The sequence below is a fragment of the Paraburkholderia sp. BL18I3N2 genome (assembly GCF_003001875.1).
Lineage (GTDB): Bacteria > Pseudomonadota > Gammaproteobacteria > Burkholderiales > Burkholderiaceae > Paraburkholderia > Paraburkholderia phytofirmans.
The window spans coordinates 1-57,671 of sequence record NZ_PVNC01000028.1; the positions used below are offsets into that span (position 1 = coordinate 1).

Below are 57,671 nucleotides of genomic sequence, written 5' to 3' on the forward strand. Positions count from 1 at the left end.
TCAATCAGTTCGCCATTCTGTTCGGCGAGCGGTTCACCAGCGCCATCAACTGAGATTTCTAACCGGCCTCAGCACACAAGATTTCTGACACGTCCTACATGGGGCGGCTGGAGAGCGGCACTCGCACTCTCTCCAGCGGCGGCAATGCATAGAAGCGTCCCAGACCTCTCAGCTTTATCTCCAGATCCGGTTCATACGAGTCTCGTGAACTAAAACTTCCTTAATGTTCGAGGTAGAACTCTGTTAGCGCTCCGCGTTCAGAATCCCCTCATAAACAGGCGTTTCATGCCTCGATCGTATACCGATGCATGCGCGCGATGACCATGCGCTTTCCTGAATGGAGCTGTTCCGATGTTGAAACTGGTCAGGCTGGCGTTGACGCGGCCCTATACATTCATCGTGCTCGCGATGCTGATTTTACTTTTGGGCCCTTTATCGGCATTGCGCACACCGACGGACATTTTTCCCGACATACGTATTCCGGTGATCAGCGTCGTATGGAGCTATACGGGGCTACAGCCTGACGACATGGCGGGTCGAATCGTTACTTATTACGAGCGCACGCTCGGTACGACAGTGAACGATGTTGCGCATATTGAATCGCAGTCATTCACGGGATACGGCATCGTCAAGATATTTTTCCAGCCAACGGTCGACATCCGGACCGCGACGGCGCAGGTCACATCGATCTCGCAGACCGTGCTCAAACAGATGCCGCCGGGTACGACTCCGCCGCAGATCCTCAACTACAACGCATCGACTGTTCCCGTATTGCAGTTGGCGTTGACAAGCGACACACTTGACGAGCAGCAACTGGCTGACTATGCGACAAACGCGATTCGCCCGCAATTGCTGAGTGTGCCGGGCGTCGCTATTCCGACGCCATACGGCGGAAAGACGCGAGAGGTGCAGATTGACCTCGATCCCAAAGCGTTGCAGGCGAGAAAGCTCTCGGCAGAAGACGTCGCCGCGGCGCTTGCCCGGCAGAACCAGATCATTCCTGCCGGCACGCAGAAGGTTGGCGCATTCCAATACAACGTCAAGCTGAATAATAGTCCAGTAGACCTCGAGGAGTTGAATGCGCTGCCTGTGAAAGTGGACGGCGACGCGACAATCTACATTCGCGATGTCGCGCATGTACGGGACGGATATCCGCCGCAAACCAATATTGTCCGGGTGGACGGCCGCCGCGCGGTGCTAATGAGTATCCTGAAGAACGGGTCCGCTTCGACACTCGACATCATTTCTGGCGTCAAGGCGAAACTGCCGCTCGTCGAAGCTTCGCTTCCCCCGCAACTGAAGCTGGTCACGATGGGCGACCAGTCAAAGTTCGTCAAGGGTGCCGTGAGCGGCGTGGTGCGTGAAGGCGTCATTGCAGCGGCCCTCACGTCCGCCATGATCCTGCTCTTCCTCGGCAGTTGGCGCTCGACGCTTATCATCGCGGCGTCGATTCCGCTAGCCTTGCTTGCGGCAGTGGCGGCGCTTTCCGCGATGGGCGAGACGCTGAACGTGATGACGCTAGGCGGGCTCGCGCTGGCAGTAGGGATACTTGTCGACGACGCCACGGTCACCATTGAGAACATCAACTGGCACCTGGAACAGGGGAAAGACGTGCAGCGGGCGATCATGGACGGCGCGCGGCAGATCGTCACGCCAGCTCTGGTTTCATTGCTGTGCATCTGCATCGTGTTCGTTCCGATGCTGTTGCTCGACGGCATTGCGCGGTTCCTTTTCGTGCCGATGGCGGAAGCCGTGATGTTTGCGATGATCGCTTCGTTCATTCTGTCGCGCACGTTTGTGCCGATGATGGCGCAGTACCTCCTCGCGCCTCATGCGTCGGGCGGGCATGCAAGCGGCGAACTCGCGGCGATAGTCGAATCTCACGGCAGCATGTCCACAAGTCCAACGTCGCGCAATCCGTTTGTACGGTTCCAGCGCGGCTTCGAGCAATGCTTTGTGCGCGTGCGAAATGGTTACCGCGTGCTTCTCGGCCTTGCGCTGACGCACCGGAAGCGCTTTGTGGTCGGCGTACTGGCCGTCGTATGCGTGTCCTTCCTGCTTTCACCGTGGCTCGGACGGAACTTCTTTCCCGACATCGACGCGGGCGAGATCTCCTTGCATGTGCGCGCGCCGGTTGGGACACGCATCGAAAATACGGCAAGTATTTTCGATCACGTTGAAAACACCATTCGCCAGGTTATTCCGCCGGGTCAACTCGGCAGCGTGGTGGACAATATTGGCCTGCCAGTCAGCGGTATCAACCTGACATACAACAACAGCGGCACCATCGGTTCGCAGGACGGCGACATCATGATCTCGCTAGGCGAGAATCACGCGCCAACAGCTCAATATGTGACAAAGCTGCGCGAAGTGCTGCCGCATATGTTTCCGGGTACGACTTTCTCTTTCTTACCGGCGGACATCGTTAGCCAGATCCTGAATTTCGGCGCACCGGCACCGATCGATCTGCAAGTCGCCGGGCCAGACCAGGCCGGGAATCATCGGTACGCGAACGAACTGTTGCGACGGGTGCGGATGGTCTCCGGTATTGCCGATAGCCGTATCCAGCAGGCGGTCACTTATCCGCAGTTCACCATCACGGTGAACCGCTCTCACGCGGGACGACTGGGCATTAGCGAGGAGGATGTGACGGACTCCGTCGTTGCAACACTCGCCGGTACGAGCCAGGTAGCGCCCACGTACTGGCTCAATCCAACGAACGGGGTTTCATACCCGATCGTCGCGCAAACCCCCGAATACTGGATGGCATCGCTGTCCAATCTCGAGAATCTCCCGGTAACAGACGCAAGTGGCCGCTCGCAATTGCTCGGCGGTGTCGCGAGTATCGCGCGCGGCGTCGGCAGCGCGGTGGTATCGCACTACAACATCGAGCCGTTGTTTGATATTTACGCCACTCCGCAGGGTCGCGATCTGGGTGCGGTCGCGAGCGACATCGACGGCATCGTGCGTGCCACAGCGAAAGATGTGCCCAAAGGCTCGACGGTCACACTGCGCGGTCAGGTGCAGACCATGAATAGCGCATTCACCGGGCTGCTGTTTGGCCTCGTCGGGGCCATCGTGCTCATCTATCTGCTGATCGTCGTCAACTTCCATTCGTGGGGCGACGCATTTGTGATCATCTCGGCGTTGCCTGCGGCGCTGGCTGGCATCGTGTGGATGCTGTTTGCGACGCACACGCCGCTGTCGGTGCCGGCGCTCACTGGCGCGATTCTTTGCATGGGTGTGGCAACTGCGAATAGCGTGCTGGTCGTCAGCTTTGCACGCGAACGGCTCGCGGTGACTCACGACGCCCTGCGGGCGGCCTTCGAAGCGGGCTTCTCGCGGTTTCGTCCTGTGTTAATGACGGCACTCTCGATGATCATCGGCATGGCTCCGATGGCGCTGGGTCTCGGCGACGGTGGTGAGCAGAACGCGCCACTCGGACGAGCCGTTATCGGCGGCCTGATCTGCGCGACCTGCGCCACCTTGCTGTTCGTTCCGGTCGTCTTCAGTCTCGTGCATCGGCGCGATGCCGCCCCACCTGACGCTGGACCGGGAGAACACGACTCACACGATCATTCACCTTCCGAACCTGGAGTCATCCATGTCAACTGACATCGACATAGCAGCGCCGCGGCGGCTGCGGCCTCTCAAACTCGCAGGGGTTGTCGCTCTGCTGGCTGCCGCAGCGGTTGCAGCGACCGGCATCGCAACGCGCGTCCATGCAAAGGAGCAGATGGCCAAATGGTCGGCCGCGCAGGCGATTCCAACGGTCGTCGCCAACCCGCCGTTGCATGATAGTTCTGCGCAGGTGCTAGTCTTACCAGGCCAATTGTCGGCCTATGTGAAGGCACCGATCTATGCGCGCGTGTCCGGTTATCTGCATGCGTGGTATGCAGACATTGGTGCGCACGTGAAGGCCGGGCAGTTGTTGGGCGATATCGATACACCCGATCTCGATCAGCAACTCGCTCAGGCACGTGCCGATCTGCGCACCTCACAGGCGAACGAAACGCTCGCGGCATCCACGTCGCGCCGGTGGACCCAGATGCTGCAGCAGGACTCCGTATCGCAGCAGGAGACAGACGAAAAGACGAGTGACCTTGCGGCAAAGCGGGCGATGGTGGCTGCGAACCAGGCGAACGTTGCGCGGCTGGAGGCTCTTGAATCGTTCAAACGGATCACCGCACCTTTCGATGGGATCGTGACTGCGCGAAAAACCGATGTCGGCGCGTTGATCAGCGCGGGCGGCGGCAACGGACCGGAGTTGTTCACCGTTTCCGATGCACGGCAACTGCGCTTGTACGTCAGCGTGCCGCAGAACGAAGCCGCCGTAATCCGGCCCGGACTGGTCGCGAGTCTGACCGTGCCGGAACGCCCTGGTATGCAGTTCTCCGCAAAGCTTGTCGACACGGACGACTCCATCACACCTTCGTCGGGGACGCTGCTGGTTCAATTGGCAGTCGATAATTCCAGCGGCGTGCTGATCCCGGGCGAATACACCGAAGTTCATTTTGAACTGCCCATGGACAACCATGCGATGACAATTCCTGCTAGCGCGCTGATGTTCCGGGAAAGCGGTTTGCAAGTGGCGGTGGTCGGCCCGGGTAATCACGCAATGCTGAAGCGGGTGAGCGTCGCGACCGATCTGGGTACCAAGATTGTGATTGCATCGGGTTTGACTGCCACCGACCGGGTGATCGACAACCCGCCTGATTCGTTGGCAAACGGCGATCCAGTGCGACTTGCTTCGACATCCGCGACGACTGCGCTGACACAGCACAATGAAGCGGAGCGCAGTCATGGTTAGGCGTCGCGTATGCACGGTTCTGATTGCCGCAGCGATCGTGAGCGGGTGTTCGTTCGCGCCGCCGTATCAGGTACCGCCGTCGGCCATGCCGAGCGCGTTCAAGGAGGCCGGCGGATGGCAACTCGCCGAGCCTGCCGACCATATGCCGCGCGGTGAGTGGTGGACTGTGTACCGCGATCCTGTCCTCGATGAACTGGAAAGCAAGGTGGCCGGCGCTAACCCCGACCTGGCCGCGGCGATTGCCAGGCATGACCAGGCGCAAGCGTATCTGGACCAGGCTCGCGCTGGCCTCTTTCCCACCATCGGCGCTTATTCGCAGTTCTCACGCTCGCGTCAGTCCGACGACCGGCCATTGAGGGGCGCTAATCAACCAGCGCTCTACAATTCGGCGACTGTCGATGTCGGCCTCAACTATGACCTCGATCTGTGGGGAAAGGTGCGCAATGAGGTTGCCGCGGGCAAGGCGGCGGAGCAGGCGAGCCAGTACGACATCGAGTCATTGCGATTGAGTTTACAGGCTAAGCCTTGCTGAGGCGTATTTCCGTCTGCGTGGTCTCGATCGACAGCAGGAATTGCTGGCGGATACCGTTCGCACATATGAGCATGCATTGCAGTTGACTGAAAGCCGGCACGGTGGAGGTATCGCATCCGATCTCGATGTGTCTCGTGCTCAAACCCAACTTGAATCGGCAAGGGTGTCAGTTGAAGATGTGTCGGCACGAAGGGCCCTGTACGAGCATGCGATCGCGACTATTGCGGGTGAAACGGCTTCAAAATTCTCTCTAACGCCTGCCGTCGCCCCGACGTATTTGCCCTCGATCCCGGCTGGAGTGCCTCTCGCGCTGCTGCAACGTCGGCCCGATATTGCGGCTGCCGAGCGCCACGTCGCCGAGGCGAACGCGCAGATCGGCGTCGCTAAAGCAGCTTTTTTCCCGGATGTGTCGTTAGGTCTTGACGGCGGTTATCAAAGCACAACTTTATCCCCGTGGCTGGCAGCGCCTAACGAGATGTGGTCGATCGGTCCGAGCCTGCTGATGACCTTGTTCGACGGCGGCCGGCGAGCGGCCGTCACACGCCAGGCGCAGGCAAAGCTCGCGGAAAATGGCGAAAAGTACAAGGCGACGGTGCTACTGGCAGTACAGCAGGTCGAAGATCAGCTTTCGCAGTTGCATTACCTGGGCAACGAGTCCGCGAAAGAAGAAGGGGCGCTTTCGGCCGCGCAGCGTACGCTCGAGTTGTCGATGTCGCGTTACCGCGATGGCGTCGTCAGTTATCTGGATGTCGTCACTGCGCAGGCAATGGAACTCGAAACGCAAACGTTGGTGCTGAATTTGCAAACTCGCGAGTTGATCGCCTCCGCTGCACTGATAGACGCGTTAGGGGGTGGATGGGGCAACGAACCCGCCGACACGCCGACGTCCACAACGACCAAGTGAACAGTCACGTGTCGCAGAACAGGATGCCTCGCAGCGGTTTGCAGCGATTCGCGGCGATGCGTCCTGCTCGTCATGCACAACGCGAGTTAAAGACAGATGTCTAGAAGCGATGGCGTAGGCCCATTGCGACCACGGTCTGCTGATTGCCTGCTGACGGTGCCAGCGTGAAGATCGAAGCGTTGCCGAGCGCCGGTATGCCGCTGGCGCCGGACACATGCTGATAGACCCCTTCAAGATAGACGTCTGTATGATGCGACAGCGCATAGTCGGCTTGCAGCATCACCTGATTCCATTTGGGCGATGCGACGCCGCTCGCGCTGCTGAAATGCCCATCGGTGAAGGTATAAGAGCCGCCTAGGCTCAGGGCCGGCGTCAGCGCATATCGTGCGTTCAGTTCGTAGTTGGTGAACGTCAAGAGGTCCCCCTTTAGAGCGACGTACGCACCGCCTTGCGCGACTTGAGCTGGGTCGTCCATGATCGTGCGCGTGACGACTAGGCCGACGGTGGCGGCCCCGAATGCGTAACGGCCCGCTGCGCCGAGGATGCGTTGACGCGCGCCCGTCAGCATCGCGTCGCCGTCACTGCTGCTGATCGCACCGCCTGTGTTGGTGGGAGCGTCGACGCCGCCCGGATGATTACCCTGAAAATATCCGGCTGCCAGGTCGACCGGCCCGCGCGACCATGCGGCGCCGGCGCTAAATGCGTTATTGTTGCTGAAGCCGCCAGCCGCATTGCTAAATGCGTAAGCCCAGCCGAACTTGAAACCGTGGTAATCCGGGCTGCGGTACTTGACCGCATTGTTCATGCGAAAGTCGTTAGCCAGGTTGTCGTTATCGAATGGGTGATCCGCGAGATTTCCGCCGAAGCCGGAGCCGGTTGCCGACAAAGGCGCGACAAAGTCGACGAGGAAGTCGTATTGGCGCCCCATGGTCACTGTGCCCCACGTGTTGCTCGACAATCCCACCCACGCCTGCCGTCCGAAGACGTCTCCGCCATTAGCCAGTTTGCCGTTGGCGATGTTGAATCCGTTCTCCACATCGAACACCGCGTGTAAGCCGCCGCCCAGGTCTTCGGTGCCACGCAGCCCCCAGCGGTCACCGTTGAGATTGCCGCTCGCCATCATCCAATTGTTATGTCCCTGACCGTTGGCTGTCTTCTGGTTACTCACATAGTCGATAGCCGTGTCGAGCGTGCCGTAGAGAGTGACATTGCTCTGAGCGTGCGCGGCTGTCGCGAAAGCCGCCGCTAGCGCCGCACAGATTGTTGCTAATGCTTTATTCATGTGGTTTCTCGTGGAGATAGATAGGTCTGCCGCGTTTTTCGGGCGCGAGTTCGCGCCTCGATGCGAGCGACTGGCGGGAATGTATTCGGACACGATTGGCCGCGGATGATAAAAAGCGATCGATTAGATGAAATTCGTTTAATTTTTCGATCCACACGGGTTCAGCGATTCGTGATCGCACACAATGTCTCCGATAAACTAATTTTCACCGTTCAGCTAGTCATCCGATAAAGGTGGCTGGTTATGCTGATCCTCAACCGGTTCTCGCGAGGCATAACGCGCAGCGACCGGCTAATTAACCTAAATGTTGAGGATCAGAAAATGAAACGGATCACATTGGCGATCGTTATCGCTGGAACACTGTCGGCCGCAACGGCCTTTGCACAGTCGGCTCCGGCCGGTTCCGCGGGTGGCACGCAGATGAGCAGTCAGGCGGCTCAGGTCGCGTCAAATGTCACATCGGCGGGCGCGGCCAGTGGCCAATGGGTGCCGCCATATGGTCGACCGGTTGCGCCGAAGACCCGCGCTCAGGTCTATCAGGAACTGGTGCACGCCGAGCAGGATGGGCAACTTGCTTACCTGAACTCGACGATCTATGCGCACCCGTAACGTAGCAAAGCGCTTGGCCAACGGCGGCACGATGACGTCGTTGGCTGAGACTCGTGCCTTATAAACGCTTGTAATCTGGAGCCGAGATGAATCGAAGCCGATCCACGAAATTCCGCGTGGCCTTGATTCTGGCGACCGTTGCTAGCGCTCTCCTGTCCGGGTGCGCGTTGGAAGCAACGAAGACCGCCGACCAATGTGTCGGTCCACCAAGCTATTGCAACGTCTACTTTGGTGGATCATAGGGAGTGCGCTTCCCTTGCTCGGGAAGCGTACAGTCAGCGGCATACGAAGACGGAAAGAAGCGGGAAAGAAGGGGGAAAGCCGCTATGTGTCGGATCGACCGGCAACTTTCGTCAACCATTCGTCAGCGTGAGCTGATAGCCGTAGCGTTTTAACGTATCGATGTGTACATCGGGATGATGCGGTGCGAGCTTGCGACGCAGACGCGATATCACAAGATTGACGCTCGAAGTAGCAACGTCATCGTGATCAGGCCACGCATAGCGGATCAGATCGGATCGTGACACAGGCCGATTCGGCTGGCGCAGCAGGCATTCGAGCAGCATGGATTCGCGGCGTGTTAGACAGAGCCGCTGTCCGCCCAGCACCAACTCCCGCGTGGCGGTATCGAATGTGGGACAAACGGGCACCTGTCCCTCCCGTTGGACCGCATCAGGGCTAACGCGCCGCAATGCATGCATGCGCTCATGCAATTCAATGAAAGACAGCGGGTGGCAGAAGCAGGCGTCAGCACCGGCTCGCAGTACCTGCGTCCTTTCCTTTGCGTGAGCCGCACCGAGCGCCACGATAATCGGTGCACCGCGGCTTTCGCTTGCGAGTTTGGGTAGGGCAGCTAGCAGGCAGGCATACGGCGGAACGTCTGTCGCCATGACAATCACTGCGTCAAAGCGCTCTTGCCCTGCGAGGAAGATCGCATCCTTCAAATCGTCGACCTGCTCGAGGCTGTGCGCGCTCTCGATCAGGGCTTTGTGAAGCCAGGCGGCTTCCGGTTGTGTACCGATAACTAGTAGGACACGCATGAACTGTCGAGTGCGAGGAGTTGATTGAGAAAATCGGTCATGTCAATGTTTTGGTCCAGCACTGAATCGTCACGCGTGTGCCCGGGTTCGCATCGCTAATCTGCATGCAGTAGTCATGCACGTTCACGACTGCCGAGACGATGCTCAGCCCGAGACCGGAACCCGGCAGATGTCGCGTCCGGTCGCTGCGATAAAAGCGCTGCAGGACCGCGTTGCGTTCATCCGCCGGAATGCCAGGACCACTGTCGATGACATCGATCTGCGGACCGCGCGACGTCCGGATGAGTTCGAGCTTGACGGTGCCTCCATCCGGTGTGAACTTGATCGCGTTGTCAAGCAGATTACTGAGAGCTTCAAAGATCAACGCGCGGTCCGCATGCGTCGTTCCGACGTTCGCAATGTGTGTGACGACGCTGATCGACCGGCTCTCGGCCAGCGGTTCAAAGAGTTCGCCGACTTCCGCCAAAAGCGAGGCCAGTTGCATTTCCTCGAAACCGCCGCGGCGTTGCAAGCTTCCGATTTCGGAGATACGCAGCATCGCACGGAAGCGCTCCAGCAGCGCATCCGTGTCGCGCCGCGCGTCATTGACTAGCTTGTTCAGCTCGGCGTCCGGTAGTCCGGCTATTCGCTCGTCAATGTGCACCAGCGACGTGCGTATATGGCTAAGAGGCGTTCTGAGATCGTGAGCGATTCCGTCGCAGGTTCCTTTCACCTCGTTCATCAGCCTTTCGACTTCGGCGAGCATGTGGTTGACCAGTTGAGCAAGCATATCGATTTCATCGCGTCCCCCAGTCGGCAGACGTTGTCCGAGATCGCCGCGTTGCGCAATACGTTGGGTCACGCGGCGGATCGCTTTCAGGCGCCGAACCTGTCTGACGCTCAGTGCTAGTCCGGCAATGACGCCCGCGCTGAGACAAAAAAGACCACCGCCAATCAGCGCAATGATCATGGTTTGCCGTATGCGCAAGACATGGGTAAGATCTCTCGCGATCACCAGCGTGTCACCGTTCGCGCGCTGGGCGGCCATGACGCGAACCATAGGGGCCGCTTCGTTGCCTCCGAGTAGGAGTTTGCCTCCGAGCGTCATACCCACGCGATTAACGGGGACACTAGGCGGGCGCACGAGTATATCGCCAGCCAGATGCCGTCCGTCGGAGGCAAACAGGCCGTAAAAGTTGGGGTGCATGCGCTCGTGTTCGGAACGCTGACGAACGGCGTCGGCGAGACTGTCGACGGGCGTGGTATCGAAATAGATCAATTGCCAGTGGAGGACTGCATCGGTTTCGCGGTCCATGACGAACGTGACCGAACGTTCCACCAGCACTAACAGCAGCATGACAGAGACAGAGAAGATCGCCGCGTAGACCGTCACAATGCGCAAGGTTGTTGAATGCCAGCGGCCGCCCAGCACCGGCTGCGAGGGGAATGCCTGGTCGCTCAAGATGCCGCTAGCCAAGTAAATATCCTGAACCGCGTACGGTCTGGATCAATGGTTGCACGCCAGGCGGATCGATTTTCTTGCGCAGACGGCCCATATGAACATCGATCAGATTAGTGCCCGGGTCGAAGTGATAGCCCCATACTGCTTCGAACAGCATCGTGCGGGTGATTGTCTGACCCGCATGGCGCATCATGTATTGGAGTACACGATATTCGGTGGGGAGCAGCACGATCTCTTTGTCGTCGCGTGTAACCGTGCGTGCGACCAGATCGAGTTCGAGGGGACCGACTCGCAAGGTCGCCTCGGATTGAGCCGGTTGCACTTGCCGGCGGCGTAGCAGCACTTCTATACGTGCTGCCATCTCGTCGGCATCGAAGGGTTTGGTGAGATAGTCGTCGCCGCCGGCGCGCAAGCCGCGAATGCGTTCGTCGACGTCGCCCAGCGCGCTCAGCATGAGCACAGGCGTCTGAATGCCGATGCCGCGCATTGTTTTCAGTATCGTCAACCCGTCGGCGCCCGGTAGCATGCGGTCGAGGGTGATGACGTCGTACTCGTCGCTGAACGCGCGCGCCATTCCCTCGCGGCCGTCCGCAACCCAATCGACGGTGAAGCCACGATCATTTAGCTCTCGCACGATTTCGCGCGCCGTCATCTCGTCATCTTCTATGGTCAACACTTTTGACATCGTCTTTCCTCGGTTCGCGTCCAACAGAGCAGCGCGAGATGCGCTAATTCGGCATGCAGTGCTCCTGGTCGAGGGCGACCAGATGCTCGGTTATGGCTTCGCGCAGTTGTGCGAGGCTGTGCGTCGGTAATGCGAACCCGGTCCATCCCAACCCGCTATGCCGAAGGATCAGTACCGCGCCGTCATACAGCGGGTGCTTTTCGGTATGCCAGCATGGGTCCATCTCCAGTACAAACTGCTGGTGTGGGGACGGTTGCAGGGGAATATCGGGGCGCATTCCCGCACGCAGGTAGCTCAGACGGTGAATCACTCCGTCGATGTCTTCTGCGTCTAGAAGCACCGCTGCATTTTCAATACCCATGCGTATCGCGGGTTTTCCGTGTTCGTTGACGACTTCGAGACTCATAGCTTGCGGCATTGCGTGCTCCCAGGATAGGTTGTCCTTGCCCATTATTGCGCGCAGAAAACCCCGGCTGTCTGAAAGAGCGCGATGCTTCGATGAAACTTTCTTTAAACACGACACTATCCTAAGAATTCCCGCGTGGAAGAGGCATGTTGCAGCTTAGTCCTGGTCGTATTTCAGGGCTTTCGCCCGCACATTAAAAAATTTTAATGTGGCGTCGGCTCAAGCCGGCGGCTCGACATGCCTGTATTTCAGCATGTAGCCGGCGCTGACAACGGCATGGATAAGTGCCACCGCAAAGCCTTTATCGACCTTATTCAGTAGACGATTGATAGGCGTATCGACCAGGTTCGCGCGGGGTTCGATATCGTATGTCCATGACGCATCGAGCGACATACCGCGCGTGACGACTTGCCCGGCGTTGCGGGCGAGGCATTCGAGCAACATGAATTTGCGGCGCTGCAAGCGCAACTTGCGCCCGCCGCGCATTGCGGTCTCGCCTGAACTCCGATCGATGTCCATCGAGATCTTCAATGCTGCCGCTGGTTGCACTGTTCAACTGCTATGCCGGCCACCATTGCTGGCGACGCAAGGCGCTGCTCTAAAAGCGAGTGCTTTTTGCGAAGTTGAGCGCTGTACCCGATCACCGACGCACGGCCACGGCAGCTTCGACGTGCAAGGAGATTAACTAATCTTCATCGTTTGGGTAGCAAGCCGATACCGGCAGCAGACTACGCTGGTCAGCAGCCTGTTTACACGTTTAGTACCCAAGCGGTCGGCTATCCGGCTTGCCCGGCAAATCAGTATGAACGTCGTGATATCGCATTCGCGCCTATTCACTACGTCTTTGGTCGTGCCCAAACGACGATAGCCAACACCTGCAAAACGCCAACAAAACGGGAGATCGTAATTCCTTGGAGACAATCCATGCAGTCCAGCTCAACTGACTCCCACCGCCGACAGTCACCGATTATCGCCATCTTTCGCGTGACAGCCGGTAATTTTCTTGAGCAGTTCGATTTTTTTCTCTTCGGCTTTTACGCTACGCAGATCGCCGCCGCCTTCTTTCCTCTGCATAGCGAGTTTGCTTCATTAATCTCCACCTTTGCGGTATTCGGTGCCGGGTTTCTGATGCGCCCGCTTGGCGCGGTATTTCTCGGCGCCTACATCGACGACGTCGGTCGGCGCAAGGGCCTTATCATGACGCTTGGCCTCATGGCCAGCGGTACCGTACTGATAACGTTCGTGCCTCGGTACTCGACAATCGGGCTCCTGGCACCGGCTCTCGTGCTGATTGGCCGCTTGCTCCAAGGCTTTGCGGCGGGCGCCGAGCTCGGCGGGGTTTCTGTTTATCTTGCGGAATTGGCGTCGCCAGGAAAGAAAGGTTTCTATACCAGTTGGCAGTCAGCCAGCCAGCAATTGTCAATCGTCGTTGCAGCGAGTCTCGGGTTTGCCCTGAACCGACTGATGGATGCGGCGGCAGTCGCAGCATGGGGATGGCGTATCCCATTCTTCGTCGGTTGCCTGGTTGTGCCGTTCGTGTTCATGCTGCGATACAAGCTCGAGGAAACAGAGGAATTCAAGAGGCGCGAGACTCGACCAGCGATGCACGATGTGATCCGCACCTTGGCTGCCAACTGGAAGGTCGTGGTAGCTGGAGCCATGCAGGTAGCCATGACCACCACCAGCTTCTACCTCATTACTGTCTATGCACCGACATTCGGCAAGACTGCCTTGCGCTTGGGCACGGCGGACAGCCTGCTCGTGACCGTCTATGTCGGCCTGTCGAACTTTATCTGGCTGCCGATTAGCGGTGCCTTGTCGGACCGGGTAGGGCGCCGACCGCTGCTGCTGTCGACAACTGTGCTTGCGCTCGCCACCGCGTACCCCGCACTTTCGTTTCTGGCCGACGCGCCGACATTCGGCAGAATGCTAGCAGTGCTGCTTTGGCTTTCGTTCCTCTACAGTATGTACAACGGTGCAATGGTCGTGTCCCTTGAGGAAGTGATGCCACCGGAGGTGCGCGTTGCGGGATTTTCGCTTGCTTATAGTGCTGCGACTGCGCTATTCGGCGGCTTCACGCCGGCAATCTCCACAGCATTGATCCACGCAACGCACGACAATGCGGCACCTGCCTGGTGGTTGAGCTTTGCTGCGGCATGCGCATTCTTCGGTACCTTGGCTTTGTGTCGGCATAAGCCGGCGTCTGTGAATCCGTCTTCAGCACGCGAATCTCGGTCTGTTCCGCGACCTTAGTCAGCACGGGCGCTTAGCCTTCCGACCGCCAATCCAAATCAGCGCATGTCGAATAGCTCCTGATGGAAGTCTTCGTGCGCTAATCCACGTGCAACCAGATCGTGCCGCAAGTTCTGGCCAAAACTCGCTGGCCCGCAGAACCAGACATCGGAGGACATCCAATCGGGCACGATCTCACAGACGCGCTGCCCGGTCAGGCGGTCGTCCTTGCCGCTAATCAGCACGTGAAGGCGCACGTTGGCGGCCATTGCCAGTTGACTCACCTCGCGGACAAACTCGTCGTCCATCGCGTTAGTGCTATAGAACAGGTCCGCTGCGCGTTTATCGGAATGACGCTCTCGCGCTTGCATTCGCGCGAGAAATGGGGTTATTCCAATTCCGCCGGCGATCCAGATCTGTCTCGGTTTGTCGCTGCGAAAGTCGAAGCGTCCATAGGGCCCTTCAACGCTGACGCGGGCGCCAGTCTTCAGAACGGCGGGCAATTGCACGGTGTAATCGCCAATGCTCTTGATATGAAAGCGCACTTTGCCGTCGTCGTGCCACGCCGAGGAGATTGTGAACGGATGCGCACCCTCGTGCGCGTCGAACGTGACGAAGGCAAATTGTCCGGCGGCATGACCCAACCAGCGGTCCTTGAGTTTGATGACGATGCTGAGTACCCGCATCTCCCGGTAATGCACAAGCTCCTCGATATGCCCGGCTGCTAGTCGCGTTCGTCCGATACGGCGGAGCAGCGAGACGGACGTGGCCATCATGGCCAGAAAAATCAGCAGTGTTATGACTGGTCCCATCGCTGTGGTCCAGTAGCTGTGCTTCATGAGTACCACCGCATGGAACGCCAATAACGGGTACGCAACTGCCAGCAGCCGATGTGTCTTGAAGAAATGTCGGTAGGGAAAGGCTTTCAGCAATGCAACGACGATGATTGCAACCGTTGCATAGAATGTCCATTCGCCAATCCCTTTGGCGAGTCCATGCTGCGCGTCTAGAATCTGGACAAAGGCTGACGGCGCGACCGATGGTGACAAGCCGTGCTCGCGCAACGGCCTTTGCATCCACCCCAGGCCGATTAGCCAGTTTGGAGACTTTGCACACAGCCAGTGAAGTATGGAAAGCACCAGTGCGCTGATACCGAGCCATTTGTGCAGTCGGTACATCTTGTCCAGCCCGCCGAGAAAGCGCTCCATGCTGGTCGGCCGGACTGCTATAACGATGCCCGAGCTCATGCAGCCGATCGCGAGAATGCCGGTCAAGTTGATCATTGACAGTTGCAAGGCCCGGAATCCGTGCGACCCGGGCAATGAAGTTTCAGCAATTAGCCAGAGCAGGGCCAGCCCTGTCAGCAAAAGCAGATAGGTTAATCTGATGTTTTTCATGATGTGGATGCGCCGCAGTGTGACTCCGGTGCGCAGTCGTCGAGCCGCGCTGGAGCTGAGAACACGGTTGAAACGGCCTGTCGTTAGTTGACAGCAGCCGAGAGCCTTCGTCCGGCTATGTCGACGGTTTTTCGGGGTGCCGAGCTTGCTGCCGGACGGTGACCGGATCAGACTGACGCAATTGATCAATAGCCGGGGGGGCGGGCGATTGGATGTATGCGATGTTGAGAGTTGGCAGATCCGGAAAGAAGCTTCCGACCCGTCGCCGTTTCGTGCCTGCGCCCGGTCACCATTCTTCGTGAGTTAAGAAAGTTTGCGGACGAGCCAATGTAGCCCGTGCAGCGTAAAAACTCAGCTGCCGGAACATGAAGTTATTTTTATGCAGTTGTCAGTGCAATCGCCCACCGCGCGTTGCCTGGGCAGCGTCGCGGCGAGACGCGGACTTGCGAGATGAACTAGTTTGCCTTGCTGAGGGTGCTAGAGTCAACGTGGGCGAACGACTTGCCGTACACATGTAATTGCGTATTTTGCGCGTATTTCAATGTATCTCCCGTCATGTCGAACGTGATCGAGAAAACACTTGTCGCGTCGTTCTTCAGCATGTACTGAGATTCAGCTACCCCGTGAGATTTTGACGTTAGAGTCATCTTATCGCCGGCTTTTCCTTCCGCCACAACGCAGACCGCCCGGGGAATACAAAATGAGTCATAGACAGTCTGGTTCTTCTTGTCGTAAATCAGATAGCCGCGTTGGTCATGGAACTGTTTGTTATCCCTTTTTCGGAACACCTGCAGCGTGTAAGCCATTGCCACCAGGTATTGATCGCTGGCGTTCGTTGCATCCGCTGCGGGTTCAAAGGTCAACTGTTCGTAATAGGGTTCCACTGCGGGATTGCCTGTACCTACTTTGGAACCCACTTGACCGGGCGCCACATCGACGCCACCGGCAGCAACGGTTCTCCAGGTTCCGGCCAGTTTGGCTAATGGACCGAAGTCCATTCCTTTAAGGACGGTTCCCTGCGCGTATGCGGTGGACATCGTTGACAGGGCGATTGCAAAACAAACGACGTATTTATTCACGATTTGCGTTCCGTTATTCAAAAAAGTTTTCTTGTCTGACGGCTATTTGACAAGAGAAGCTAACGTCAATTGTTTTATGTCCTGCAATTCCAAGTTTCAGAAAAGTCTGCGCGCCGTAGCGACCGGCCTGGTGCAACCGGCCGGCACAGTCGCCAATGACTCATGGCGGACTCCGGGAGGCCACGTCTGGGACGCGACGATTGACGCAAATTATCAACTGTTGCTGCCGTCGGATGTATCGCCCGATGGCGCGACGACGGCTGACGGGCCTTGCCTATCGGCATCCACGAGGCCCGCCGCGCAATCCAAACGACCCTCACGGAGACATTGCTGACCATGCTCACGCCTCGCCGGCTTGCGCGACGCTACTCCCGGCGTCTTCCGCTTTCAGTTTTGCCTGAATTTCCCGTGCTGGGTCGAAGAGCCGCAGTCGGCCCATGCGCCGACATCTGCATCGAAACCCGACGCATCCACGCGATCCCCGCGCGCCAAAGGGCGGAGACATGTTTTGTCCACATCCGCACATACTCAGAACAGTTCGCGGCCGACGCCCGCACAAGAGCCCGCGCAGTTGTCCACAGGCAATCCGATTCCGACCCGAAGGCTGGTGGATGCTGATGGAATACCGGATCCGCATCATCCCGCTGCCGGTCTAATTCATTCTTCTCACGCTGATCGGTCGGGTTTGCAGCCACGGGGAAGATGCCGGGTGAGATATCGATGACGATTGCGATGCTCGCCTTTTTTGGCTTCACCTGCGTTGAGCTTGGCAAACGCCTGCCGCTTCTGATGCCGCGGCGTCACAACGGCAACGTCGCGGAAGCCAGCGTCGAATAGGGCATGCCGAAAAGACGCTATATCACAAGCTTCGCCTACTAAAGGTTGCCTCTGGCGACGTCCCGGGCGAAAAGAGCGGAATGGGCAGGCCGTTCCCTGCAGGCGAGTAGCACAGGCATGGGCCTGATACCAGTGACAACCCGGGAGCCTATCGAAGGCTCAATCCAGGGCTATATGAAGGCTTGGGCCTGGGAGAGCATTAAGGAGCGAGGTCGATGACCGGCAGTTACCGATCGATCATCGGCTATCTGCCAGTTGACTTTGCGCGGGTTTGAACAGACTGATCTCGCAACCGACGTCCGCGTCGTGGAACTCCAGCGTCATGCCGTGTATGCCGGCCACGGCGGCGACAAGACTGAGCCCCAGGCCGCTGCCGGGGGCACGACGGCTCGCCTCGCCACGATAGAAGCGGCGTAGGACGGCAGCGCGCTCGGCCCGTGCGATGCCTGGTCCATCGTCCTTGACAGTGACGCCGCTGCCTCTTGTATCGTGCCACAGCGTGATATGCACGACTCCGCCATCCGGTGCGAACTTGATGGCGTTTTCGACCAGATTCGCAAGCGCCTCGAACAGCAGGTTCGGATCGCCCCGGATCTCCAGCGGCCCGGACACGGTGCGCTGCAGCCGGAAGCCAATCCGCCTGTCTTCGGCGGTCGGCTCGTAGAATTCGAACACGTCGTCGGCCACCGCGGCCAGGTCGACGCTGGCGAAGCCGGCGCGCCGCACGCCACTTTCGATCTCCGAAATGCGCAGCAGGGCGTTGAACGTGCGTAGCAAGCCGCTGGTTTCCACGATGGTTTCATCAATGGCCGCGCGATACTCTGCCTCGGTTCTGGCGCGCCGTTGCGCACGTTCGAGTCCGCCGAGCACTCGCGTGAGCGGCGTGCGCAGATCGTGCGCAATCGCATCGCACACGCCTTTGACCTCGTTCATCAGGCGTTCGATTTCGTCGAGCATGCCGTTCACGACGACCACCAGCCGGTCTATGTCGTCGCGTTTCGCATGCACCGGCAAGCGCCTGCTGAGATTGCCGGCGATGATCTCCTCGATCGAAGCGGTCACCGCATCGAACCGCCGCATCGCCGAGATGCCAATCAGGGTCGCCCCGATCAGGCCGATCACGAGCGTGATCATCGCGGTGGAGAGCAGCGCATGCAGCAGTTCGTCGTCGAAGTGGTCGAGCTCGAGGGTGTTCTGGCATTGCAAAGCGATGCGGCTATCGGGCACGTGCGCAGCGATGCATCGGCCAGGCGGTTGGCCCGGCAGATTGACGAGTCGCATCGAAAACGGCTGGTCAAAGACCGGGATCGCCGGCTGACCGCCCGCATAGCCGCCGGCAAGGTGTCTGCCGCTGGCTTCGAACAGGCCGAACGGGCGCTGGTGGCGCGGATCGAACTGGTTTTGATGTTCGAATCGCGCGACCAGTTCATCCGGCGCTTCGCGTTTCAACTGTGCATGCTCGCGAAGCAGCCAGTCGTCGATGCGTTCCTGTTCGAAGCCAGTGATCTCGCGGTACAGGTAACCGAACAGCAGCAACGCGATCACGCCGAACAACACCAGAAACAGCGTGGCGAGGCGATAGCCGGTGGTGCGGTGCAGTTCAGTCAGGCGCATGGAGCATGTACCCCGAACCGCGCACGGTATCGATCATCGGAGCCGTGCCGTCCGGGTCGAGCTTCTTTCTGAGACGGCTGATGTGCACGTCGATCACGTTGGTCCGCTCGTCGAGCCGGTAGTCCCATACCGCTTCGAACAGCATAGTGCGGCTCACCACCTGGCCCTGGTGCTGCATCAGATATTCGAGCAGCCGGTACTCGCGCGGCAGCAGCGGTACCGGGCGGCCGGCGCAGGTCACTTCGCGTTTGAGCGGGTCCAGACGCAACGGGCCAACCAGGTACTCCTGGACACCGGGCGCCGCCTCGCGACGGCGCATCAACGCATCGAGGCGCGCGGTCAGTTCGATGAACTCGAACGGCTTGGTCAGATAATCGTCGCCGCCGGCGCGCAACCCGCGCACACGCTCGTCGACCGCCGACAGCGCGCTCAGGATCAGCACCGGCGTGAGCACGCCGGCGCTGCGCAACGCCGACAGCATGCCGAGCCCTTCGAGGCCGCCCGGCAACATGCGATCGAGCACGATGGCGTCGTAACTGTTGGCGACCGCGAACATCAAACCGTCGCGGCCAGTACTCGCGGTTTCGACCCTGCAGCCGTGATCGGTGAGCGCTTCAACGATCTCTGCGAGAGTCTGCTCGTCGTCCTCGACGACCAATACGTTCAACATGCCTTTTTCCAGAAATGAGCGAGCGTCGCACCTGCGCTGGCCGGCCGATTTACACTAGGCTCGTACCTACGACGTGAGTAGTATGCCGTGTGAAGCCGTGCAGGCGTTTCGCGCCAACATGAAAAAATTTTAATGTAAGCCCATCAAACGTAAGCCGCAGCGCATGCGAATCCTGCTGATCGAAGACGATAGGCGCGCCAGCCAATTCCTGGCGCGCGGCCTGAGCGAGAGCGGTCTGATTGTCGACACGGTGGCCGACGGCGCGACCGGGCTCGCCTATGCGCGCGAGGGTATCTACGACGTGATCGTGACTGATCGGCGCTTGCCGGCGCTTTCCGGCACGGTCCTCGTCCAGCAGTTGCGCGCCGGTGGGAATACGACGCCGGTGCTGATGCTGTCGGCGGTCGGCGGCCTGAACGAACGTGTGGAGGCGATTCGTGCGGGTTGCGACGACTATCTCGTGAAGCCATATGCGTTCGTCGAAGCGCTGGCAAGAATCGAGGCGCTCGCGCGGCGGGCCGATCGCAGCAGGATGAGCGAGCGGCTCGAATGCGCGGATCTGGTACTCGACACGCGGGCGCGGACCGCAAACCGCGGCGGTCGCGATTTGCGCCTGCAGCACCGCGAATTCCTGCTGCTCGAATGTTTGTTGCGCCGCGAGGGGCAGGTGGTGACGCGCAGCATGCTGCTCGAGGCCGCATGGAATTACGATTTCGAGCCGCGCGGCAATATCATCGATATGCACATGCATCGGCTGCGGGCGAAGGTGGACCGCGATTTCCCGCGGGCGCTGATTCATACGGTGGTCGGCGCGGGATACATGTTGAACCCGGCGCCCTGACACGCGGAAAGCCTTGTAAGCCCCGGCTCAGGCGCGCCGACGCGGCATGTTGCGCCGCATTAAATTTTTTTAATCAATGGGCGAAAGCGCCGACAGGACCCGCTGGCTAATCTGGCGACACTTCTAGTTGCCGGAGCGTTCTCCAATGTCAGGACTGTCCCGTTGGGAGCCGCTTTCGCGCGCCGTCAGTCCACCTGCGCGCTTATCGTGCCTGCGCGCCGCCTTATGTGCGCTCGGCCTCGCGTTGCTGGCCGGGTGTTCGCTTGTGTCTGCCTATCAACGGCCGGGCGCGCCGCTGGCGCAATCCTTCGATGGGGCGGCCGGTGGGTCGCTCGCCGCTACCGTGCCCGTCAGAAGCGGCTGGTGGCGCGAGTATCACGATCCCGCGCTCGACGCGCTGGTCGATCGCAGCCTGCGCAACAACTTCACGCTGGCGTCCGCGATTGCGAGCGTCGAACAGGCGCGCGGCAACGCCGAGAGAGCCGGTGCGCCGCAGTATCCGTCGCTATCGCTCGGCGCCACCTTCTATCGCAGCCACCAGGGACGTGGCTCGACCACGAAAACCCAGAGCCTCTTCGCCGAAGCCAGTTACGAGGTGGACTTCTGGGGCTTCAACGCCGCCAACGCCAGCGCCGCCGACCTGCTCGCGCGCGCCTCCGGGTTCGATTGCGACACGGTGGCGCTGACGCTGACCGCATCGGTCACCGACACCTATTTTCAGGTGCAGAGTCTGCGCCGCCGGCTCGCGATTGCGCGTTCCATTTCCGACGATGCCGCGCACATTCTGCAACTGCTGCTCGCGCAACAGCAGGCGGGCGTCGCGACCGAATTGCAGGTGCAGCAGCAGCGCAACGCGCTCGCCACCTTCCAGGCGGCCGTGCCGGCGCTGCAGCAGCAGCTCGATACCAACATCCATGCGCTTGCGGTGCTGGCGGGCACCGCGCCTGAACACTTCACCGTCAGCGACGCCACGCTTGCCGACATCCCGATTCCCCAGCCGCGCCCGAATTTGCCCGCGAGCCTGCTGGAAACGCGCCCCGACATCCGTTCGCGGGAAGCGCAGTTGCAGTCGGCGAATCAGAGTGTCGGCGCGGCGCGCGCGGCCTTTCTGCCGAACATCGTACTGACCGCGGACGGCGGGCTGAGCAGCAAGTCGCTGTCGCATTTCCTGTCGAGCCCGTTCGCCAGTCTCGCCACCTCGCTGGCGGCGCCAATCTTCGACGGCGGCGCGCTGCGTGGCCAGTTGCACGCTAGCCAGGCGGTCGAAGCGAAGGGCGTCGCGGATTACCGGCAAGCCGTCATAACCGCGCTGCAGGACGTGGAGGACTCGCTCACGGCGGCGCAACAGCAGCAGCTCGCGGAAGTCGCTGACCAGGACGCTGCCGACGCCGCCCGCAAAGCCGCCGCGCTCGCGCAAGCCCAGTACAAGCTCGGCACCGTCGACTTTCTGACCGTGCTCGACGCGCAACGCACGCTGTATCAGTCCGAAGACACGCTGGTGCAGGCGCGGCTCGCGCGCCTGCAAGCGTCCGTGAGCCTGTTTCGCGCGTTCGGCGGCGGCTTCGGCGTGACCGACGATAGTGATAGCAGCACCGCCTCCACCTCTACGTCATCCCGCTCATGAAATCTGCAGACCTTCCGAACCACGAGGCGCCCCGCGGACGCGGCCGCGCGCCGCTCATCCTGGCGTTCGCCGTCCTTGTCGCGATGTTGGCGGTGTGGTTCTGGCCGCGGCACCCGGCGGTCAAGGCGGCGACCGCCGTGCCGGTCAACGTCGGTCATCCGGTGAGCCGCGACTTTCCGATTCGCGTTGCCACGGTGGGCACGGTGCTCGCGCTCAATTCCGTGGACGTCAAGGTGCGTGTCGATGGGCAATTGCAGCGCGTCGCCTTCACCGAAGGACAGGACGTGAAAGCCGGCCAGTTGCTCGCACAACTCGATCAGGGACCGCTCACTGCCCAGTTGCACCAGGCGGAAGCGGCGCAGCGCAAGGACCAGGCATCGCTCGATAACGCGCGGCTCGATCTCGCGCGCTACTCCCAACTGGTCGGCATCGGCGGGGCGACGACTCAGGCGGTAGACACCGCGAAGGCGCAAGTCGAGGCCCTCGCCGCGACGGTCGCAGCGGACGCCGCGCTGGTTCAGCGCGACCGGTTGCAACTGAGCTTCACCGCGCTCGCGGCGCCGTTCACCGGCCGCGTCGGCGCACGCGAGGCCGACATCGGCGCGATAGTGCATCCGGCCGACACGACCGGTATCGTGACCGTTACGCAGATGGAGCCGATCACCGTGCTGTTCTCCGTGCCGCAGGACGTGCTGCCCGAACTGCTCGCGAATCAGGCGAAAGCGCCGCTGGCGGTGAACGTGACCACGCGTTCCGGCAGCACGCCGCTCGCCGACGGCACGCTGGTGTTTATCGACAGCACGGTCGACCCCACGACCGGCCAGATCAGGCTCAAGGCTTCATTCACCAACGAGGACCGCAAGCTGTGGCCCGGCGAACTGGTAAATGCGCGCGTGCTGGTGCGCACCGATACGCAGCGGCTCGCTGTGCCGAGCCGGGCGGTGGTGAACACGCAGAACGGCACGCAACTTTATGTGATCACCGCAAACGGTACGGCGCAGATGCGCCCCGTGCAAACCGGCGTCACCGTCAACGGTATGACGGAGATTCGCAGCGGCATCGCGCGCACGGATCTGGTGGTGTTCGATGGACAAAGCCGGTTGAACCCGGGTGTGCATGTGGCGGCGACCGCGGTTCCCGCCAGTGCCGAAGCGCCGCCCAATGCCAACCCGGCAGACAGCCAGGCTAATCAGGACAATCCGTCATGAGCCTCATGGAATTGTTCATCAAGCGGCGCATCGCGACAAGTTTTCTGGCGATCGCGGTGCTGCTGATCGGCGCGGTGGCGTATTTTCTGCTGCCGGTCGCGCCGCTACCGCAGGTCGACTTTCCGACCATCCAGATCGTTGCGCAACTGCCTGGTGCCAGCGCGGAAACTATGGCGACTTCGGTGGCGACGCCACTGGAGCGGCAACTTTCGCTGATTGCGGGCGTGACGCAGATGACGTCGTCGAGCTCGCTCGGCAACACCAGCATTGCCGTGCAATTCGATCTCTCGCGCGACATCGATGGCGCGGCGCAGGATGTGCAGACGGCGATCAACGCAGCCGGCGGCATGCTGCCGAAGAATCTGCCGAACCCGCCGACCTATCAGAAGGTCAACCCCGCCGACTTCACGTTGCTGTCGCTGGCGCTGACTTCGCCATCGCTCACGCTCACGCAGCTCGACAGCTACGCCGAAGACTATCTCACGCAACAGATCTCGCAGATGCCTGGCGTCGGTCTCGTTGATTTCCACGGCCAGCAGCGGCCCGCAGTGCGTATTCAGCTCGACCCCGACAAGCTCACCGCGCGCGGCCTGACATTGGAAGATGTGCGCTCGATCGTCGGCGTGCAGACGGTCAATGCACCGAAGGGCAGCCTGAACGGCCCGGATCGCTCGGTGATCTTCAACGCGACCGACCAGATCACGACCGCCTCGCAGTATCGCGATCTGGTGGTCGCGTACAAGAACGGCGCGCCGATTCGCGTGTCCGATCTCGGCACCGTGCTGAACGCCGCCGAGGACAACCAGCAGGCAGCATGGCTTCAGCACGAACGCGCGATCATCCTCGATGTTCACAAGCAGCCGGGCTATAACGTCGTGCAGACGATCGCCAACATCACGGCGAAGCTGCCCGCGCTCGAAGCGATGCTGCCTGCGGCCGCGCATCTGCATGTGGTGGGCGATCGCACGCAAACCATCAGCGCGTCAGTGCACGACGTGCAGTTCACGCTGATGCTGACGATCGCACTTGTCGTGATGGTCATCTTCTCGTTTCTGCGCAACCTGTGGGCGACCATCATTCCGAGCCTGACGATTCCGCTGTCGCTGGTCGCCACGTTCGGCGTCATGTATCTGCTCGGATATAGCCTCGACAATCTGTCGCTGATGGGCTTGACCATCGCGGTAGGCTTCGTGGTGGACGATGCGATCGTCGTGATCGAAAACGTCATGCGGCATATCGAGGAGGGCGTGCCGAGAATGAAGGCCGCCTTGCTTGGCGCGATGGAAGTGCGCTTCACGATCATTTCGATGACCATCTCGCTGATCGCCGTGTTCATCCCGATCCTGTTGATGGGCGGCATCGTCGGCCGGCTGTTCCGCGAATTCGCAGTGACGGTGAGCGCCGCGATAGTGATGTCGGCGCTGGTATCGCTGACCGTTACGCCGATGCTGTGCGGCTGGCTGATCCGTTTGCCCGAGCCGGGTGGCGACGGCCGGATGCGCAGGCTCGAAGCATGGCTTGAAGCCGTCTTTAGCGCAGTAGAGCGGCGCTACGAGCGCGGCCTCGATTGGGTGCTGGACCGCCAGAAGCTGATGCTGGCTGTCACGGTGGCGACGATCGTCGCCACCGGCGCGTTGTTCGTCGCGATCCCCAAGGGATTTTTCCCGCAGGAGGACTCCGGTCTCATCATGGGCGTCGCCCAGGCCGCGCCGGATATTTCGCCCCGCTCGATGTCCCAGAAGATGCAGCGGGTTGGCCATATCATCGAGGCCGACCCCGCCGTCGACAACGTTTACTACTGGATGGGTCCTAACCCGACCGTGAGCCAGGGGCGCGTCATGATCAACCTGAAACCGTTCGCTCAGCGCAAGGACAGTGCTGCGCGGGTGCTCAATCGTTTAAAGCCGCAGTTGGCGAAGGTCATGGGCATCTCGTTGTCGATGCAGGTCCGGCAGGATATTCAGGTGGGCGGCCGTATCAGCGCCGCGCAGTATCAGTACACGTTGCAGGACCCTGACATCAACGAGTTGAATCACTGGGCGGGCGTACTGACCGATCGCCTGTCGAAGCTGCGGCAACTGGCCGACGTCACGTCCGACCAGCAGGGCGCCGCTACCAGCGCGACACTCATGATCGATCGCAGCACCGCTTCGCGTTTCGGCATCACGGCGCAAGCCATCGACGACACGCTATACGATGCATTCGGCCAGCGGCAGATTGCGACGCTCTTCACGCAGCTGAATCAGTACCACGTGGTCGAGGAAGTCGATCCCCACCTCCAGTTGACGACCGACGCACTCGCGCATCTCTACGTGCGTTCGCCGCTCACGGGCGAACTGGTGCCGCTCGACACGCTCGCCAGGATCGAGAACAATGTGTCGCCGATTTCGATCAATCACCAGGGGCTTTTCCCCGCCGTGACGATTTCGTTCAATCTGGCGCCGGGGCAGTCGCTTGGCAATGCGGTCACGGCGATCCATCAGGCCGAACTCGCCGCCGGCAAGCCCGATAGCCTGACGGGTTCATTTCAGGGTACCGCGCAGGCGTTCCAGGCGTCGCTTGCCAGCGAACCGTATCTGATCGCCGCGGCGCTCGTGGTGGTGTATCTGATTCTCGGCATCCTGTACGAAAGTGCGATTCACCCGCTCACGATCATTTCGACGCTGCCCTCGGCGGGCGTGGGCGCCTTGCTTGCGTTAATGCTGTGCGGTCAGGATCTGTCGATCATGGGAATGATCGGCATCATCCTGCTGATCGGTATCGTGAAGAAGAACGCGATCATGATGATCGACTTCGCACTCGTGGCCGAGCGCGAGCAGGGTCTGTCGCCGCGAGAAGCGATCCGGCAGGCCTGTGTGCTGCGCTTCCGCCCGATCATGATGACGACGCTCGCCGCGCTGTTCGGCGCGTTGCCGCTTGCGCTCGGGCATGGCGCGGGCGCCGAACTGCGCGTGCCGCTTGGCATAGCGATTGTCGGCGGACTGATCGTTTCGCAGATGCTGACGCTGTTCACCACGCCAGTCGTGCATCTGTGGTTCGACCGTCTGTCGCATTGGCTCGCTGATCGGCGCGCGACGGGCAGTGTGGTCGAGCGGCAGACCGTCAGTTGACCGCCTTGCGCCTGCCGGGGGATTTTCTTTTCTGTCACCACGGCCACCGCCGATGCGGAGAACGCGGGCCGTTGTGGCGTTCGGCGCCTGTCGGATACCGCAGAGCATGGGTGGCACGTCCGGGCAAGTGAAATGAGCATGCTGCCTGAATTAAATGGGCTCGAGGTGCTCAGGCGCATACGTGCACAACAGCACACGCCGTTAATGCTGTTGACAGCGCGGGAAACGGCCGAGGATAGAGTCGTCGAGCTCAAGTGCGGAGCTGAAGAATACCTGTCCAAGCCGTTTGCCTACGCCGAGCTATTGGCCCGGACTCGCGCGCTGCTGCGAAGACGGGTGCAGTCATCGGCGACTAGTCTGCTAGTCGCCGTTATGGAAGTCGACGTGATCAGGCGACATGTGCGGCGCGGCAACGTGCGGATAGAATTGACGGCTGAGGAGTTGCTCTGTTGAACCTTCTTGCCGAACATCAGAGGGAGGTGCTGACTCGGGCGTTCGTGATCTCCCAAGTGTGGGACATGAGCTTTGACAGCGGCACGAATATAGTGGAGGTTGCGATCGGACGCTTGCGTGCGAAAATCGACGACCCGTTTGAGAGAAAGCTTCTGCACACAGTCCGTGGCATGGGCTATGTGTTGGAGGACAGATCGTCACAAGTGGCGGCGCGCCCATTCGCTCTTGAAGCGAGTGACGCTCGCATTTCCACATCCTGCGCCCTCGGGCGTTGCCACTTGCGCCAAGCGTATCCGGTCAGGTTCATCGAGGCGTTCGTTGAAGAGATCGAATTGGGATCACCACGATTCAATAAGCGGTTCCTTTAAGCAGCCCCGTAAGCTAGCCGATTGCTTCGACGAATTGAACTTTGCGAATTATCAACTGTGCAAGGCCGAAGCATGCGCCCCAGTGACCTTGATCAAGACAGATAGCCTGTCGGCAATGGCTTTCGGCGAGGTCAAGACGCCTCTCGTCACGATACGAGGTCGCCAAGCAAAAGAGATGATCGATGGACATGATTGGCGAGCTTCGCATGCGGGAAACGCAACGCGGCGTAACAATGCAATGCGTGCGAGGCGGTGAAGCGGGAGTTCAGACGCCTCCCTTATCCGGTCGCGCAACGGAACGGGGCGGATCGCCGAAGCATAGCAGCGCACTGCGCCGCGCGCGACCTCAAGGGTGACGTTTGCCGACAATTGCGTAGACCAGACAACGTAACTTCCCCGTAATCCGATGTCCGTTATCGATGCGGTTCCAGTTGAAGCGAGTGCCGCGCGTTCCGGCAGTGCGTGTCGCTTACGTATCGCCCGCGTGACAACGGGGGCAGCAATCAACTGCGAAACGAATTCCGCTTCAAGCTTTCAGGACGGCCACCGCGTCACGGAAGGCGTCAGAAAGATGCATCCTTCTGGCCCAGGACAACCCTCGGATGTTCTCAAGAACGCTTTTCTGCTCGCCTGGTACATCTCGACTGCTTCACGTCGCTCTTTCATGATTTGCCGCACGGACGTAGGCAGGTATTTGATCCATGCATTACGCGCGGCGCCTCCATGCAGCATCACTACGCGCACGCTGGGCAGAAGCGTTACGCATGGTGAACAAACGTTTCTACGCCTGATGTATGTTGCTGAGCTGACGGGTTAGCGTCAATGTACCAAGGGCAAGCATTTCGATTGAACAAAGCAGCGCGCACGACGTCATACGTTTTGAGCGGTCCGCTGCGCAGGGTCGCGCTCGGGTAATTCAACGATGTGATGGAGTTGGGGCTATGAAGATCGGAACGAGCAGTATCGGGGTGTCGATGTCGGCGCTCGTGGCGGCGCTGATGATCAGTACGGCGGGCGTTGCTTATGCTCAGCAGCCAGGCAACGCCGGCGGCGGCATGAGCGGCGCTGGCGCCGCGGCGGGAACGAGCGTGGGTGCCGGGGCCGGCCCCACCAGTCCAATGCCGGGAGTGGGAACGTCGGCCGGCGCCACAAGCGGCATCGGCTCGGGGCCGGCGCTCAACAACATGAGGGCAAACGGCACGAGCCTGTATATGAACCCCGATCCACGCGCGCCAAATGTGACCGGCAGGGCCGCGCCGCCTCGATAGACTCAGCCTGGCTTGGCGATGCAGTTAGTTGGCGGGTAATAGAACTCCCGGAACGGATATCGAACTGATAGAAATTTTGGGAGTTTCGAAGTGGTCGCCAATGAGCACGCCTGATTTCTTTCGTAGCGGTCTGGACGCGATGATCGATCTGCGTCGCATGCCGTGTTGGCAACGAAGATATCGAAGCGGCGCGGGCGGGAGAACAGGGCCGCGGATTTGCGGCCGTGGCAGGCGAAGTGCGCACGCTCGCACAACGCAGCGCGGCGGCGAAAGAGATCAAGGATCTCATTGGCGCTTCGGTAGAGCACGTGTCGAGCGGTTCCAGACTGGTCGAAGAAGCGGGCCGCACGATGGACGACGTAGTGCAGTCCGTCAGACGCGTAACTGATCTCATGGGTGAGATAAGTGCGGCTTCCGGTGAACAGCACACGGGCATCGACCTGGTGAACCGGGCAATCGGACAGATGGATGAAGTCACACAGCAGAACGCGGCCTTGGTCGAGGAAGCGTCGGCTGCCGCGCAATCGATGGCTTCGCAATCGAGCACGCTGCGGGAACTGGTAGCGGTTTTCCGCATTCGTGAAAATGCCGAGGTTTGAAGATGCCGCGGACTACTGCAGTCCATATTATCCTTCGTCAGCGACGGCTCCCGACCTACCGCTTCGCTCCAGGAACGCGCCGTCAGTGCTAACCCTGATTGTTGAGTGCGGCGAAGCCTCCCAAGAGCCATACCGGGGGATATTGACGTGCATTCCCCGGCACACTGCGTGCGCCGAAACTACCTGTATTTCTCAACTGGAGACCATCACGATCACGGCAACGCGACTGGGCGAGCCACATTGCGTCCGACTGAGTAACGCGTACAGTCTTGTGTTCCCGGATCGCAAAAATGGGAGCGCGGGCATGCGACCGCACGAACTGCTGGAAAGCGCGCTCGCGGCATGCATACGCATGTCCAGTGACATCGCTGCCGAACGTGCGGGTACCACACTCGCAACCGTCACAATGCAAAATGGCCATTGACCGGCAAAATCCGCCAAACTGGGTTTGACGTGTCCCGCCACTTCGCGACAGCATCGTCCCCGGCGCATCACGCGCTGGTTCGTTAGGCACTGAAAACATCACCCTTTGCGCGGACGCTCGGCAAGCCGGTAGCCATTCGTCCGGCCGAAATCGTCACCAGTTGATCAGCGGCATTAGTCATGGACGAACAGACCATCGAAGCCTACACGACAGGCGCGCGTCAATTTGCGGCTAAGTGGCGCAACCAGCCCCCGCCGACCGACATGTGCGCGCTGTTGCATCGCTACTTCACCCCAGGCGGTAAAACTGCAGACATCGGTTGCGGCGCGGGCCGCGACGTTGCATGGCTAAACGATCGCGGCTTTCCCAGCGTTGGCTACGACGCGACCGAAGGACTACTTGAACAAGCCGCGACCGATTTTCCGTCGGTGGTTTTCAAGCGCGCCGCGCTTCCGGCGCTGGACGCGATCGGCAGGGAGACGTATGACAACGTCCTGTGCGAAACCGTCATCATGCATTTGCCACCGGATGAGATTACCCCAGCCTGTGCGCGTCTGTTCGAAATTCTCAGGCCGGCGGGAACGCTGTATTTGAGCTGGCGAGTCGCAGAAACGGCGTCCACTCGCGGTGCCGCTGGCCGACTCTTTGCTGAGTTCGACGCCGCGTGGGTCATGGCAGGTCTTGGCGATGCAGAATTCCTGTTCGACGACGAAGCGGTGAACCTCTCTTCCGGCAGGCGGGTGCATCGACTTATTGCCCGACGGCGTGGTTGATGTTGCCGGGCTACATGCTGAATGTCCGAAGTCGCCCCAGGACAAGTTGTCGCCCATCCTTGCGCCGAAGCTCGCTTGTGGATCAAGTCCCCCGGTCGGTTCGTTTTCGTCAACCGGCTAGATTACTACGACGAACTTGCCTTTCGCCTCATTGCGCTCCATCAGTTGGTGAGCCATCGGTACATCGCTCAGACTGAATACACGTGTCGGGCGGCCTCGATACTGATTCATTGCCGCAAAGTCCACGATTTGCTGCATAGGCACGTCCGACAACGGGAATTCCGGGATCCCGAAATCAAAACTACCAAAAAAACTCATGTGCACGCCGCTCGGCATCTGGCCAAGCGGGTTGAACCCTGTAAGGGGAGCAAGTCCTCCGAGAAACCCTGCTAGGCACACGCGACCGCCCCGGCGCGTGGCGCGCAACGAATCGAGAACCGTACTGTTCCCGACAAGATCTAGAACGGCGTCGGCCTTGCCGCCTGGCCAATCAGACGCGGCAAGCAGATCGCCAGTTGTCGTCACGACGTGCGCGGCGCCCAGCGAACGCAGCAGTGTTTCATTGCCTGATCGACGGGTGGTCGCGATCACATCGGCACCAAGTTCACGCGCTATGTCGATGGCTGCCTGCCCGAGGGCCGAGGTACCTCCGCGCACGACCAGTCGCTGTCCGGCTTTCAATTCCAGATTCCGGTGGAGGCAGGTCCAGCCGACCGCATAGGTTTCCGGGAGCGCAGCGAGAATGTCCCAGCCGAGCGTCGTTTCGATTGCGACAACGTTGGAGGCAGGTGCCGCGACATACTCGGCATAGCTGCCGTTGATTGTTCGTCCCATCCCCCCCATCAATGCCATCACCGTCTGCCCCTCACGGTGCACCCCAGTCGTGTCCGATACAACGGTCCCAACGCATTCGATCCCGCTGATTTCAGCAACGGCCCCCCACAGCCCTTGCCGCATATAAAGTTCAGCCCGGTTCAGCCCAAAGGCGCGGACGCGAACCAGGATGCAGCCTGGTTTCACTGACGGCTCTGGCACCTCGACAACTTTCAGCACTTCGGGACCACCGAATCCATTACGCATGACAGCTTTCATGCCGATCTCCCCAGTTGGAGTGCCAATGGTAGGATCGATCTTGATCTATAAAAATTACTTAGTTTCGACAGACACTGAAGCATCACACGACAATGAATGAACCTACGCTATTCCAGTTGCAATGCTTCGAGGCGTTAGTGAGCGAGGGGAGCTTTGCGGCGGCCGCGGCGCGCCTGAACCGGACGCACCCAACGGTCCACGCGGCTGTGGCAGCGCTGGAAGCGCAGGTAGGTATGGTATTGCTGGACAGAACAGCATATCGGGTCTCGCTGACAGCGCAAGGCGCGGCGTTTCGCTCTCGCGCGACAGTCTTTCTTGGTCAATACGAGAGTCTGCGGCGCGAAGCGGCCCAGCTCGCCGCAGGACAGGAAGCCGAGTTGCGTGTGGTCGTCGGGGACCTGTGTCCATTGCCCGAAACGTTGGGTTCGCTGAGGCGGTTCTTTGAGACCAGTGCCGGCACGCGCCTGACCTTATTATTCGAGGCCATCAGCGGTCCGTGGGAACGGCTACGAGATGGCGAGTGTGACCTGTTCTTTCATCACCTCGACAAACCGTCGCCTGAGATCGAAGCCATCGAACTTTTCGAGGTTCGCCTCATGCCGGTCGCCGCGCCGGGGTTCATCAAGCCGCGTCTTGACGGATCCATCACGATTGATGACCTGAGGCCCTACGTTCAGTGCGTCATTCGTGACACAAGCAGGCAGCCCTCGGCCGCCAGTTACTATCTGATTGAAGGCGCGCCGACCTGTACCGTACCTGACCAGTTGATGAAGCGCGAACTGATTGTGCAAGGGCTCGCGTGGGGCCACATGCCCTCTCATCTGGTTGCAGACGATCTGATGGAGCATCGGCTGGTGTCGCTGGAGGGACGGAATCTGCGCGGCGCAGCGCTCAAGCACTACGCGGCGCGCCGGCGGCACGCCGTCCACGGGCCCGTCGCGCAGACGCTGTGGACGCAGTTGCAGGAGCTAAAGATTGGTTGAACGTCGTGATTCGCTCGACTAGCCGTTGTGATGCACAACGGCTGCCATCGAATTTCGCGAGCGTCCTTTGCATAGTGTAATCGCCCAGGTGCTCAATTCGATCGCATGTCACCGCCAGTGATTCCGCCCAAGGTGAGAAAGGGGGGGATCTCGTCGAAATGCGCGCCCAAACCTTGGCTTAACGAGGGGCACAAGACGCCTTGATTGTCGAGGCCGGCATGGCGAGGGAAGCGGCAGAATTGCTGTGCTCGGGCTGTGGACTGGCCGTTCGTCCGCGGTTGCGAGCGCTGGCTGTTCGCAGACACGGTCGCTGGCGCGCAAACCAGCGCGACTAGGCGACTATGTTGAGGCGCCCCTGGGGCGGACCTGACCGACCGGGCGAGTTATAAATTTGTCCGCAGGAACTCCACTACCTGATTGTCGATCTGGCGATGAATCTCCACACGATCGATCCCGGGCGCATCCCGGCAGATCAGTGCCACACTGGCTACGACCGAGGCCGGACAAGGATCAATGAAAACGAAGTGGTTGCCTGGCACGATGTGGACTGCAGGCGGTGCGGGCAAGCCTGACACAACGGCAAGAGCGTTTCTCGCAGAACCAAGATAGCTGTCGTCCTGCGGTCGATAGAGCATCGTCGGTATGCGTACAGCGGACAAGCCAGATCCCTCAAACATCATGGCCAGCGGATCCATCAGCACCAAGGCCTTCAGGCGGCGATCAACGGGCGGTTGCCAGGCTACCAGTTCAGCGGGTACGGCCGTTTTACCTTGGGCGCCGTTCGTACCATTGCCGGATGCTGAACGCGGACATGATCCCGGATCATCGTGGTTCGCGCAGTACGCACTGGCGTACGCAAAGTCGGGTTTCGCTCCCGCCAGAATCAGCGCAGTGTAGCCACCTGCCGAGTATCCGATCACTCCAATTCGGTCGACATCGGCGCTCGCCGAAAACCGTGGATCTGTGAGGACTGCATTGAGCGCGGCCTCCGCCTGTCGGGGGCGATCGATCAGAATCTGGGCTTGGGATAGCACTCGGGGATAGCCTGAAGCGTCACCAGCATGCGTCGGCAAGACGACGATAAATCCGGCACGAGCCAGAGTTGCGGCCAATTCACGATGGCTGAAGGGGCCGCCGCCTCGTCCGTGTGAAATCAATACAACGGGGAAGCGGCCATTCGGTACAGGCGAGGCATTGCGCGTCGCCTCAACAGTAAACAGGCCCGCTTGCCACGGAACCTCACGTTCATGCGTAGGGTAAAAGATCACCGTGTCGAAAGAGGCAGCCTCGCCCACTCCCGTGAGCCGGATTACCCCTGCGTTAAAAGCGGCCGGTTCAGCCAGCGCGGAACACGTACACAGGACGGTCACTATAAGCGATGCTAACCAGCGCATGGCGATTCTCCCGAGCGGCCGGAACGACAGGCGAGAATAACAGAACGTTGTGACAGGTTCGCTTATCCTTGGCGTCAAGTGACATCAATGAAACCACAAGGAATCCGATCTGGGCCAAAAAAAACGGCGCAAGACATTGGCCGTTCGCCGCGACGTAGCAACAGTCAGGAGTGCTCGAAGACTACAGTCGCGACGGGATAAAGGCACGCATCGCCGAGATTCCCAGGCCGGCGCAGCAGTTCGTCAGCGATGTCTTGCAACGCACGGTGTGGGCCATGCGGCGTAGTGGTGGAGGACAAGCGGACAAACCTGGCCCCGTGTGTGGTGCCAGTCTATCGGGAAGGGAAAGGTGGCATGCGAGCGGTGAGTACGTTTCCAGGAGGTCGAACTTTCATGTACTCGAAAACGTACTCATTCGATGTCACCTTATGATGGGATACGAGCATCTTCCAGGGACCTCCAAAAACAAAAAGCCCGCGAAGCGGGCATTTTTACGGACATCGTCCAGCAACTAATCTGAATCTATTTTTATGGTACCTAGGAGAGGACCAAAATGAAATGCGTAATTGGTTGATTTACAAGGAAAATATTGGCATGACTGCGGGCCCGTATACTCGCGAACGTACTCAATCGTGGCGCACTTGAATTTTTTGTTGCTTGTCGCAAAAGCGCAACATGCGCTTGCGCGGAGTACAGTGGCGATCGCCTGCACGTCAGCGCCCCCCGTACCTTCCGAATTAATGGCCGATAGTTGGGTGGGATCCGACGTCTGAGTGTCCGAGCGACGGTGAGAGCGAAACTCTGCATATCTGCCGGTGGATTGTCGACGACCTGACCAGCGGCAACGGGTCGACAGCACGCGTTCGCGGATGTGAGAGTCGCCGCTGCGGATCCGGCTCCGGCGAACGGCCGGTTGGCAGCGTGCAGCCGCCTGCTCAGGGTCGGTAACTGAGCGTCGGCAACGGCCGATTCGGGTAAGAAGACGGGACGGGACCCGGTATGGCGGAAAAATAACGGCAGACAATATATCTCCCATCAACTCAAGGGGAGTCTGTCATGGGAAGCATTCAAAACCGGGAGCCTTGGAACAAGGACAAGCTGATCGGTCAGAAGCCGCCGTTGAAGCCAAAAGACGTCTGGGCAATCCGGATTCACCTGCAGAACGCGCATGCGGTTCGCGATCTTGCGTTATTCAATCTTGCGATCGACAGCAAGCTGCGCGGTTGCGATCCCGTCAACCTGCATGTCCGCGACGTGACTCACGGAAATCAGGTACTGCCGCGTGCGATGATAATGCAGAGCAAGACCAAACGGCCCGTGCAGTTTGAGGTCAGGGCGCCGGCTCGCACTGCCGTTGCTGCATGGATTGAGAAAGCCAAGCTGAGGTCCGATCAGTACCTATTCCCGAGTCGGCTTTCTCGCTCGCCGCACATTTCGACGCGACAATACGCCAGGATGGTTCACCAGTGCGTCGCTGCAGTCGGTCTTGATCCGGTCGCTTACGGCACGCACACGATGCGCCGGACGAAGGCCACCTTGATTTACAAGCGTATGAAGAACCTTAGAGCCGTTCAACTCCTGCTTGGTCACAGCAAATTGGAAAGCACTGTTCGATATCTCGGGATTGAGGTCGACGATGCCCTCGAGATATCTGAGCAAACCGAAATCCAAGATCGGGGCGCGGCTGCGCGACAGTTTGCCGACCGCCAGCCGCGCTTGCGCAATGGCTGAACCGCGCTTTTCGACCGAGATCCGTCACCACCGCTAAGTTCGCTGGCCCCGCAGCTGGAACGTCCGGTGCACCATGGCCTGTCTCACCTTGTTGCCGGTGGGCGTCGCAAAGCGCAAGCGGATCAGAAAAGAGACAGTCCCTGCACACCCGGTCGACTATCATGCTAATCCTCTACGAAGTAGCTTCTTATGATCTCCGTCCGTAATCTCACGCTGCGCCGCGGCGTTAATGTCGTACTCGACCGCGCGTCCGTCACCTTCACCCCTGGCGAAAAAATTGGTCTTGTCGGCCGCAATGGCGCCGGTAAATCGTCCTTCTTCGGCCTTCTCAACGGCACGCTGCACGAAGACAGCGGCGAGTTCTCGATTCCCGCTGCGTGGAAGATGGGCCAGGTCGCGCAGGAGATGCCGGAGACCGGGCAGAGTGCGACAGACTTCGTAGTCGAGGGTGACACCGGGCTGCTGGCCGCGCAGGCCGAAGTAGCCGCCGCTGAGGCCAGCGACGATGGCATGCGCATGGCACACGCCTACATGGCTCTGCACGACGCCGGTGCACACGATGCCCCCGCGCGTGCTCAAGCGCTGATCCTGGGCCTTGGTTTCAGTGCTGCGCAGCTTAGCCAGCGGGTCGACAGCTTCTCCGGCGGCTGGCGCATGCGACTGCAACTGGCGCGCGCGCTCATGTGTCCGTCCGACCTGCTGCTGCTCGACGAGCCCACCAATCACCTCGATCTCGACGCGCTTGTCTGGCTGGAAGCCTGGCTCAGGCGCTACCAGGGAACGCTCGTAGTGATCAGCCACGACCGCGAATTCCTTGACGCGGTGACGCAGGTGACAGTGCACGTCGACAACGCCACGCTTGTGCGTTATGGCGGCAACTACAGCAAGTTCGAAGACATGCGTGCCGAGCAGCTCGTGTTGCAGCAGGCCGCGGTAGCGAGGCAGACGGACAAGATCGCTCACCTGCAGAAATTCATCGACCGCTTCAAGGCCAAAGCCTCGAAGGCGAAACAGGCGCAGAGCCGGGTCAAGGCGCTCGAACGCATGGAGAAGATCGCACCGGTGCTTGCCGATGCCGAGTTCAACTTCGAGTTCAAGGAGCCCCTCAACGTCCCGAACCCGCTGTTGTCGATGCTGGACACGAGCTTCGGCTACCCCGCGCCGACCGGCGCACTGCCGGGCACACAGCCCACGGTCATCGTGCGGGGCATCAACCGTTCCGTGCTGGCCGGGCAGCGCATCGGCATTCTCGGTGCCAACGGCCAGGGCAAGTCCACGCTGGTGAAGACGGTGGCGCACGCGCTTACGCCGATTGCCGGCGAAATCAGCGAAGGCAAAGGCCTGAACATCGGCTACTTCGCCCAGCAGGAACTCGACGTGCTGCGCCCGCTCGACACGCCGATGGAACACATGATCCGCCTTGCCAGGGACACGCCGGTTCAAATGCGCGCCCCCGGCCAGAGTGGAACCGAACAATCGCTTCGCACCTTCCTCGGCACCTTCAGCTTCAGTGGCGACATGGTCCATCAGGCGGTTGGCACGATGAGCGGCGGCGAAAAGGCGCGGCTCGTGTTGTGCATGATCGTGTGGCAGCGTCCCAACCTTCTGCTGCTCGATGAGCCCACCAATCACCTCGACCTGGCCACACGCGAAGCGCTAGCCATGGCGCTCAACGAATTCGAAGGCACGGTGATGCTGGTCAGTCACGACCGGGCCCTGCTGCGCGCCGTATGTGACGAGTTCTGGCTGGTCACCAAGGGCAGCGTCGAGCCCTTTGACGGGGATCTGGACGATTACCAGCAGTTCCTGCGCGACGAAGCCCGTCGCATGCGCGAGCAGGCTGCCGCAGAGCAGAAGGTCATCGCCTGAGTTACCTCTTGGCGGGTGGCGCGCGTTGCATGACAGGCGAAGCGCGCACGGCCGGGCTCAAACTCTACGCTAGCGTGCCGTTATCAACTTAAACCAACCAGCCTCCACGATCCCCGGCGGCAGCTCTGTCCTCTGTTGTGCCTTAACCCGAGCGTGGCTCGTGCCTCATGGTCCCGCTGAACGGATTTTTGCCCCTGTTCGTGGATTTGCCGCAGCGTCATGCCACCAGGGGGCCCTTCAGTTTGTCTGGATCGGCATCGGGATCGGAATCCTCTGTCATGGAGTTGCCTGGAGACGGTAACGGTCGCTGGGGCGTCACTTGCTGCCGACAACCGCTGCGCCGGACCGGTAGCGCAGCAAGTGATCCGTACCAGACTCGGACAGCCAGACTTCTCCCGGCCGGCCCATCATCTGGCGTACGTTCGCGTGTGGGCGCGGCAGCGCAAACATCTCGAACCGTTCCGTTTGTGGGTCGAAGCGCACCAGCGCGTTAGCGCTCCATTCGCTGAGCCAGACGATGTCCTTGTCGTCGACGAATATCGCATACACATGCGGATCGGAGCCCGGCAGTTTCCATTCGCGCCACCGATGCGCCGCCGCGTCGAACACTCCCACCTTTCCTGCGTTCCACTCGCTGATCCAGACGCGTCCTTTTGAATCGGACCATACCCGGCGCGCTCCCTGTTCTGGTGTTGGCGGCTCGATGACTTGCGCCGCGCCGCTCTGCGGATCGATGCGGCCGAGGTAGCTGCCAGCTAGTGAAGCGAAGTACAAGCTGCCGTCAGGGGTGACACAGATTCCATAGGCACCCGGCCCGCGCGGCGCATCAAACACGCGCATGCTGCCGCTTGCTGGGTCAAGCTCACCATAGATTCCGCCTTGTCCGGTAAACCACAGGTGCCCGCGTTTGTCAAAAACGGCCGTGTTCAGGTTGGCGTTCTGTCGGTCTTTGGGCAACGGGAAGCGCGCGACAGCGAGTGTCTTCGAATCGACGCGGACGATCGCGTTCAGCCCGCCGTCGGTAATCCACGCTGCTCCATCCGGACCGACGATCACGCCGTGCGGCGCCGATCCGTTGCCGAGCGGGACCCGCTCCGTCTTGCCGCTGTGCGGGTCCAGCCTTCCGACTTCGCCTTGCGCCTGCGCGGTGTACCAGACGGCGCCGCCAGGCTCTGGCGCGACATCGTGCGGTGCGCTGCCGGAGGGGACGGCGAACGAGTCGAACGAAGTGGACTGAGCCTGCACTGAACCAATTGCTAACATCGCGCCAACAAGAACCGACGCAAAATTTTGGAAGAACCGGGACTCGCGGATTTCCTTCACCGTCGCTGAAGCCGCTGCATTTGCGATGTGAATCACGTCCGCCTCCGTAACCAGAATTGGTTGCACACTGGTGCCAGCTTATTGTAGGCACTAACCGGAAGAATTCTCGCGTTGGGTGTGGCCAAGGCGTGTGGCAGGCATTCGGCTGCGATTACCAGGTGGCTCGGTGGCCGCTGACGCAACAACAATACTGTTCTAGTTCGTGCGAGCCAAGGCCCGGCCGCGCGCGCGGTGTCAGTCCTATGGAGGCGAATATGTGAATTCGGCCAGTTTCGGCCTTTGGCCCAACCATCCGCACAGACGTTCGAACGGCGGCTTTACCCCGGACCGCGGTCCAGGTAAGCGCAGCGTTCGGTTCTCGTTGAAGACGATGCGCGACGTCTGGCATCGAGAGTCACGCATCGCGCTCGCCAGCGAGCCGGCCCCCGACGTGCAATCCAGCGGTTTCGGTGTAGCCTGATAGTCAGGTAGGGAAATCGGAGGCGGTATGGAACGAGAGTTAAAGCTGCGAGTCCCGATCGAAGATTTCGACAAATTGCGTAGAGCGCCCTTGCTTGCGCAATCGAAAAGCGCGGCCCATGCCTCCCAGCTATTAACAAGCACGTATTTCGATACGCCCGAGCTTGCCTTCCACTGGTGCAAGGCTTCGCTGCGCGTGCGTGCCGTGGGCAACGAGCGACTTCAGACGTTGAAACTGGAAGGATCGGTGCAGGCGGGCCTGTTCGACAGGGACGAGTTCGAGATGCCGGTCGATAGCGACACGCCCGATCTGAAACTGCTGCAGGACCAGATGCCCGCTGATACCGACTGCGGCAGGTTGATCCGTGACGAGGCTGCTGCCGCCCGCTTGCAGCCCGTATTTGTCACGCGGATCAAGCGATCCACTATTCCGCTGCGCTTACCGTCTGGAGACCAACTCGACGTTGCACTCGACGAGGGGACCATCGACGCTGACTCTGGCTCGGTGCCGATCGCGGCTCTGGAACTGGAGCTGAAACACGGCCAGGCGGAGAGCCTGTTCGGTGTCGCGCTCGAGTTGCTGGAAACCGTGCCGCTACGCATCGACCACCTCAGCAAGGCCGATCTCGGCTACGAACTGCTCGTGGCGGAGCACAGCGACGCGGTCAAGGCCCAACCGGTGCATCTGACCAAGCGTGATTCGGTCGAGGACGCGTTCTGCAGTATCGCGCGCAACTGTCTGGATCAGGTCCACGCGAACGAACGTGGCGTCGTTTCTGGCCACGATCCGTCGAGCGTCCATCAGATGCGCGCGGGGCTCCGCCGGCTGCGCTCGGCCCTCGACCTGTTTGCAAAGGTGATTCCGGCTTATTCCGGCCTCGACGAGGAACTGCGCTGGATTGCATCGGAGCTCGGCGCCGCGCGTGATTGGGAAGTGCTTGCGGGATCGACGCTTGAACATGCGGCGGCAAACGGGAACGCGGACGAAATCCTGCCTGTCCGGCAGGCGTGCGAGCAGATCGCCGTCAACAAGCGGCAGCGGGCGGCAGCCGCAGTCGAGTCGGTTCGCTATACCCGGCTGGTTCTCCAACTCGCGGTCTCGTTGGACCGAAAGGGATGGCAAGACGGGATGTCCGACAAGCAGCGCCAGCGGATTGGCAGGCCCGTCGGGCAGTTCGCCGCGGAAGTCGTGCGCCGCCGGCACGGGCAACTTATCAAACGTGGCAAGCGGCTCGCCGATCTCGACGATCACCGTCGCCATCGCGCCCGCATTGCGGCGAAGAAAGTTCGATACGCGACCGAGTTCTTCGCGTCGCTGTTTGCGAGGCGTGCCGTCCGGCATTATGTCGATGCATTGGCCGCACTCCAGGATGATCTCGGCTGGCGAAACGATGCCGTTGTCGCCGACCAGCTTCTGAAGCTGCTGCCACGAGCATCGCCCGAAGCGGCACCGGGTGCGGCCTTCGCGCGAGGTTATCTTGCTTCACGCGTCGCCGCCGATCATCCGGCATTGAAGAAGCGGTGGAAAGGTTTCAGGCGCCTTTCGCCACCGCACTGAGCAAGCCTGCGCCCCAAGGAAAAACTTCGCTTCCCGGCTTGAGGAAGCTGGACGCTTTCGACAGGCAGAGGCTTGCTCAACCATGCGTTGATCGTTGCTCTGGCTTTTTACTACGAGTCGTGTCGTCCGTCTCGCGCAGCGCCGCGTTTGCCGTGACCAACAATGCCGCATCATGATCACGCAGCACTGCGTCGACTGCGTCGAAGGCGTTCTTTAGCTCCTTCTGCCCAGTTTTCGTTGCATTGCCCCCTTCGAAAATGGCATCAGCTTCCTTCTTCAACCGCCTTACGAGTTTCGCAGCAAACCGGCTATCGAGCGAGCTGTTCTGGATGAACTCCTTGATCTGTATTGTTAACGCCGTCAACGCCTGTTCAGTTGTTTCATTCGAGTCGCTGGCATCGACAGACAACGATTTCTTTCCCATCAACATTCTCCAAAGTGTATTTACTCTCGGCGGGCAGCGGCGAAGAGAAAGCGCAAAGTTGCGAATCGGATGCCCAAGAGTACCACCCTCATGAATTCGAGCGATCACTGCCTCGGTTTGTGTCCGCCTCGTCTCTCGACGAATCCATGAAACTGAAGATCGCCGGTCACGCGCGCCCCCGGCATTTACCCCAGCAAGTAGGTGGGAGTTTCCCCTTGGCGCGATAACGGCCTGACTTCGGTCGTTCGGTCTTAAGCAGGCCGAAAGTCCGTTCGGGGTGTGCGCCGTGAAAAGGTGGCGCTTTCCAGTGGGTGCAAGTCCCACCCGGCAACCGCTTCACCCGGAAGCAACCGGAGCAGTCATGGAGGTAACGAAGTGGCTGAAGCCTTCGGGTAAGCGTGTCACGAATTGGTGACAGCGCGAGTGTGCAGGCCGTAACGCGAGTGAACGCTGAGCAAACCTCGAAAAGGACGATGCGCAGGCCGACCCGGCAACCCTATCGGGGAAGGCTGATACGACTGGGTGAATGAGCAGGCTGGACGCCCAGTCGCTGCGCCGGGGTAGTGGCGACAGCATGTACACAAGGAAAGCGTACGCAACACGGGAAGTCCCTCGGCGTGGTCAGGGATGACCAACCGGACACCCGTGAGGGACAGGCCGGGCGCCTTGGGATGACGGAGAGGCCCGTAGTACCGGTGAAGCGGGTAATGCCGGTGGAGGGAAGGGGCCTCAGTTCAAGACAGACGCAATACGTAGTGAGGACGCGGAGGTTGGGCAACCTATCAACTCCGATTCGTGTTCAGAAGCTGCAGACGGCGTTACACGCGAAAGTGAAGGCAGAAGCTGGGTACCGCTTCTACGCGCTGTACGACAAGATCTATCGTGAGGATGTGCTGGCGCATGCGTACGCCCAGTGCCGCTCTAACAAGGGCGCGCCGGGTGTCGACCGACAGGACTTCGCGGAGGTCGAAGCGCACGGGGTGCAGAAGTGGCTCGGCGAACTGGCGCTTGCGATTGATTGGCGCGTTCACAGGGGTCTCCTGGCGGCTCCCTCGGAAGCGCGTTTATCCACAACTGCTCAGCCAGCGAGCGGGGCGCGCCTCGCGGTCCGATTACCGACCCTATCGCTCGTTTGAACAGGGAGGTCGCATCTCCGGCAGCGGCGAAAAAACTTCAACGCTGCGTGTAAAAGCCGGCCGGCATTTCGCCGTTACGTCCTTTACGACCGCGGCGTGATGCGCACTCGAAGTTGCGCATCTGGCCGGCCTCGAGGCCGCAATGCCATGATGGTCAAGGTGAAACGTAGCGGCGGCGAAGTGCGCGTGCCACGGCGGTTGTGCCGGTTTCCAGTGGGAATGCCGGTTGCTGTGCCGACAGCGTGCATCAGGTCCGTAACGTAAGGCACGATTCTGGCCATGCGTTCGGTAGTGACTTCAAAACAGCGGGAGACAGACAGTGAACACGAGAAGACAGACGTTGTTAGCTGCAGCGCTTTTGATCACAGTATCCGCCCTATGCGGCGGGTGTAACCGTTCCAACGATTCGACAAACGATCACTCCCCGAGCAGTATGCAAGCAGCCAGCGGGCCGCAGGTCACGGCGCCCGCCACCGCCGCGAGCGATCACCCCGCAGGCGCAAGCCAGTAGGTCCCGGTTCGTTGCAGCGAGAGGCGCGTATATGGGCATCTAACCATACGGGTAACTGATCGAATGAAGCGATCTTCGAACCGTCGCGCCGGCGTCAACACCAGGCTCGGTGCAGGGGCCTCAGGGCTCGTTTGCCATGCAACCGCGAAGCGCGCGCGTCTACATTTCCTTGCGGCCGTTGGCATCTCGGCCGCAGTGCCGAACGTGGCCGGAGCCAGTGCCCCTGTGCAGCAAAGTGCCACGCAACCCGCCGGCGTGCAGGCGCAGCACATCGCTCAACTATGGAATCTTTCGCTGGTCGTCTGCGGGGTCGTATTTGCTCTGGTGCTTCTCGCGACCCTCGTAGCGTTGAAACGCAATCGTGACCGGGACGGGCAAGGACCGCCCATGCGGGCCCCTGACCTGGCTTCGCTCACGCAGCCGGAAGTCCGTACGCGACGCCTCGTCATTGGTGTGAGCATGTTGTCGGTCATCGTCCTTGTTGGACTCATCGTCGCAGACGTGCTCACGGATCGCGCGCTGTCGATGCTGCCCGTGGACAAGCCCGTACGGATTGAGATGGTGGGAGCGCAATGGTGGTGGCAGGTCTCGTACCCAGCCGGAGCCGGACAGCCGGGTTTTGTCACTGCAAACGAGCTGCACGTGCCGGTTGGCCGTCCCGTCATCGTCTCATTGCAGGCAAGCGATGTGATCCACAGTTTCTGGGTGCCGAGCTTGCATGGCAAGAAGGATATGCTTCCGGGCATCGACACCACTATCGAATTTCGCGCTGACCGGGAAGGCGTGTACCGCGGTCAGTGTGCGGAGTTCTGCGGCGTAGAGCATGCGCTCATGGCCATGCTCGTAGTTGCCGACCCGCCCGAGCGCTATGCGGCTTGGATCGCGCAGCAGTCCCAGCCCGCCGCTCAGACAACGGACACCGTCACACTGCATGGCCGCGAAACGTTCGAACGCGCGAGTTGTGCAAATTGCCATACCGTTCGCGGCACTGGCGCATCCGGCACGAACGGCCCGGACCTGACTCACCTGATGAGTAGAAAGACGATTGCCGCGGGCGTTCTGACCAATACGCCGCAAAATCTTGCCGCGTGGATACGCAATCCGAATGCACAGAAACCGGGTACGACGATGCCGGCGGTTCCGCTTTCTGAAGCTGACCGCCTCGCGGTCGTCCGATGGCTTGCGACCCTCCAATGAGCACCACAGAAACATACCATGACCCCGAAGCCCGCTGGCAGGTGAAAGACGGCCCGGACGCGGGCGAAGGCGCGCCCGCCGCGCTTGCGCGGACCTGGCGCGATCCGCGCGGCGTGGCCGGATGGTTTAGCGCGATCGACCATAAGAGCATCGCACGGCGTTTCATGGTCACCACATTTGTCTTCTTCCTGCTGGCGGGGTTGATGGCGCTCGTCATGCGCGCACAACTGGCGCGCCCAGCGAGCCGCCTCGTCGGCCCGGATATGTACGACCAGCTCTTTACGGTTCACGGCACCGCAATGATGTTCCTGTTCGCCGTGCCGGTAATGCAGGCGGTGGCGATGTACCTGATTCCACTGCTAATCGGTGCGCGCAGCGTTGCGTTCCCACGCATGAACGCCTACGCCTACTGGATGTTTCTCTTTGGTGGCCTCACCTTGTTCATCGCATTCGGGCTCGGTGCCGGACCGCGCTCGGGATGGTTCAGTTACGTGCCGCTCGCAGGCCCGGACTACGCAACCGGCAAGGGCAGCGATATCTGGGCGCAGATGATCACGTTTACCGAACTGTCCTCGCTGCTCGTTGCAATCGTGCTGATCACGACGATCCTGAAGATGCGTGCACCGGGCATGTCGCTCAATCGCTTGCCGCTTTTCGCGTGGGCCACGCTCGTTACGCAGTTCATGGTGCTTTTCGCGATGCCGGCGGTGATGCTGGCAAGCACCGCGCTGATTCTCGACCGCCTCGTCGGCACGCAGTTCTACAATCCGGCGCTCGGCGGCGACGTCCTGTTGTGGCAGCACCTGTTCTGGTTCTTCGGCCATCCCGAGGTCTACCTGATTTTCATACCGGCACTTGGTTTCATGTCGTCGATCATCGAGACGTTCGCGCGCCGTCCGATCTTCGGCTATTCTGCGATGGTCCTATCCCTGATCGCGACGGCGTTCCTCGCGTTTGGACTGTGGGTTCACCACATGTTCGCGACAGCCGTTCCCGACCTTGGCAAGACCTTCTTCACGGCGGCAAGCGTGCTGATCGCGGTGCCGTCGGGCGTTCAGATCTATTGCTGGCTGGCTACGCTGCTCACGGGGCGGCTGCACTTGAAACCGCCACTCCTGTTCGTTCTCGCATTCTTTTTTATTCTCGTGCTCGGCGGGCTGACAGGCATCATGCTCGGCGCGGTGCCACTCGATCTGCAGGTGCACGATACGTATTTTGTCGTGGCCCACCTGCATTACGTCCTGCTCGGCGGCGCCGTATTCCCGCTATTCGGTGCTTTCCACTACTGGTTTCCGAAATTCACTGGCCGCATGCTCGGGGAACGGCTGGCGCGCTGGCAATTCTGGCTGTTCTTCAGCGGCTTCAATGTCGCATTTTTTCCGATGCATCTGCTCGGTTTGCACGGCATGCCTCGTCGCGTGTGGACCTATCCGGAAGGTATGGGTTGGGACGGCATGAACCTGATCGCGACCGTCGGGGCATACACGATTGCGCTAAGCGTCCTGCTTTTCATTGTGAACGTGGCCACGAGCCTGCGTCGGGGCGCGCGCGCCGGGAATAATCCGTGGGGAGCGGGCACGCTCGAGTGGAGTGTGCCGAGTGCACCGCCGCCGCATAACTTCGACGCGCTGCCCGTGGTGCGCGGTCGCGCGCCGCTGTGGGAGGGGTACAGTGGGCGGGGCGGCGTGGCCGGGCTCGCAGTCCATGCGCGTGAAGTGCTAACCACTACCGCGTTGGACGCGGTGCCGGACACGCGGCCTCTTTTCCCGGGCCCGTCGATCTGGCCTTTCCTGAGTGCGGTCGCTACGACGGTGTTTTTTATCGGCTCGATATTTACGCCGTCCGCCGTGTGGTGGGGAACGGTGCCGGTCGCGGTGACGATGATCGTCTGGTTCTGGCCCAGCCGGCGGGAGAATCGCGTTGCGCGTGCGCTCGAACGCTGGCCCGAACCTGGTCCCGAGCACAAAGCGACACGACAAACGCGCCCTGCGAACGCGCGCAACAGTACGTCGGAACGCGGCAGCAGGGGGGAGCGCAAAGCGGTCGAAGTAGTCGACGTGCGAGCACTCCCCAGCTTCGGCTTCAGTCATCGCAGCCTGATGTGGTGGGCCACTGCGGGGCTAATGCTGATTGAAGGCACCGTCTTTGCCATGGCAATCGGCATGTACTTCTATCTGCGTATGGTGAACGCGGCATGGCCTCTGCACGCGCCGCCCCCTTCGCTTACGTGGGGGACGATCAACACCGCACTGCTTGTCGCGAGCCTTTGGCCGAACCAGTTTGCGAAAAATGCGGCGCAACAGGGGCAGCGTGAGAAAGCGCGCTCGTGGCTGCTTGTCTGTCTAGCGTTCGCGCTCGCGTTTCTCGTGGTGCGGGGATTCGAGTTTTCCGCGCTGAATGTCATCTGGTACGCCAATGCGTACGGGTCAATTGTCTGGGTGCTGCTCGGGTTGCACACCACACACCTGATTACCGACACCGTGGACACAGCCGTGCTCACCGCGCTGCTCTACACAGGCCCGTTCGAAAAACGCAGGCTGCTCGACACGAGCGAGAACGCGGTCTACTGGTATTTCGTCGTGCTGACTTGGCTACCCATTTACGCAGTCATTTATCTCGTGCCACGGGTGCATCTATGAAACGCGCCGACATGTCCGTCTGGCCAGGTCTCCTGGCCGCGCCGGTGGCGGTGCTCGGCGCGCAGAGCATCAACTACGCTCTCGTGCAGGTGGCGTGCAGGACCGGCAGCCACGTGGCGCTTGATGCGGTAAGCGCGGCCGGCTTCCTGTTCTGCGTTGCAGCGGCGTGGCTCGCCTATCGCCGCTGGCGCGCTGCTGCAAGCGTGCCCGCCGCGAACTATGTCTCGCATGGCGCCCGTCGGCCGTTTTTTGCGCTCATGGCGATGGCCGTGGCCGCGCTGTGCGCGCTGATCCAGTTGATGATGTGGTTTCCACAATGGCTCCTGTCACCCTGCCGATGAGGGCGGCGTACCGCGCGGCATGCCGCATCGCCGCGCCTGCCGCCATGCTGCTACACCCTTCGCCGACGTGGGCGCATGTGCTTACCGACGCGGAGAAAGCAGCGCCGTCGTTCGGCTGGTCGTTCGACGCATGGGTTGCTGTGCTCCTGTTTGTCAGTACGGCCGCCTACGCGAGCGGCTATCTTCGGTTGTTGCGGCGCGGTTCGCGGCGCAGCCGCTCGCGGCGGACCTGGCACGCCGGCGCATTCGCGACCGGGACGCTCGCCCTGATATTCGCGTTGTGCTCCCCGCTCGACAGGCTTTCCGCAGCGCTTTTTTCCGCGCACATGGTCCAGCATGAAACGATGATGCTGATTGCCGCACCGCTTCTCGTGCTCGGGCGCCCGCTCGGTGTATGGATCTGGTCTCTGCCGCGAGCGGGACGCCGCTGGGTTGGGCGGTCGGTGCTGGCACCCACGTTCGCGCGCGTCTGGCGCCGCATCACATCACCGCTCGCGGGATGGATGCTGCATGCCGCAGCGCTGTGGGGCTGGCATGCGCCGGCGCTGTTCGAGGCCGCCCTCGCGCAACCGTGGATACATACGCTGCAGCATACGAGCTTCATGCTGAGCGCGCTGGTTTTCTGGTGGACCGTATTCGGCGAAGGCGTGTCCCGTCGATCAGGCGGCCATGCAATGCTGTCCGTCTTCACGACCATGGTCCATACCAGCGCGCTCGGCGCGTTGATCGCGCTCGCGCCAGGCCTGTGGTATCCGTCTTACGTCGAGCCCACCAGTGCGCTCGGCTTCGATCCGTTACACGACCAGCAGGCGGGTGGGCTCATCATGTGGGTGCCGGGCGCGGCGGCTTATCTGATTGGCGGCCTGACGATTGGGATGCGATGGCTGCGCGGCTATGAGCCGCCACGAGCCCGCGCGGAATCCGCCGCGGCCTTGTCGGGGGAGAGCGCGCAATGAGCGCACTACCTACATTGCGCAGATGTGCGGCAAGCCGGTCATCGCAGATACTGGCCGTCATACCGTTCATGCTGGCAGTCGTTTGGCCAGCTTCGGCATTGCACGACGTGTACGGTGAGGAAGCGTCAGCCGCGCGCATGACCGGTGCGGCAGGTAAGAGTGCGGCCTCCGGCCCCGCAGCCGCTTTGCCGACGCTCGCAATGACACAGTCCGACGCTGCGATGCTCGCCCGCGGAGCGTATGTCGCCAAAGCCGGCGATTGCGCGGGTTGCCACACAGCGACCCAAGGCGGTGCGCCGTACGCGGGCGGCCTCGGCATCAGTTCGCCATTTGGCACCATCGAGTCGACCAACATCACGCCCGACCCCCGTTTCGGAATCGGCGCATACAGTTACGACGACTTTTCGCGCGTCTTGCGCAAAGGCATTGCACGCGGCGGCAAGCGGCTCTATCCGGCCATGCCGTACACGGCCTACGCGAAGATGGACGAAGCCGATCTGCGGGCACTCTACGCGTTCATGATGCACGGCGTTGCGCCGGTGCCGAAGCCCAACATCAAGTCAGATGTCTCCTTTCCATTCAACCAGCGTTGGGGCCTGTGGATCTGGCAGATGGCCTTCGTGCCTGACAAGCCTTATGAGCCGCGTGCCGCCCATGACGCACAGTGGAATCGCGGAGCCTATCTGGTGCAATCCCTCGGACATTGCGGCAGTTGTCACACGCCGCGCGGCGCGGCGTACCAGGAAAGCGGGACCGACGAATCGTCGGCAAATTTTCTGACCGGCAGCGTCAATGACCATTGGTTCGCGCCGAATCTTACCGGTGACCGCGGCTCAGGCTTGGGTCGCTGGCAGGCGAACGAAATTGCCGCGTTTCTGAAGACGGGACATGCTGACGGTAACGTCGCCTACGGCAGCATGGTCCAGCAAATCGAGGACAGTTCGCAATATCTCACGGACGACGATCTGCTTGCCATCGGCCGCTATCTCAAGTCATTGCCGCCGCGCGGGGCCTCGGGTACTTACGCGCCGCGCGAGGACGCTGCGCGCAAACCAATCAACGGCAGCCGGGTGCCGGACACGCTATCGGTGGGCTTCAATGTGTATCGATCGTTTTGCGCGCAGTGTCATGGCGCGGCGGGCGAGGGGGTGCGCAACGCTTTTCCCGCTCTTGCGGGCAATTCGTCAGTGCTCGCGGAGGACACGACGTCGCTGATTCGCCTCATGGTGGAAGGTGGCAATAGCCCTTCGACGCTGACCGGGCCGCGGCGCCAGCAGATGCCGCGTTTCGCCGGGACGCTGGCCGACGTGCAGATCGCCCAGGTGCTGACTTACATTCGCGGCGCGTGGGGCAACAACGCACAGCAGCTCACTGCGAACGACGTCAGTTCGCTGCGGGACAAACTGCACAAATAGCGTTCTGCAAAGGGGGATGGGCATTGAATCGCCGCCCTCTTTTGCGGCCAGCGGGCACTGCCGTTGCGCCGTGACAGGCTCCGCTCACCGTATGAGGAGTGCACCGTCGCACAGCGCAAGACCATCGATGATCTGTTTGTCCACATACTTTCCGATATCTATAGTGCGGAAAAGCAGTTGACCAATGCCCTGGCTAAGCTGTCAAGCGCCGCTTCCGATCCGCAACTGGTGAAGCGCTCAAGCTTTACCTTGAAGAAACGCGAGGGCAGGTGGAACGGATCGATCAGGTTGTTGAGACGTGCAACATCCGTTTGAAGCGAATGAAGTGCGTGGCAATGGAAGGATTGATCGAGGAAGGTCAGGAACTGATCGACGAGATCGAGAAAGGGCCGGTCCTGGACGCGGGGCTCGTGGCCGCGGCGCAGAAGGTCGAGCATTACGAAATCGCTGCATACGGCAGTCTTTGCGCTATCGGTAAGCAACTTCGTTTCGCCGAGGGGGTGAAGCTGCTCGAGGCAACGCTCGAGGAAGAAAAGGCGACTGATCTGAAGTTGAGTGAGTTTGCCGAAAGGGCGGGTAACGCGAATGCCTCGCAGCAGGACGGCGAAGATGAAACCACACGAAAGAGCAGCAGTAAGTCGAAGGCTGGCCACGCGAAAGCTGAGGCCTGAACGAGCGTAGAGCGACCTCGGACTGCGGAGCGCGCGAGTGCTCCGCGGCCACTGATACCCTTTGCAAAATTCCAGCGATTCACGCACAGCGGTTCAGGGTATGTGGCTTGCTGCGACGATGCCGAGTCGTCCGTCATCCTGAACACATCAAGAGGGTTCCATGAAAAAAGCATTTGTTGTCACATTCACTTCCAGTATTCTCTGCCTCGCGGGTCCTGCCGCTTTGGCCCAGACGCAAGCCGCATCGACCACCGCCGCTAATCAGCTGCCGCAGGTGGACAAGGATTTCGTGCAGGCCGCGACAATGTCTTCGTCAACCGAGATTGACGCCTCAAAGCTCGCGACCAGCACGTCGACCGATAAAGACGTGAAGTCGTTTGCTCATCATATGATGATGGACCACACCAAGCTGACGCTTCAGTTAAAGATGGCGGCGCCGCATGGTGTAGAAGTTCCCAAGGACAATTCCGATACGGCGGTGCTGGACTCCCTGAAGCCGCTGAAAGGCAAAGCTTTCGACCAGGCGTACATCCAGAAGGTGGGCCTCGAGGGGCACAAGGCGGCGGTAGCGGCGTTCGAGAAGGAAGCCGAGCAAGGGCAGAACGCGGACCTCAAGGCAGCTGCGAAGAAGGCCTTGCCGACCATCAAGGAGCATTACAAAATGGCGCAGGATCTGGCCGCGAAGAAAGGTGTAACCGAGTAACCGGACGCTTCTGTGGCGAGCCTTCTGAGTGGGGCGCGGGCGGAGGTGCACGCGCCGCACCATGCTGTCTACCGGACCGATCGCGCGCTACTGCGCAAACAGCGCGAGCCCATCAAAATCAGCAAGGCGCCCATGCCGAGCGTTGCCAATGGAAAGGTCCCGGCAGTGTTGATGGCAATTTCGCCAGGGCGCTGCGCAAGCAACTGCATCCGCCGCCGCGTCATGCTAGCCCCCAGAGTACGCAGTTCGCTCTTAAGCGCCCGCTCGGCAGCGGGTAGCAACACGGCTTCTTCATCAGCGACGTGATGAATAACTTCACGCATCAATTGAAAAAACGAGCTGTCGTAGGCTGAGTCATCGGGCTTCATCTCTCGAAGTTTGCGGATCATTTTCCGCATTTTGTCGTGCTCAGGCTGGCTCTTGCGCAGCGTATCGTCGTCTGGCAAAACGCGGGCAATGGCGGGATAAAAGATTTCTTCTTCGAGTTGTGCATGAATCTCCAACGCGGCGCAGGTCGAAGAGACGATAGCGCGCTTGCGCCAGCCCAGACTATCCGGATGATACCGATGAAATGCCGCAAGGGCATGCATATGGTCCAGGCGAATCATGGAAGTGATGGTGGGCGACATTGAGAGGTTACCTGATGGCATGTTTTTTCCAGATCAAGGTCAGAGTGCATTGCCGGACGGCCCGCTTGTCGACGGCGAAGGCCGCGAATGCCCTCCCGAAAAAGGGCTTGCTGATCAACACGATCCCTCCGGATGCCGACCTCGGCTTACGAGCGGAAGCTGGTTGAAATAATGTTCAATACGTGACAGCGCATAGAGTGCGGCGGCTGAGCGAACGTCATTGCGCTCGCCGCGAAACCGGCGGGTTTCTGAAAAGGTCACGATAGCTTCTTCGCGCGTGCGGAATGACCAGGCAAAACATTGCGTGCCCGCAGGCGGATCGCCTTCAGGAACCTCGTCGGCCACGCCCGTGTTCGACACCGCTACATCTGCGCAGCAACCTTCCTGGCAAAGCGCACCTTCTGCCATTTCTTTTGCAACTTCCTCGCTGGTCAGCCCGTAGTCACGGATCGTGGTTGCTTTTACACCGAGGAATCCGACCTTGCCCGAAGGGGAGTAGCTGATGAACCCCACATCCAGACAGGAGCCGCTGCCGGGCACCGTTGCGAGATACGACGCAATTTGACCTGCCGTGCAGGATTCAGCAGTGGCGAGTCTGAGGCCACGCGACGACAGGAACGATACGGCTGATTCTGGAATTTTCATCGTGCCCCCGACCATTGTCTCCACACGCGTCTTGGCGCAATTTGCGGACCACCTACCAAAGCAAAGGCAGCAGGCTTTCTTTGATTCTGTGGCTGCCAGGCATAGCGCATGCGCGTCAACGATAGACAGGGCTCGGCGAGGGGAAGCAGGATCAGGCGGCGGATCACTCGGCGCCCCATGCATGCGCTTCACGAGATTCGCCTCTCTCGCACATTATTGCCGGTTCTACGGAAGCTGCTTATGCGCAGCTTGCGGGCATGGCGAACAAGGAGAAAGCCGATAAGGTCTTCGGTCATACCACCGCCGGACTTTTTGGCTACTCGCATCTGACCAGAGGCTATCCCGGCGGGCAGGCGGAATATGTTCGCGTTCCGATGGCAGACACTACACACGTCAAGATTCCGGAGGGACTCACCGACGAGCAGGTCCTGTTTCTCGGTGACATTTTCCCAACTGGGTGGCAGGCCGCGCTGAACCGCGATATTCAGCCTGACGACACCGTTGCCATCGGGGGCGCGGGACCGGTCGGGCAGATGGCGATTCGTAGTGCGATCCTGCTGGGTGCAAAGCAGGTGGTCGTGATCGACCGTGTGCCTGAGCGACTCGCCATGGCGCAAGCGAGCGGGGCAGTCACGATCAACTTCGATCAGGAAAGCGTCCTTGATCGCCTCAAGGACCTCACGCAGGGAAAAGGTCCGGAAAAGTGCATCGACGCGGTCGGCACAGAATCGCACGCTACGCGCTCGTTCGACGCCGTGTACGACAGGGTCAAGCAAGCGGTGATGCTGGAGACAGATCGCCCGCATGTGCTGCGTGAAATGATCTACGTGTGCCGCCCTGCAGGTACGCTCTCGGTGCCGGGTGTGTATGGCGGACTGATCGACAAAATCCCGTTCGGCGCTTCGATGAACAAGGGGCTGACCTGGGAAGATGGGGCAGACCCACGTCGACCGGTGGACCGACGATCTGCTCAAACGCATACAGGAAGGTCAGATCGATCCTTCTTTTGTTGTTACTTACACAGTGTCGCTGGAAGATGGTCCTGGCATGTACCAAACATTCCGCGACAAGGAGGACGGTTGCATCAAGGTGGTACTCAAACCGTCGTGCGAGCGGACAGCAGGCGCGATCGAGGGACGATGCAATGCGACCGGAACCCGCGCGCTGAACGAGACGATTGAATTGAATCGACGAAATAGCGATTCAAGTTCAAAGCAAAAGTCCACGCATTGCAGGAATACCGCTTGCAGCGCCATCCGTCATGCAACGAACGCACCGCGCGCGACGCTTACGCAGCGTGCCGGGCACGAAGGTGTCCACGTGGTCGGAAAGATCGGTGAGCACGTGCGCGATTTGAAAACCGGCGACCGCGTCGTCATTCCGTCGACGGTGGCATGCGGCTATCGCTGTGGCGATTTGCAACGCGTTCAAGATCGCGTCCGGGGTCGAACATCCGCGCCAGATTTACGGGCTGTCTAACGGTGACATCCTTGTGGGGGTCGGGCGCGCATGCGCCTGTCGTGACCGGCTTCGTGCAATGGCGCAACGCCCGTACCTGTGCGAGGCATGCCCAATGCTCACTTAACGGGCGACGCCGTGCGCACGTTCCTTACTTACCAAGGCAGGCCTGCGGCTATAACGAACAGGAGCTAATGCCATGAACCGCAGACTGAATTACGCCGCCGCCGTCCTTTGTATTGCCGCCATGGCGGCAGCCGGAGCAGGCTGCAAACGTGCAGGTAACGAGAGCGGTAAGGTTTCTTCAATGGATGCCGCCAGCAGCGGTGTGATAAGCAACTCCGCGGCGCCGAACGGCACGGATAGTAGCGACGCCGCGAAACGTGCCAACGCTTCCGCCGGTTCGGCGGCAAGCAGCGTTGGCCCTGCCGGCAGCGAGGCGACGGTGAATCAGTCGCCGACCGCGCAGCCCTCCAGTTCGCAATAGCGCTGCGCCGGCTCTGTGCTTCAGGTTGCCAGATGGCGCGCGGCGTCCAGGTGCCGCTCACTTGAGCGCCGGGTGGGCGCAGCGCCGAATGAAGAGGGCCACGATTTCGCGAGTCGGAACGCTCGCCGGCAAAGTGGCAATCTTTAGAGGGGTGAACCATCCACACGCCGCAATTTCATTGCTGGCGCGGGCTGGCACATCCGGCGCCAATTCGGCGAGAAAAACATAATGCCGTTTGGCGAGCCCGCCGAACTGAAAAGAGATAGTCGAGACTCAGCGGGCTAATCGACGGCTCTTCCACCAATTCCCGACGGCACGCTTCGGCCGGGGTCTCGGACACGGTTCGCTTGCCGCCGGGCAATGACCACCTGGTCACTCGCGAGGAGTGCTCGCGAGCGACGAGTAGTATGCGCCTGTCACGAATGCATATGGCGGTCGATCTGTCTTCCATGGCTTCTCGTATTTGGGTCCGCTGTACATGAATGGCCGGGTAGTTCCATAGCGAGCCAGGACTTCTCTGTCCGCCGGTCGCGCGACGCAGTCGACAGGCGGCTGGATGCGAAAAAAATGCCCACCTCGCTGGGTGGGCGGCGCGCATGCGAACCCCGCAAATCCGGTGCGGTAGAACCTGCGCACCGTCCCCAACTTTTAAGCTCGTTTCGAAAGTCCCGCCTGCCAGTCCGAGTTGCCGCGCCAGGCAATCAGTGATTCAAAGCAGACCAAACGACTTGCGATTAACTGCCTGTCCGCGACCGCTGTTCCCGGCACCCGCGAAATGTCTGATTGGATTCGGAACGCTACGATTGAAGACCGGAAATACCGGTTGCAAGAGCGGATACGTACTGTCCCATCTGCAAAGCAGGCCGAATCATGTGGAAACCGATCCCACTATCGTGAACTGGTTGTCGGTGTCGGACATGTATCAACTCCCCGTATCGGTGGGCGGCTGCTGTGGGCATCGCGGAGCGACGCACGCATCACACCGGCAATCGAGCAACCGGTATTCCTGGCGTAAACCAGCGCGCCGTCGGCCACTTCCTACAGTTCGCCGCGCGCAGCGAGTTCGACGATACGGTCGGCGGTCCGGCAGGCTATGGCCTGGATTGTCAGCGAAGGATTCACGCCGCCCACGGTCGGAAACACTGAACCGTCGCAGACCCACAAGTTCGGGATATCCCAACTGCGGCAGTCGGCGTTGACCACGCTCGTCGACGGATGCGCGCCCATGCGCGCCGTGCCGTTGAGGTGGCACGTGTCGTCGGTTTCGCGCCAGATGTCGATGCCGCCAGCTGCCGCGAGCGCCTGTTCCATGAAGTTCAGCGAGTGCGTGATCAGCCGCTTGTCGTTGTCGCACATCGAATACGTTACGCGCGCGACGGGCAGACCGTACTGGTCTTTCTCATCGGCGAGCGTTACGCGGTTGCGTTCCTGCGGCAACATCTCGCCGACTATCTTCAGACCGGCCTGATGGTTATACTTTTGCATCTCGCGGGTCAGTGCATCGCCCCACAAACCGCGCCCGTTCTGCACGCTCGCCCAGGCAACAGGCAGCGGCCCCTGGCTCATATACGAGTAACCGCCGAAGAAGTCTTTACCCGTGTCCTTGTAGTTCCAGTGTTCGGTAATGGCGAGCGAAGGCGGTCCCTTGTACCAGCGGATTTCTTCGTCGAAGGTGCCGTAGACGGCCTGATTCGACTGCGCCATCAGGTTCTTGCCGACAAGCCCCGAGCTATTCGCGAGACCGTCCGGATAGCGTCCGTTCGCCGACATCAGCAACAGGCGCGGTGTTTCGATCGCGTAGCCCGCCACCACCACGTTTTTCGCGCGCTGGAATTGCCAGCGTCCTTCGCGCAGATATTCCACGCCGGTAACAAGGCCTGCGTCGTTGGTGGCAATTCGACCCACCATTGCCAGATCGCGTATCTCGGCGCCGGCGTTCACCGCGCGTGGAATCCACGTGACGAGCGCGCTTTGCTTGGCATTGGTCGCGCATCCCGACGTGCAGAATCCGCGATAGACGCAGGGATGGGCCTTCCCACGCGGCGCGGATAGTGTTGCGAGCGGCGTCGCGGTCCAGTCGATACCCAGCGCCTGCGCGCCGCGCGCGAGCACGAGCGCCGCGGCATTCAGTTCGTGCGCGCGATACGGATAGCGCGGGCGCTTCGGTCCCCACGGGTAGTTGACCGGCCCGGAAATCTTCAATGCGTCTTCGACCTGTGTGTAATAGCGCCACATCTCCTGCCAGTCGAGCGGCCAGTCGGCGCCATAACCGAGCACGCTGCGCGACTTGAACCACTCCGGTCGAAAGCGCAGCGACACCATTGCAAAGTGCACCGTGCTGCCGCCAACCGCTTTGCCGCTGTTGTTATTGCCGAGCTTGAGCGGGTTTTCGCCGTCGCAGATGCGCTCGTCGGTCCAGTAGAGCTTGGACTGGTGGTGTTCGTCAGAGGCGAATTCTTCGAGTGGGCGCCACCACGCGCCGGCATCGAATGCGACGACGCTAATGCCCTGTTCCGCCAGCCGGCAGGCGAGCGCGCCGCCGCCCGCGCCGGTGCCGACAATCGCGAAATCGACTTCCTCGCCGTTCGGATATTCGCGCATGGGTATCCAGCCGCCGCGCTCGAACACATCGGGAGCGCGCCCGTTCGTGCCACGTGGATGATGTTGCGCTTCATCGAGCACGCTGGTTCTCCTTACGGGCTTTGTCCGTGTCGCCGGGTTTGGCCTCGGCGGCCTCCCACGGGTCGCGGCGGTCGTAGTAAAGGCGCACGTAGCCCCGCGGATTCGCCGGCCCGCCAAAGCCCATTTCGCTCCACGCGTGGGGGTGTGCGTAGTACATGCCGCAGATATCGTGCAGCAGACGTTCGGCGAAGAACACGGCGGCGGGCATGCCGTTCCACGCGTCGCCGGTCAGCTCGCCGCGTTGCATCGAGTCGAGCAGTGCGTGCTGACCCGGCTTGTCGAGGCTGCCGAACGGCAGACCGTGACGCGCGCGGCTTTCCACATCGAGCGCGGCAAGGCCCGTGCGCCACGCCTGCTGCAGCGGCGGCAGACGTGCGTCGCGATACCCGTCGCCGGTATTTTGCGCGAGCTTTGCATCGAGCAGCTGCGCAAGCGGCACCACCGGCTGCGCATTCGCCTGCGGCACGATGCACGCGCACACGGCGCACACCGCCAGCCATTCGACGGCGTTAAAGAAATGCGGCTCGGCGGGCGTGGCGAGCCGCTGCGCGATCACTGCGCGAGTGGCCTCGTCCCACGACGGCGTGTCGCGTTTGTCGAGCACGTCGTAGCCCGGATAGCGGGTGGCTCTCTTCGCGTGCCTGGTATCGTTCATGTTTCTCTCTCCCTCAAACGCAAAGCGGCGAGACCGGCCAGTGCCAAGGCCGAGAAGCTGGGTGGCGCGGGCAACGGCGGTCCGCTGAAGATGTTCTGGCTCCAGTTGCGCCAGCCGCCTTGCCGGCGCGCGATGCCGCGCGCGTGAAAGCCCGCGCCGACGAAACCGAGCGCCGTGGTAGCGCGCAACCAGAAGCGTGTGAACCAGCGCTCGCGCGGCACGGCGAGCGCGGCCTGGGCAAGCAGCACGGCGGCGAGTGGCGGCACCGAGACGGGTGCATACATTGCGCGATGCTGGAACGCGCCGCGAAAATGCAGCAGCGCGGCCTCACCCGCTGTGCCGATCAACCCCGCGCTGACCAGCAGACCAAGCGCGCGCCCGGCCTGCGTGCCGAACAATTGCGGATCGTGCGTCGGCTCGTCGCGCAGTTGTTCCGCCACCGCGCCCAGCGCGCCGGAGAGCAACAGCGCCATTGGCGCACCTAGCGGCGCGGCATGAAAGAGGTTG

Annotated in this window: 43 protein-coding genes and 6 pseudogenes (1 of these 49 running past the window's edge); 28 read left to right on the forward strand and 21 right to left on the reverse strand. The window is 60.8% G+C overall.

Annotation, left to right across the window (positions count from 1 at the left end):
* The first annotated feature begins 351 nt into the window (after positions 1-351).
* The 3 genes and pseudogenes from B0G75_RS36480 (at position 352) to B0G75_RS36490 (ending at position 6,246) form a co-directional block, all read left to right on the forward strand.
* A complete protein-coding gene (locus B0G75_RS36480) occupies positions 352-3,615 on the forward strand; it encodes an efflux RND transporter permease subunit (protein WP_106314588.1) in 3,264 nt (1,087 codons plus the stop codon).
* The gene (locus B0G75_RS36485; RefSeq protein WP_106314589.1) at positions 3,605-4,810 is read left to right on the forward strand and encodes an efflux RND transporter periplasmic adaptor subunit; all 1,206 of its coding nucleotides are present in this window, start codon (positions 3,605-3,607) and stop codon (positions 4,808-4,810) included. Before B0G75_RS36480 ends, B0G75_RS36485 begins: the two co-directional genes overlap by 11 nt.
* Positions 4,803-6,246 (forward strand): annotated as a pseudogene (locus B0G75_RS36490) (efflux transporter outer membrane subunit). The gene B0G75_RS36485 and the pseudogene B0G75_RS36490 overlap by 8 nt, the downstream one beginning before the upstream one ends.
* Positions 6,247-6,346: 100 nt before the next feature.
* On the opposite strand, the gene B0G75_RS36495 reads toward B0G75_RS36490, so the two are convergent.
* Complete coding sequence (locus tag B0G75_RS36495; protein ID WP_106314590.1) at positions 6,347-7,528, reverse strand: porin; 1,182 nt, start codon at positions 7,526-7,528, stop codon at positions 6,347-6,349.
* Positions 7,529-7,849: 321 nt separating this feature from the next.
* Between B0G75_RS36495 and B0G75_RS36500 the strand changes: the two genes are divergently transcribed.
* On the forward strand, positions 7,850-8,137 hold the full coding sequence (locus B0G75_RS36500) for a DUF4148 domain-containing protein (protein WP_106314591.1): 288 nt from the start codon (positions 7,850-7,852) through the stop codon (positions 8,135-8,137).
* 353 nt (positions 8,138-8,490) lie between these two features.
* On the opposite strand, the gene B0G75_RS36505 is transcribed toward B0G75_RS36500, so the two are convergent.
* The 5 genes from B0G75_RS36505 to B0G75_RS36525 form a co-directional block, all read right to left on the reverse strand.
* Positions 8,491-9,177 carry a response regulator transcription factor gene (locus B0G75_RS36505; protein ID WP_106314592.1) on the reverse strand — a complete coding sequence of 229 codons (687 nt, stop codon included), beginning with the start codon at positions 9,175-9,177 and terminating at the stop codon, positions 8,491-8,493.
* A 37-nt stretch (positions 9,178-9,214) separates the two neighbouring features.
* Positions 9,215-10,618 carry a HAMP domain-containing sensor histidine kinase gene (locus B0G75_RS36510; protein WP_106314623.1) on the reverse strand — a complete coding sequence of 468 codons (1,404 nt, stop codon included), beginning with the start codon at positions 10,616-10,618 and terminating at the stop codon, positions 9,215-9,217.
* A 7-nt stretch (positions 10,619-10,625) separates the two neighbouring features.
* Positions 10,626-11,303: a response regulator transcription factor gene (locus tag B0G75_RS36515; RefSeq protein WP_106314593.1), complete on the reverse strand. Its 678-nt coding sequence runs from the start codon at positions 11,301-11,303 to the stop codon at positions 10,626-10,628.
* A gap of 43 nt (positions 11,304-11,346) precedes the next feature.
* Positions 11,347-11,721, reverse strand: coding sequence for a hypothetical protein (locus tag B0G75_RS36520; protein ID WP_106314624.1), 375 nt, complete (start codon positions 11,719-11,721; stop codon positions 11,347-11,349).
* A gap of 207 nt (positions 11,722-11,928) precedes the next feature.
* Positions 11,929-12,195 (reverse strand): winged helix-turn-helix domain-containing protein, encoded by a 267-nt coding sequence (locus B0G75_RS36525; RefSeq protein WP_258194888.1) that lies wholly within the window; start codon positions 12,193-12,195, stop codon positions 11,929-11,931.
* Between the two features lie 438 nt (positions 12,196-12,633).
* Here B0G75_RS36525 and B0G75_RS36530 point away from each other — a divergent pair, with 438 nt between their 5' ends.
* Positions 12,634-13,962: an MFS transporter gene (locus B0G75_RS36530; protein WP_106314595.1), complete on the forward strand. Its 1,329-nt coding sequence runs from the start codon at positions 12,634-12,636 to the stop codon at positions 13,960-13,962.
* 38 nt (positions 13,963-14,000) lie between these two features.
* Here the strand turns inward: B0G75_RS36530 and B0G75_RS36535 are convergent, their stop codons facing one another.
* The gene (locus tag B0G75_RS36535) at positions 14,001-15,338 is read right to left on the reverse strand and encodes a ferric reductase-like transmembrane domain-containing protein (RefSeq protein WP_106314596.1); all 1,338 of its coding nucleotides are present in this window, start codon (positions 15,336-15,338) and stop codon (positions 14,001-14,003) included.
* A 455-nt stretch (positions 15,339-15,793) separates the two neighbouring features.
* Entirely contained in the window at positions 15,794-16,417 is a 624-nt protein-coding gene (locus B0G75_RS36540; RefSeq protein WP_106314597.1) for a heme-binding beta-barrel domain-containing protein, read from the reverse strand.
* A 508-nt stretch (positions 16,418-16,925) separates the two neighbouring features.
* Between B0G75_RS36540 and B0G75_RS36545 the strand changes: the two are divergent.
* Positions 16,926-17,206 (forward strand): annotated as a pseudogene (locus B0G75_RS36545) (2-hydroxycarboxylate transporter family protein); the annotation flags it as partial.
* Positions 17,207-17,491: 285 nt separating this feature from the next.
* Here the strand turns inward: B0G75_RS36545 and B0G75_RS36555 are convergent.
* Positions 17,492-18,868 carry a HAMP domain-containing sensor histidine kinase gene (locus B0G75_RS36555; protein WP_106314598.1) on the reverse strand — a complete coding sequence of 459 codons (1,377 nt, stop codon included), beginning with the start codon at positions 18,866-18,868 and terminating at the stop codon, positions 17,492-17,494.
* A complete protein-coding gene (locus B0G75_RS36560; RefSeq protein ID WP_106285942.1) occupies positions 18,855-19,538 on the reverse strand; it encodes a response regulator transcription factor in 684 nt (227 codons plus the stop codon). Before B0G75_RS36560 ends, B0G75_RS36555 begins: the two co-directional genes overlap by 14 nt.
* Before the next feature lie 163 nt (positions 19,539-19,701).
* Between B0G75_RS36560 and B0G75_RS36565 the strand changes: the two genes are divergently transcribed.
* From B0G75_RS36565 to B0G75_RS36605, 8 genes and pseudogenes are all read left to right on the forward strand, one after another.
* Positions 19,702-20,379, forward strand: coding sequence for a response regulator transcription factor (locus B0G75_RS36565; RefSeq protein WP_106314599.1), 678 nt, complete (start codon positions 19,702-19,704; stop codon positions 20,377-20,379).
* Between the two features lie 145 nt (positions 20,380-20,524).
* Positions 20,525-22,003, forward strand: coding sequence for an efflux transporter outer membrane subunit (locus tag B0G75_RS36570; RefSeq protein ID WP_106314600.1), 1,479 nt, complete (start codon positions 20,525-20,527; stop codon positions 22,001-22,003).
* A complete protein-coding gene (locus tag B0G75_RS36575) occupies positions 22,000-23,211 on the forward strand; it encodes an efflux RND transporter periplasmic adaptor subunit (protein WP_106314601.1) in 1,212 nt (403 codons plus the stop codon). Before B0G75_RS36570 ends, B0G75_RS36575 begins: the two co-directional genes overlap by 4 nt.
* Positions 23,208-26,321: an efflux RND transporter permease subunit gene (locus B0G75_RS36580; RefSeq protein ID WP_106314602.1), complete on the forward strand. Its 3,114-nt coding sequence runs from the start codon at positions 23,208-23,210 to the stop codon at positions 26,319-26,321. The genes B0G75_RS36575 and B0G75_RS36580 overlap by 4 nt, the downstream gene beginning before the upstream one ends.
* A gap of 138 nt (positions 26,322-26,459) precedes the next feature.
* Positions 26,460-26,971, forward strand: a pseudogene (locus tag B0G75_RS36585) (winged helix-turn-helix domain-containing protein); the annotation flags it as partial.
* 1,112 nt (positions 26,972-28,083) lie between these two features.
* Positions 28,084-28,410 (forward strand): hypothetical protein, encoded by a 327-nt coding sequence (locus tag B0G75_RS36590; protein WP_181309433.1) that lies wholly within the window; start codon positions 28,084-28,086, stop codon positions 28,408-28,410.
* 170 nt (positions 28,411-28,580) lie between these two features.
* Positions 28,581-29,009: pseudogene (locus tag B0G75_RS36595) on the forward strand (methyl-accepting chemotaxis protein); the annotation flags it as partial.
* Between the two features lie 603 nt (positions 29,010-29,612).
* Positions 29,613-30,206 (forward strand): bifunctional 2-polyprenyl-6-hydroxyphenol methylase/3-demethylubiquinol 3-O-methyltransferase UbiG, encoded by a 594-nt coding sequence (locus B0G75_RS36605; RefSeq protein WP_106314603.1) that lies wholly within the window; start codon positions 29,613-29,615, stop codon positions 30,204-30,206.
* A 117-nt stretch (positions 30,207-30,323) separates the two neighbouring features.
* Here the strand turns inward: B0G75_RS36605 and B0G75_RS36610 are convergent, their stop codons facing one another.
* Positions 30,324-31,298: a zinc-binding dehydrogenase gene (locus B0G75_RS36610; RefSeq protein ID WP_106314604.1), complete on the reverse strand. Its 975-nt coding sequence runs from the start codon at positions 31,296-31,298 to the stop codon at positions 30,324-30,326.
* A 92-nt stretch (positions 31,299-31,390) separates the two neighbouring features.
* Between B0G75_RS36610 and B0G75_RS36615 the strand changes: the two genes are divergently transcribed.
* On the forward strand, positions 31,391-32,281 hold the full coding sequence (locus B0G75_RS36615; protein WP_106314605.1) for a LysR family transcriptional regulator: 891 nt from the start codon (positions 31,391-31,393) through the stop codon (positions 32,279-32,281).
* 383 nt (positions 32,282-32,664) lie between these two features.
* On the opposite strand, the gene B0G75_RS36620 is transcribed toward B0G75_RS36615, so the two are convergent.
* Positions 32,665-33,675: a dienelactone hydrolase family protein gene (locus B0G75_RS36620; RefSeq protein ID WP_106314606.1), complete on the reverse strand. Its 1,011-nt coding sequence runs from the start codon at positions 33,673-33,675 to the stop codon at positions 32,665-32,667.
* A 1,056-nt stretch (positions 33,676-34,731) separates the two neighbouring features.
* On the opposite strand from B0G75_RS36620, the gene B0G75_RS36625 reads away from it, so the two are divergent.
* Positions 34,732-35,406, forward strand: coding sequence for a tyrosine-type recombinase/integrase (locus B0G75_RS36625; protein WP_106314607.1), 675 nt, complete (start codon positions 34,732-34,734; stop codon positions 35,404-35,406).
* A gap of 189 nt (positions 35,407-35,595) precedes the next feature.
* Entirely contained in the window at positions 35,596-37,275 is a 1,680-nt protein-coding gene (locus B0G75_RS36630; protein WP_106314608.1) for an ABC-F family ATP-binding cassette domain-containing protein, read from the forward strand.
* Positions 37,276-37,590: 315 nt separating this feature from the next.
* Here the strand turns inward: B0G75_RS36630 and B0G75_RS36635 are convergent, their stop codons facing one another.
* A complete protein-coding gene (locus tag B0G75_RS36635; protein WP_258194890.1) occupies positions 37,591-38,538 on the reverse strand; it encodes a lyase in 948 nt (315 codons plus the stop codon).
* 547 nt (positions 38,539-39,085) lie between these two features.
* Here B0G75_RS36635 and B0G75_RS36640 point away from each other — a divergent pair.
* Positions 39,086-40,615 carry a CYTH and CHAD domain-containing protein gene (locus B0G75_RS36640; RefSeq protein WP_106314610.1) on the forward strand — a complete coding sequence of 510 codons (1,530 nt, stop codon included), beginning with the start codon at positions 39,086-39,088 and terminating at the stop codon, positions 40,613-40,615.
* Between the two features lie 76 nt (positions 40,616-40,691).
* Here B0G75_RS36640 and B0G75_RS36645 read toward each other — a convergent pair whose 3' ends face one another.
* Positions 40,692-41,039 carry a hypothetical protein gene (locus B0G75_RS36645; protein WP_106314611.1) on the reverse strand — a complete coding sequence of 116 codons (348 nt, stop codon included), beginning with the start codon at positions 41,037-41,039 and terminating at the stop codon, positions 40,692-40,694.
* A 770-nt stretch (positions 41,040-41,809) separates the two neighbouring features.
* Between B0G75_RS36645 and B0G75_RS36650 the strand changes: the two genes are divergently transcribed.
* The 8 genes and pseudogenes from B0G75_RS36650 (at position 41,810) to B0G75_RS36685 (ending at position 50,608) form a co-directional block, all read left to right on the forward strand.
* Positions 41,810-42,175: a hypothetical protein gene (locus B0G75_RS36650; protein ID WP_258194164.1), complete on the forward strand. Its 366-nt coding sequence runs from the start codon at positions 41,810-41,812 to the stop codon at positions 42,173-42,175.
* A gap of 574 nt (positions 42,176-42,749) precedes the next feature.
* The gene (gene coxB, locus B0G75_RS36655) at positions 42,750-43,883 is read left to right on the forward strand and encodes a cytochrome c oxidase subunit II (protein ID WP_106286239.1); all 1,134 of its coding nucleotides are present in this window, start codon (positions 42,750-42,752) and stop codon (positions 43,881-43,883) included.
* Positions 43,880-46,522 (forward strand): cytochrome c oxidase subunit I, encoded by a 2,643-nt coding sequence (gene ctaD / locus B0G75_RS36660; RefSeq protein WP_106314612.1) that lies wholly within the window; start codon positions 43,880-43,882, stop codon positions 46,520-46,522. Before coxB ends, ctaD begins: the two co-directional genes overlap by 4 nt.
* A gap of 11 nt (positions 46,523-46,533) precedes the next feature.
* Positions 46,534-46,863 (forward strand): hypothetical protein, encoded by a 330-nt coding sequence (locus B0G75_RS36665; protein WP_106286263.1) that lies wholly within the window; start codon positions 46,534-46,536, stop codon positions 46,861-46,863.
* Positions 46,864-46,907: 44 nt separating this feature from the next.
* Positions 46,908-47,819: a cytochrome c oxidase assembly protein gene (locus B0G75_RS36670; protein ID WP_258194891.1), complete on the forward strand. Its 912-nt coding sequence runs from the start codon at positions 46,908-46,910 to the stop codon at positions 47,817-47,819.
* On the forward strand, positions 47,816-49,234 hold the full coding sequence (locus tag B0G75_RS36675) for a cytochrome c (RefSeq protein ID WP_258194165.1): 1,419 nt from the start codon (positions 47,816-47,818) through the stop codon (positions 49,232-49,234). The genes B0G75_RS36670 and B0G75_RS36675 overlap by 4 nt, the downstream gene beginning before the upstream one ends.
* Before the next feature lie 63 nt (positions 49,235-49,297).
* A pseudogene (locus B0G75_RS36680) lies at positions 49,298-49,905 on the forward strand (ferritin-like domain-containing protein).
* Positions 49,906-50,065: 160 nt separating this feature from the next.
* On the forward strand, positions 50,066-50,608 hold the full coding sequence (locus B0G75_RS36685) for a DUF4142 domain-containing protein (protein ID WP_106314614.1): 543 nt from the start codon (positions 50,066-50,068) through the stop codon (positions 50,606-50,608).
* 68 nt (positions 50,609-50,676) lie between these two features.
* On the opposite strand, the gene B0G75_RS36690 is transcribed toward B0G75_RS36685, so the two are convergent.
* Positions 50,677-51,258 (reverse strand): hemerythrin domain-containing protein, encoded by a 582-nt coding sequence (locus B0G75_RS36690; protein ID WP_106314615.1) that lies wholly within the window; start codon positions 51,256-51,258, stop codon positions 50,677-50,679.
* A gap of 93 nt (positions 51,259-51,351) precedes the next feature.
* Entirely contained in the window at positions 51,352-51,882 is a 531-nt protein-coding gene (locus tag B0G75_RS36695; RefSeq protein WP_106314626.1) for a CinA family protein, read from the reverse strand.
* A gap of 263 nt (positions 51,883-52,145) precedes the next feature.
* Here B0G75_RS36695 and B0G75_RS36700 point away from each other — a divergent pair.
* Positions 52,146-52,986, forward strand: a pseudogene (locus B0G75_RS36700) (zinc-binding dehydrogenase); the annotation flags it as partial.
* Positions 52,987-53,091: 105 nt separating this feature from the next.
* On the opposite strand, the gene B0G75_RS42120 reads toward B0G75_RS36700, so the two are convergent.
* Complete coding sequence (locus B0G75_RS42120) at positions 53,092-53,313, reverse strand: hypothetical protein (protein ID WP_181309434.1); 222 nt, start codon at positions 53,311-53,313, stop codon at positions 53,092-53,094.
* 226 nt (positions 53,314-53,539) lie between these two features.
* Here B0G75_RS42120 and B0G75_RS36705 point away from each other — a divergent pair, with 226 nt between their 5' ends.
* Positions 53,540-53,827: a hypothetical protein gene (locus B0G75_RS36705; RefSeq protein WP_106314616.1), complete on the forward strand. Its 288-nt coding sequence runs from the start codon at positions 53,540-53,542 to the stop codon at positions 53,825-53,827.
* A gap of 175 nt (positions 53,828-54,002) precedes the next feature.
* On the opposite strand, the gene B0G75_RS36710 is transcribed toward B0G75_RS36705, so the two are convergent.
* From B0G75_RS36710 to B0G75_RS36725, 4 genes are all read right to left on the reverse strand, one after another.
* The gene (locus B0G75_RS36710) at positions 54,003-54,425 is read right to left on the reverse strand and encodes an NUDIX domain-containing protein (RefSeq protein WP_308705949.1); all 423 of its coding nucleotides are present in this window, start codon (positions 54,423-54,425) and stop codon (positions 54,003-54,005) included.
* 440 nt (positions 54,426-54,865) lie between these two features.
* Positions 54,866-56,509 (reverse strand): GMC family oxidoreductase, encoded by a 1,644-nt coding sequence (locus tag B0G75_RS36715; protein WP_106314617.1) that lies wholly within the window; start codon positions 56,507-56,509, stop codon positions 54,866-54,868.
* Complete coding sequence (locus B0G75_RS36720; RefSeq protein ID WP_106286248.1) at positions 56,499-57,164, reverse strand: gluconate 2-dehydrogenase subunit 3 family protein; 666 nt, start codon at positions 57,162-57,164, stop codon at positions 56,499-56,501. Before B0G75_RS36720 ends, B0G75_RS36715 begins: the two co-directional genes overlap by 11 nt.
* Positions 57,161-57,671, reverse strand: the 3' portion of a protein-coding gene (locus tag B0G75_RS36725) for a hypothetical protein (RefSeq protein WP_106314618.1). The gene runs 473 nt beyond the window's last position; 511 of the gene's 984 nt are visible here — the last part of the coding sequence; the start codon falls outside the window, past its right edge — the gene reads right to left on this strand; it ends in the stop codon at positions 57,161-57,163. Before B0G75_RS36725 ends, B0G75_RS36720 begins: the two co-directional genes overlap by 4 nt.

Coding starts and splice junctions, on each gene's coding strand:
- B0G75_RS36480 (WP_106314588.1), top strand. CDS start 352: ATGTTGAAACTGGTCAGGCTGGCGTTGACGCGGCCCTATACATTCATC.
- B0G75_RS36485 (WP_106314589.1), top strand. CDS start 3,605: ATGTCAACTGACATCGACATAGCAGCGCCGCGGCGGCTGCGGCCTCTC.
- B0G75_RS36495 (WP_106314590.1), bottom strand. CDS start 7,528: ATGAATAAAGCATTAGCAACAATCTGTGCGGCGCTAGCGGCGGCTTTC.
- B0G75_RS36500 (WP_106314591.1), top strand. CDS start 7,850: ATGAAACGGATCACATTGGCGATCGTTATCGCTGGAACACTGTCGGCC.
- B0G75_RS36505 (WP_106314592.1), bottom strand. CDS start 9,177: ATGCGTGTCCTACTAGTTATCGGTACACAACCGGAAGCCGCCTGGCTT.
- B0G75_RS36515 (WP_106314593.1), bottom strand. CDS start 11,303: ATGTCAAAAGTGTTGACCATAGAAGATGACGAGATGACGGCGCGCGAA.
- B0G75_RS36520 (WP_106314624.1), bottom strand. CDS start 11,721: ATGCCGCAAGCTATGAGTCTCGAAGTCGTCAACGAACACGGAAAACCC.
- B0G75_RS36525 (WP_258194888.1), bottom strand. CDS start 12,195: ATGCGCGGCGGGCGCAAGTTGCGCTTGCAGCGCCGCAAATTCATGTTG.
- B0G75_RS36530 (WP_106314595.1), top strand. CDS start 12,634: ATGCAGTCCAGCTCAACTGACTCCCACCGCCGACAGTCACCGATTATC.
- B0G75_RS36535 (WP_106314596.1), bottom strand. CDS start 15,338: ATGAAAAACATCAGATTAACCTATCTGCTTTTGCTGACAGGGCTGGCC.
- B0G75_RS36555 (WP_106314598.1), bottom strand. CDS start 18,868: ATGCGCCTGACTGAACTGCACCGCACCACCGGCTATCGCCTCGCCACG.
- B0G75_RS36560 (WP_106285942.1), bottom strand. CDS start 19,538: ATGTTGAACGTATTGGTCGTCGAGGACGACGAGCAGACTCTCGCAGAG.
- B0G75_RS36565 (WP_106314599.1), top strand. CDS start 19,702: ATGCGAATCCTGCTGATCGAAGACGATAGGCGCGCCAGCCAATTCCTG.
- B0G75_RS36570 (WP_106314600.1), top strand. CDS start 20,525: ATGTCAGGACTGTCCCGTTGGGAGCCGCTTTCGCGCGCCGTCAGTCCA.
- B0G75_RS36575 (WP_106314601.1), top strand. CDS start 22,000: ATGAAATCTGCAGACCTTCCGAACCACGAGGCGCCCCGCGGACGCGGC.
- B0G75_RS36580 (WP_106314602.1), top strand. CDS start 23,208: ATGAGCCTCATGGAATTGTTCATCAAGCGGCGCATCGCGACAAGTTTT.
- B0G75_RS36590 (WP_181309433.1), top strand. CDS start 28,084: ATGAAGATCGGAACGAGCAGTATCGGGGTGTCGATGTCGGCGCTCGTG.
- B0G75_RS36605 (WP_106314603.1), top strand. CDS start 29,613: ATGGACGAACAGACCATCGAAGCCTACACGACAGGCGCGCGTCAATTT.
- B0G75_RS36610 (WP_106314604.1), bottom strand. CDS start 31,298: ATGAAAGCTGTCATGCGTAATGGATTCGGTGGTCCCGAAGTGCTGAAA.
- B0G75_RS36615 (WP_106314605.1), top strand. CDS start 31,391: ATGAATGAACCTACGCTATTCCAGTTGCAATGCTTCGAGGCGTTAGTG.
- B0G75_RS36620 (WP_106314606.1), bottom strand. CDS start 33,675: ATGCGCTGGTTAGCATCGCTTATAGTGACCGTCCTGTGTACGTGTTCC.
- B0G75_RS36625 (WP_106314607.1), top strand. CDS start 34,732: ATGGGAAGCATTCAAAACCGGGAGCCTTGGAACAAGGACAAGCTGATC.
- B0G75_RS36630 (WP_106314608.1), top strand. CDS start 35,596: ATGATCTCCGTCCGTAATCTCACGCTGCGCCGCGGCGTTAATGTCGTA.
- B0G75_RS36635 (WP_258194890.1), bottom strand. CDS start 38,538: ATGTTAGCAATTGGTTCAGTGCAGGCTCAGTCCACTTCGTTCGACTCG.
- B0G75_RS36640 (WP_106314610.1), top strand. CDS start 39,086: ATGGAACGAGAGTTAAAGCTGCGAGTCCCGATCGAAGATTTCGACAAA.
- B0G75_RS36645 (WP_106314611.1), bottom strand. CDS start 41,039: ATGGGAAAGAAATCGTTGTCTGTCGATGCCAGCGACTCGAATGAAACA.
- coxB (WP_106286239.1), top strand. CDS start 42,750: ATGAAGCGATCTTCGAACCGTCGCGCCGGCGTCAACACCAGGCTCGGT.
- ctaD (WP_106314612.1), top strand. CDS start 43,880: ATGAGCACCACAGAAACATACCATGACCCCGAAGCCCGCTGGCAGGTG.
- B0G75_RS36665 (WP_106286263.1), top strand. CDS start 46,534: ATGTCCGTCTGGCCAGGTCTCCTGGCCGCGCCGGTGGCGGTGCTCGGC.
- B0G75_RS36670 (WP_258194891.1), top strand. CDS start 46,908: ATGCTGCTACACCCTTCGCCGACGTGGGCGCATGTGCTTACCGACGCG.
- B0G75_RS36675 (WP_258194165.1), top strand. CDS start 47,816: ATGAGCGCACTACCTACATTGCGCAGATGTGCGGCAAGCCGGTCATCG.
- B0G75_RS36685 (WP_106314614.1), top strand. CDS start 50,066: ATGAAAAAAGCATTTGTTGTCACATTCACTTCCAGTATTCTCTGCCTC.
- B0G75_RS36690 (WP_106314615.1), bottom strand. CDS start 51,258: ATGCCATCAGGTAACCTCTCAATGTCGCCCACCATCACTTCCATGATT.
- B0G75_RS36695 (WP_106314626.1), bottom strand. CDS start 51,882: ATGAAAATTCCAGAATCAGCCGTATCGTTCCTGTCGTCGCGTGGCCTC.
- B0G75_RS36705 (WP_106314616.1), top strand. CDS start 53,540: ATGAACCGCAGACTGAATTACGCCGCCGCCGTCCTTTGTATTGCCGCC.
- B0G75_RS36710 (WP_308705949.1), bottom strand. CDS start 54,425: ATGCGCGCCGCCCACCCAGCGAGGTGGGCATTTTTTTCGCATCCAGCC.
- B0G75_RS36720 (WP_106286248.1), bottom strand. CDS start 57,164: ATGAACGATACCAGGCACGCGAAGAGAGCCACCCGCTATCCGGGCTAC.